At 73.7% G+C, this 50878-nt stretch carries 44 protein-coding genes; 22 read left to right on the top strand and 22 right to left on the bottom strand.

The features are described from left to right. Positions 1 to 25 precede the first annotated feature (25 nt). On the bottom strand, positions 26 to 697 hold the full coding sequence (locus tag HCN51_RS50990; protein WP_168020142.1) for a GNAT family N-acetyltransferase: 672 nt from the start codon (positions 695 to 697) through the stop codon (positions 26 to 28). A 58-nt stretch (positions 698 to 755) separates the two neighbouring features. Here HCN51_RS50990 and HCN51_RS50985 point away from each other — a divergent pair, with 58 nt between their 5' ends. The 4 genes from HCN51_RS50985 (at position 756) to HCN51_RS50970 (ending at position 3692) form a co-directional block, all read left to right on the top strand. Next, the gene (locus HCN51_RS50985; RefSeq protein ID WP_168020137.1) at positions 756 to 1274 is read left to right on the top strand and encodes a carboxymuconolactone decarboxylase family protein; all 519 of its coding nucleotides are present in this window, start codon (positions 756 to 758) and stop codon (positions 1272 to 1274) included. A gap of 124 nt (positions 1275 to 1398) precedes the next feature. Then, complete coding sequence (locus HCN51_RS50980; RefSeq protein WP_168020135.1) at positions 1399 to 1647, top strand: hypothetical protein; 249 nt, start codon at positions 1399 to 1401, stop codon at positions 1645 to 1647. Next, positions 1647 to 1793 carry an N-acetyltransferase gene (locus tag HCN51_RS50975; RefSeq protein WP_168020133.1) on the top strand — a complete coding sequence of 49 codons (147 nt, stop codon included), beginning with the start codon at positions 1647 to 1649 and terminating at the stop codon, positions 1791 to 1793. The genes HCN51_RS50980 and HCN51_RS50975 overlap by 1 nt, the downstream gene beginning before the upstream one ends. A 57-nt stretch (positions 1794 to 1850) precedes the next feature. Then, entirely contained in the window at positions 1851 to 3692 is a 1842-nt protein-coding gene (locus HCN51_RS50970; RefSeq protein WP_168020132.1) for a serine hydrolase domain-containing protein, read from the top strand. Between the two features lie 39 nt (positions 3693 to 3731). On the opposite strand, the gene rraA is transcribed toward HCN51_RS50970, so the two are convergent. Further along, positions 3732 to 4202, bottom strand: a complete 471-nt coding sequence (gene rraA, locus HCN51_RS50965) for a ribonuclease E activity regulator RraA (protein ID WP_168020130.1) — start codon at positions 4200 to 4202, stop codon at positions 3732 to 3734. Positions 4203 to 4215: 13 nt separating this feature from the next. After that, positions 4216 to 5058, bottom strand: coding sequence for a glycoside hydrolase family protein (locus HCN51_RS50960; RefSeq protein ID WP_168020129.1), 843 nt, complete (start codon positions 5056 to 5058; stop codon positions 4216 to 4218). 85 nt (positions 5059 to 5143) lie between these two features. On the opposite strand from HCN51_RS50960, the gene HCN51_RS50955 reads away from it, so the two are divergent. Further along, positions 5144 to 6100 carry a helix-turn-helix domain-containing protein gene (locus HCN51_RS50955; RefSeq protein ID WP_428981582.1) on the top strand — a complete coding sequence of 319 codons (957 nt, stop codon included), beginning with the start codon at positions 5144 to 5146 and terminating at the stop codon, positions 6098 to 6100. A 121-nt stretch (positions 6101 to 6221) separates the two neighbouring features. Here the strand turns inward: HCN51_RS50955 and HCN51_RS50950 are convergent, their stop codons facing one another. Continuing rightward, positions 6222 to 7121, bottom strand: a complete 900-nt coding sequence (locus HCN51_RS50950) for an alpha/beta fold hydrolase (protein WP_240974107.1) — start codon at positions 7119 to 7121, stop codon at positions 6222 to 6224. A gap of 203 nt (positions 7122 to 7324) precedes the next feature. Here HCN51_RS50950 and HCN51_RS50945 point away from each other — a divergent pair, with 203 nt between their 5' ends. Both HCN51_RS50945 and HCN51_RS50940 read left to right on the top strand, forming a co-directional pair. Continuing rightward, entirely contained in the window at positions 7325 to 8572 is a 1248-nt protein-coding gene (locus HCN51_RS50945) for a histidine kinase (protein ID WP_168020124.1), read from the top strand. Continuing rightward, positions 8569 to 9228, top strand: coding sequence for a response regulator (locus HCN51_RS50940; RefSeq protein WP_168020122.1), 660 nt, complete (start codon positions 8569 to 8571; stop codon positions 9226 to 9228). The genes HCN51_RS50945 and HCN51_RS50940 overlap by 4 nt, the downstream gene beginning before the upstream one ends. An 11-nt stretch (positions 9229 to 9239) precedes the next feature. On the opposite strand, the gene HCN51_RS50935 is transcribed toward HCN51_RS50940, so the two are convergent. The 4 genes from HCN51_RS50935 to HCN51_RS50920 are packed head-to-tail and all read right to left on the bottom strand — an operon-like array spanning position 9240 to position 16055. Beyond that, positions 9240 to 11573 carry a polysaccharide lyase 8 family protein gene (locus HCN51_RS50935; RefSeq protein WP_168020121.1) on the bottom strand — a complete coding sequence of 778 codons (2334 nt, stop codon included), beginning with the start codon at positions 11571 to 11573 and terminating at the stop codon, positions 9240 to 9242. A 60-nt stretch (positions 11574 to 11633) separates the two neighbouring features. Beyond that, positions 11634 to 13343 (bottom strand): ABC transporter ATP-binding protein, encoded by a 1710-nt coding sequence (locus HCN51_RS50930; protein WP_168020119.1) that lies wholly within the window; start codon positions 13341 to 13343, stop codon positions 11634 to 11636. Continuing rightward, positions 13340 to 15121 carry an ABC transporter ATP-binding protein gene (locus tag HCN51_RS50925; RefSeq protein WP_346434102.1) on the bottom strand — a complete coding sequence of 594 codons (1782 nt, stop codon included), beginning with the start codon at positions 15119 to 15121 and terminating at the stop codon, positions 13340 to 13342. The genes HCN51_RS50930 and HCN51_RS50925 overlap by 4 nt, the downstream gene beginning before the upstream one ends. Beyond that, complete coding sequence (locus HCN51_RS50920; protein WP_168020118.1) at positions 15114 to 16055, bottom strand: alpha/beta hydrolase; 942 nt, start codon at positions 16053 to 16055, stop codon at positions 15114 to 15116. Before HCN51_RS50920 ends, HCN51_RS50925 begins: the two co-directional genes overlap by 8 nt. A 72-nt stretch (positions 16056 to 16127) precedes the next feature. Here HCN51_RS50920 and HCN51_RS50915 point away from each other — a divergent pair, with 72 nt between their 5' ends. Continuing rightward, positions 16128 to 16697: a TetR/AcrR family transcriptional regulator gene (locus tag HCN51_RS50915; protein WP_168020116.1), complete on the top strand. Its 570-nt coding sequence runs from the start codon at positions 16128 to 16130 to the stop codon at positions 16695 to 16697. 50 nt (positions 16698 to 16747) lie between these two features. Here the strand turns inward: HCN51_RS50915 and HCN51_RS50910 are convergent, their stop codons facing one another. Beyond that, positions 16748 to 17170 carry a hypothetical protein gene (locus tag HCN51_RS50910; RefSeq protein WP_206068870.1) on the bottom strand — a complete coding sequence of 141 codons (423 nt, stop codon included), beginning with the start codon at positions 17168 to 17170 and terminating at the stop codon, positions 16748 to 16750. 132 nt (positions 17171 to 17302) lie between these two features. Between HCN51_RS50910 and HCN51_RS50905 the strand changes: the two genes are divergently transcribed. Continuing rightward, positions 17303 to 17890, top strand: a complete 588-nt coding sequence (locus HCN51_RS50905; protein ID WP_168020107.1) for a TetR/AcrR family transcriptional regulator — start codon at positions 17303 to 17305, stop codon at positions 17888 to 17890. A 7-nt stretch (positions 17891 to 17897) separates the two neighbouring features. On the opposite strand, the gene HCN51_RS50900 is transcribed toward HCN51_RS50905, so the two are convergent. Both HCN51_RS50900 and HCN51_RS50895 read right to left on the bottom strand, forming a co-directional pair. Beyond that, on the bottom strand, positions 17898 to 18659 hold the full coding sequence (locus HCN51_RS50900) for an NAD(P)-binding domain-containing protein (RefSeq protein ID WP_346434101.1): 762 nt from the start codon (positions 18657 to 18659) through the stop codon (positions 17898 to 17900). Positions 18660 to 18712: 53 nt separating this feature from the next. Further along, a complete protein-coding gene (locus HCN51_RS50895) occupies positions 18713 to 20152 on the bottom strand; it encodes an MFS transporter (protein WP_168020088.1) in 1440 nt (479 codons plus the stop codon). A gap of 65 nt (positions 20153 to 20217) precedes the next feature. On the opposite strand from HCN51_RS50895, the gene HCN51_RS50890 reads away from it, so the two are divergent. The 8 genes from HCN51_RS50890 (at position 20218) to HCN51_RS50855 (ending at position 32624) form a co-directional block, all read left to right on the top strand. Continuing rightward, positions 20218 to 20820 carry a TetR/AcrR family transcriptional regulator C-terminal ligand-binding domain-containing protein gene (locus tag HCN51_RS50890; RefSeq protein WP_168020086.1) on the top strand — a complete coding sequence of 201 codons (603 nt, stop codon included), beginning with the start codon at positions 20218 to 20220 and terminating at the stop codon, positions 20818 to 20820. A gap of 121 nt (positions 20821 to 20941) precedes the next feature. Beyond that, entirely contained in the window at positions 20942 to 24262 is a 3321-nt protein-coding gene (locus tag HCN51_RS50885; RefSeq protein ID WP_168020084.1) for a DUF4132 domain-containing protein, read from the top strand. Further along, entirely contained in the window at positions 24259 to 25338 is a 1080-nt protein-coding gene (locus HCN51_RS50880) for an ATP-binding protein (RefSeq protein WP_168020082.1), read from the top strand. Before HCN51_RS50885 ends, HCN51_RS50880 begins: the two co-directional genes overlap by 4 nt. A 2-nt stretch (positions 25339 to 25340) precedes the next feature. Then, complete coding sequence (locus HCN51_RS50875; protein ID WP_168020080.1) at positions 25341 to 27686, top strand: DUF5682 family protein; 2346 nt, start codon at positions 25341 to 25343, stop codon at positions 27684 to 27686. Next, positions 27683 to 28804: a VWA domain-containing protein gene (locus tag HCN51_RS50870; protein WP_168020078.1), complete on the top strand. Its 1122-nt coding sequence runs from the start codon at positions 27683 to 27685 to the stop codon at positions 28802 to 28804. The genes HCN51_RS50875 and HCN51_RS50870 overlap by 4 nt, the downstream gene beginning before the upstream one ends. Beyond that, positions 28801 to 30903, top strand: coding sequence for a hypothetical protein (locus tag HCN51_RS50865; protein WP_168020076.1), 2103 nt, complete (start codon positions 28801 to 28803; stop codon positions 30901 to 30903). Before HCN51_RS50870 ends, HCN51_RS50865 begins: the two co-directional genes overlap by 4 nt. Before the next feature lie 123 nt (positions 30904 to 31026). Further along, the gene (locus HCN51_RS50860) at positions 31027 to 31404 is read left to right on the top strand and encodes a hypothetical protein (RefSeq protein ID WP_168020074.1); all 378 of its coding nucleotides are present in this window, start codon (positions 31027 to 31029) and stop codon (positions 31402 to 31404) included. Positions 31405 to 31451: 47 nt separating this feature from the next. After that, positions 31452 to 32624 (top strand): serine hydrolase domain-containing protein, encoded by a 1173-nt coding sequence (locus HCN51_RS50855; RefSeq protein ID WP_168020072.1) that lies wholly within the window; start codon positions 31452 to 31454, stop codon positions 32622 to 32624. 31 nt (positions 32625 to 32655) lie between these two features. On the opposite strand, the gene HCN51_RS50850 is transcribed toward HCN51_RS50855, so the two are convergent. Continuing rightward, positions 32656 to 33333, bottom strand: a complete 678-nt coding sequence (locus tag HCN51_RS50850; RefSeq protein ID WP_168020070.1) for a YqjF family protein — start codon at positions 33331 to 33333, stop codon at positions 32656 to 32658. Positions 33334 to 33452: 119 nt separating this feature from the next. On the opposite strand from HCN51_RS50850, the gene HCN51_RS50845 reads away from it, so the two are divergent. Then, entirely contained in the window at positions 33453 to 34922 is a 1470-nt protein-coding gene (locus HCN51_RS50845; protein ID WP_168020068.1) for an aminotransferase class I/II-fold pyridoxal phosphate-dependent enzyme, read from the top strand. Between the two features lie 16 nt (positions 34923 to 34938). On the opposite strand, the gene HCN51_RS50840 is transcribed toward HCN51_RS50845, so the two are convergent. From HCN51_RS50840 to HCN51_RS50810, 7 genes are all read right to left on the bottom strand, one after another. Next, a complete protein-coding gene (locus HCN51_RS50840; protein WP_168020066.1) occupies positions 34939 to 35916 on the bottom strand; it encodes a Ppx/GppA phosphatase family protein in 978 nt (325 codons plus the stop codon). A 188-nt stretch (positions 35917 to 36104) separates the two neighbouring features. Continuing rightward, positions 36105 to 37394, bottom strand: coding sequence for an ATP-dependent Clp protease ATP-binding subunit ClpX (gene clpX / locus HCN51_RS50835; RefSeq protein WP_168020064.1), 1290 nt, complete (start codon positions 37392 to 37394; stop codon positions 36105 to 36107). 266 nt (positions 37395 to 37660) lie between these two features. Continuing rightward, a complete protein-coding gene (locus tag HCN51_RS50830; RefSeq protein WP_206068869.1) occupies positions 37661 to 38827 on the bottom strand; it encodes an ROK family protein in 1167 nt (388 codons plus the stop codon). A 51-nt stretch (positions 38828 to 38878) separates the two neighbouring features. Then, complete coding sequence (locus tag HCN51_RS50825; RefSeq protein WP_168020062.1) at positions 38879 to 40375, bottom strand: glycoside hydrolase family 36 protein; 1497 nt, start codon at positions 40373 to 40375, stop codon at positions 38879 to 38881. A 33-nt stretch (positions 40376 to 40408) separates the two neighbouring features. Continuing rightward, complete coding sequence (locus HCN51_RS50820; protein ID WP_168020060.1) at positions 40409 to 41773, bottom strand: ABC transporter substrate-binding protein; 1365 nt, start codon at positions 41771 to 41773, stop codon at positions 40409 to 40411. 18 nt (positions 41774 to 41791) lie between these two features. Continuing rightward, complete coding sequence (locus tag HCN51_RS50815; RefSeq protein WP_206068868.1) at positions 41792 to 42664, bottom strand: carbohydrate ABC transporter permease; 873 nt, start codon at positions 42662 to 42664, stop codon at positions 41792 to 41794. A gap of 12 nt (positions 42665 to 42676) precedes the next feature. Continuing rightward, positions 42677 to 43630, bottom strand: a complete 954-nt coding sequence (locus HCN51_RS50810; protein ID WP_206068867.1) for a carbohydrate ABC transporter permease — start codon at positions 43628 to 43630, stop codon at positions 42677 to 42679. 196 nt (positions 43631 to 43826) lie between these two features. Here HCN51_RS50810 and HCN51_RS61920 point away from each other — a divergent pair, with 196 nt between their 5' ends. Next, complete coding sequence (locus HCN51_RS61920) at positions 43827 to 46160, top strand: fibronectin type III domain-containing protein (RefSeq protein WP_168020056.1); 2334 nt, start codon at positions 43827 to 43829, stop codon at positions 46158 to 46160. 84 nt (positions 46161 to 46244) lie between these two features. Continuing rightward, entirely contained in the window at positions 46245 to 46601 is a 357-nt protein-coding gene (locus HCN51_RS50800) for a hypothetical protein (protein ID WP_168020054.1), read from the top strand. Positions 46602 to 46690: 89 nt separating this feature from the next. Here HCN51_RS50800 and add read toward each other — a convergent pair whose 3' ends face one another. Continuing rightward, positions 46691 to 47626, bottom strand: a complete 936-nt coding sequence (add, locus tag HCN51_RS50795) for an adenosine deaminase (protein ID WP_168020053.1) — start codon at positions 47624 to 47626, stop codon at positions 46691 to 46693. Further along, entirely contained in the window at positions 47623 to 48570 is a 948-nt protein-coding gene (locus HCN51_RS50790) for a nucleoside hydrolase (RefSeq protein WP_168020051.1), read from the bottom strand. The genes add and HCN51_RS50790 overlap by 4 nt, the downstream gene beginning before the upstream one ends. Before the next feature lie 74 nt (positions 48571 to 48644). Here HCN51_RS50790 and HCN51_RS50785 point away from each other — a divergent pair, with 74 nt between their 5' ends. After that, positions 48645 to 49625, top strand: coding sequence for a LacI family DNA-binding transcriptional regulator (locus tag HCN51_RS50785; RefSeq protein WP_168020050.1), 981 nt, complete (start codon positions 48645 to 48647; stop codon positions 49623 to 49625). Here the strand turns inward: HCN51_RS50785 and HCN51_RS50780 are convergent. Then, complete coding sequence (locus HCN51_RS50780; protein ID WP_206068866.1) at positions 49591 to 49941, bottom strand: hypothetical protein; 351 nt, start codon at positions 49939 to 49941, stop codon at positions 49591 to 49593. The two genes, HCN51_RS50785 and HCN51_RS50780, sit on opposite strands and share 35 nt — an antisense overlap. Positions 49942 to 50143: 202 nt before the next feature. Between HCN51_RS50780 and HCN51_RS50775 the strand changes: the two genes are divergently transcribed. Next, on the top strand, positions 50144 to 50878 hold a 735-nt coding region (locus tag HCN51_RS50775), incomplete at its 3' end, for an ABC transporter substrate-binding protein (RefSeq protein WP_168020047.1).

The raw sequence follows: 50878 nt of genomic DNA, 5'->3' as shown, positions 1-50878 counted from the left end.
CCTGCGCCGCTTCAAGTAGCGCGGCTCAGCGGGCCTCGGTCGTACCGTAGGCGCGCCACCCCAGGTCGCGGAAACCGGCGGCCTCGGCCACCGCGGCCGAGGCCCGGTTGTCGGGCGCGTGCATGTAGGTGGGCAGGGCGCCTTCGTCGAGCACCCGCCTGGCCGCCTGCGCGACGAGCCGTCGTGCGAGCCCCTGGCCGCGGGCCTCGGGGGCGGTCACGACGGCCAGCTCGTGCCCGTAGGCGTCGTGCCGCTTCACCCCCACCCCTGCCAGGTGCGCGCCGGTCGCGGGGTCCGTGGCGACCAGGACCTCGCCGCCGAAGGGCCACAACCACTCCGGTACGCCGGGCGCGTCGGCCGGCACCCAGGCTCCGGCGTCCGGCAGGGGCGCCGGGTCGGTGGTCCAGCGGTAGACGGCGGTGAACCAGCCACGCTCGGGAAAGCCGACCAGGGCGGGGATCTGCGGCCCCAGTACGGCGAGGTCCTTGTCCTCGGCGTACCGCTCCGCCACGGCCACGGCGGCGTGCGGCGGCACGGACAACACGCCGGCCTCGGGGCTCGACACGCCCAGGGCGGGGTGGATCCGGCCGTCCCAGCCGGGCTTCTCGCGCTGGGGGGCGCCGATGACGTCCAGCCCGGAGGCCGGGAGCCGGCCGCCGAGCCAGCGGGACAGGTGCTCGGTGAGCAGTCGTTCCATGACCTTCCTCCACAGTACGGTAGGGGGGTATGGTACATCTCATCCTGGAGGAGGACATATGAGACGTCTCGCCCCGCTTGAGCCCGATGAGGCGCCGGGCAAGTCCCAAGAACTGCTGAACGACATCGTCAGCAGGAGAGGCGGCGTGGGGGAGATGGTCGCCACCATGGCGCACTCGCCGGCGCTGCTGGAGGGCTACCTGAGCCTCTCCAGGGCGATGAAACGGGTCAAACTGCCGCGCGCTCTCAGCGAGAAGATCTCCCTCGCCGTCCAGGAATGGATCGGCTGCGGCACCTGCCTCCAGGCCCACATCGAGGCCGCGCGCGCGGCCGGGCTCAGCGAGGCCGACATCGCGCTCGCCCGGCAGGGCACCTCCACCGACGCCAGGGAGGCGGCCCTGATCGCCGTGGCCGTACGGGTGCTGGTGGAGCCGTCCACCATCACGGACGCGGACGTCGCCGACCTCCGGGCGCACGGCTGGAGCGACCGGATCATCGCCGAGCTGGTGGGCGTGGTCACGCTCAACCTGCTGACCGGAGCGTTCAACCTGCTGGCCGGCCTGCAACCGACCGAATGAAACGGCAGCGCCATGCTCTGCCTCCACGCGGATCGCCCTGACGCCGGCTCACCACCCGAACACGACCGCACGGCGACACCTCGCGTCACCAGGCGGCCGTCCGATGCTCGATGGTAGGAGGGTCATGGCTGCGACCGCATCGGTGAAGTCGCCGGTCCCGGCGAGCAACGGTGCTCCTCCGCCGGTCGCGGCCGGCAGGTTTGAGCCGGGGCCCGGCGGGGCCGCCCGTTCTGAGCCCCTGCTGGGCATGACCGACGAGCTGCGGCGCTCGTTCCTGGCCAGGGTCCGGGCACGGCACGCCGCAGCTTACCTCGCCTTGGACGATCTCATCGTGGCCGCCGGGGAGCGGGGCCGGGGGTCGGGGAGCGGCTGATGCGGGCGGTCGCCGAGGCCGCGGAAGGCAGGGTGATCCGCTGGGAGGTGGCCGCGGCGAACGAGGCGGCGCAGCGGTTCTACCGGCGGATCGGGGCCGGGCTGATCCCCAAGGTGATCTGCCGGTGGCAGGTGGGGGCCACCTGACGCGTACGGAATGGGTCTAGGATCTTCGGCGGCCCGTTCTGAGGAGGATTGACCCGTATGGAGCGCAGACGTTTCCTGGCCCTGGCAGGCGCCGCCGGTCTCGGTGCCGCGACCGGACACGTCACCCCGGCCCTGGCCGCGAGCTACCCCTACTACGACGGCGGCGTGCCGGACGAGGCGCACACCAAGCTGGGGGAGCTGGCGCCGTACGGGGTGTCGGCGCTCGCGTTCACCCCTTCGGGCGGCTGGGTCGTCGTCACCCAGGACGGCCGGTACTTCGCCCGGGGCATCCCCGACGCCTGCTTCGCCGAGATCGGGCAGCTCAGCGCGGCCGGGCGGAAGATCAACTGTGTGGCGTTCCCGCCCGAGGGCGGCGACCGCTGGGTGATCACCACGGATCGGGGCGTGACGGCGCGCGGCATCCCCGAGGCGTGCGAGCAGCGCATCGACGCCTTCTACGAGGCCGGGCAGCAGGTCGTGGACGTGGCGTTCCCGCCCGCCGGCGGCGACCGGTGGGTGGTGACGGCCTCCGCCGGCTACTACGCCAAGGGCGTGGACGACGAGTGCTACCAGATGATGCGCAACCTCACGCAGGGCGGGCGCCGCATCACCCGGGTCGCCTTCCCCCGCGCCGGCGGCTGGACGGTGGTGGCGCAGGACGAGTTCCACGCCCGCGGCGTCCCCGACGCCTGCTTCGAGCGCATGAACACCCTGGCCGGCGGCGGCTGGCAGCTGCACAACGTGGCCTTCTCGCCGTCCGGCGGCTGGGCTCTGGCCTCGCGCGGCAAGGTGCCCGCGCTGCCCGCCGACAAGGTCCGCCAGGTCGAGAACGCCGTCGGCGGCGCCACGATCTGGCAGCGGATGAACGCGTACCGGACGCCCGGGGTCGCGGTCGCGGTGGTCGTCGGCAACAAGATCGCCTGGTCGACCGGCTACGGCTGGCTGGAGGCCGGCAGCGGCGCGGCGGCCCACCCCGAGACGGCGTTCCAGGCGGCGTCCATCAGCAAGGCCGTCACCGCGGTCGGCGTCCTGCGCCTGCTCCAGACCCGCAAGATCGCGCTCGGCGCGGACATCCGGCCCTACCTCGGCTGGTCCCTGCCCCGCCGCTCCTGCGTGACGTCCACGGCGGTGCCCACGATCGACCGCGTGCTGACCCACCGGGCCGGCGTGATCGGCCGCGGCTCCACCACCCCGGCGGACGCCTGCACCGGGTTCGCGGCGGGCGGCGGCGGCTTCCCCGGGTACGGCCCCGACGCGACCGTCCCCACGCTGCTCCAGGTCATGAACGGCGCGGGCAACACCCCGAAGATCGAGCTGACCACCGCGCCCGGCGCCGAGTACCACTACTCGGGCGCCGGGTTCGTGCTCCTGCAGCGGATGGTGGAGCAGCAGACCGGCATGACGCTGGCCCAGTACATGCAGAAGGAGGTGTTCGCGCCGCTCGGCATGACCACCAGCTCGTACGCCCTCACGCCCGCCTTCGAGCTGGCCGCCGGCCACACCACCACCGGCGCCGTCATCCCCGGCAAGCGCAACCGCTATCCGGAGTCGGCCGCCGCCGGCCTCTACACCAATGTGCTGGACCTGTGCCGGCTCGTGTCGTACCTCAACCGGGCCTACACCGCCTCCGCCGACATCGCCGGGCCGCTCACCCGGGCCTCGGTCCGTACGCTGCTCACGCAGGGTCCCCAGCCCGGCATGGGGCGGGGCCTGTTCATCGCCGGGGCGGGCACCGACGGCTTCTCCTACAGCCACGACGGCTCCAACTACGGCTTCAAGTCGCTGTTCACCGGCTACCCGAAGCTGGGCGCCGGCTTCGCCGTGCTGGCCAACGGCAGCAACACGAGCCTGGTCACCGAGATCGCCGCCGCCGTCAAGAAGGTGTACGGCTGGCCCTGACCGGCGCGGGCGGCCCGCCCTTCAAGGGTGGGTCACCAGTCAGGGGCGGGTCACGAGGATGCCGTCGTCGTCGCTGAACAGCTCCGCCCCCGGGTGGAACGTGACGCCGCCGAACGACACCGGCACGTCCCGCTCGCCGGTGCCCGACTTGCCGCTCTTGCGGGGGTTCGAGCCGAGGGCCTTGACGCCCAGGTCCAGCTCCCGCAGGGCGGTGACGTCCCGTACGGCGCCGTTGATCACCACGCCCGCCCAGCCGTTGCCGGCCGCCATGCCGGCGATCACGTCGCCCATCAGCGCCGTGTGCAGCGAGCCGCCGCCGTCCACGACGAGCACACGGCCCTCGCCCGGCTCGCCCAGGATGGACTTGAGCAGGGCGTTGTCCTGGTGGCAGCGGACGGTGGCGATCGTGCCGGAGAAGGCGCGGCGGCCGCCGTACTGGCGCAGCTGCAGGTCGCACGAGTCGAGGCGGTCGCCGTGCTCGTCGTACAGGTCGGCGGTGACGATGGTCATGATCGGAAGCCTCTCACGTCACCAGCTCGGTACGCAGCTCGTGGCTGTCGTCCGGCAGCCGGGCCTCGTAGAAGAGCCGGTGGGTGCCGTCGGGGAGGGGCAGCACGTCGAGGTAACGCACGTCCGCGACCGGCGCTCCCGGCACCAGCGCCCCGCTTCGGGGGGTGGCCAGGCCGGTGCGTTCGCGCCAGTTCTCCGAGGCGGAGGCGCGGCCGTCGTAGGAGGCGCGGCCGTCGGGCAGGACGCTCGTCACGCGGGCGCCGCGGGCGTCCCACGCGCCGGGCCGGCCGGTCAGGACCGTGCCGCGCGGGCGCCAGCTCAGGCCGTCGTCGCTGGTCGCGTACGCGGTGCTCATGCGGTCCTCCGCGCCCGGCACGTCCAGCGGGTGGCAGCAGAGCCACGCCCGCCACTCGCGCCCGTCGTGACGGATCACCGGGTCCTTGACGCCGGTACGCGCGTCGCCGGGGAAGACCGGCCGCACCTCGGACACCGCCAGCCCCTCCGGCGTCGCCGCCTCGGTGACCCCGATCCACCAGTGCTTGGTGCCCGGCGTCGCGCAGCTCACGTACAGCCGCCATCGCCCCGACGGCGTGCGGACCAGCGCGGGGCGCTCCACCATCGCCGCGCCGAAGCGGTCGCGCGGCAGCACGGCGACCGTCGTGAACCGCTCGCCGTCCGGGGAGCGGGCCACGACGTTGTGGTCCTCGCCGCCCGCGCGGACGCGGTAGGCCAGGACGAACGTGCCGTCGGCGGCGAGCGCGGCGCTCGGCGCCCCGGCCCACTGCTGCGGCCCGGCGCCGGGCGCGGGCACGGCGACCGCGACGCGGCCCTGCCCGGGGAGGGGGAAAGACGTCATGGCCCGAGTCTGGGAGGAGGGCGCCTCGGGCGGGAGTGGCAGCACTGCCCTGGTACGGGAATTTCCTGCCATACTCGTGGCCGTGATCCGCAACGTCGCCGCCGTGGTCGGCGATCAGGTCGCCGCGTTCGAGCTCGGGATCGTCTGCCAGGTGTTCGGCCTCGACCGCTCCGACGACGGGCTGCCCGTGCACGACTTCGCGGTCTGCGCGCCACGGCCCGGCCCGATCCCGACCACCTCCGGGTTCCCCGTGCAGGTCGAGCACGGGCTGGAGCGCGTCGCCGAGGCCGACCTCGTGGCCGTGCCCGCCTGGCCGCCGCTCGACGCGCCGGCTCCCGAGCCGCTGCTGGCGGCGCTGCGGGAGGCCGCCGGGCGCGGCGCGCGGGTGCTCACCATCTGCACGGGCGCCTTCCTGGCGGCCGCCGCCGGGCTGCTCGACGGCAGGCGGGCCACCACCCACTGGCAGTTCGCCGGGCTGCTCGCCCGCCGCCACCCCCGCGTCCGCGTCGATCCCGGCATCCTGTACGTCGAGGACGGCCCCGTCCTCAGCAGCGCCGGAGCCGCGGCCGGGATCGACGCCTGCCTGCACCTCGTCCGCCTCGAACACGGTGCCGCCACGGCCAACGCCCTGGCCCGGCGCCTGGTCGTGCCCGCCCATCGGTCGGGCGGGCAGGCCCAGTACGTCGAGGCGCCCATGCCGCCGCCGCGCACGCCGTACGAGCTGGCGGAGCTGCTCGACTGGATGCAGCAGCACCTCGACCGGCCCCTCACGGTGGAGACGCTGGCGGCGCGGGCGGCCATGTCACCGCGCACGTTCGCCCGGCGGTTCAAGGCGCTGACCGGCACGACGCCGCACCGCTGGCTGCTCGAACGGCGGCTCCAGCTCGCCGAGGAGCTGCTGGAGGGCACCGAGCTGAGCGTGGAGGCGGTGGCCGTGCGGGCGGGGTTCGGCGGCGCCGACGGTCTGCGGCACCACTTCGCCGCCAGGCGCGGGGTCGCCCCCGCGGCCTACCGCCGCGCCTTCCGCCGTCATCCGCCGTGATCCCCGCCCGCACGGTGCTTGTGTCCCGTGGCCTCTCATGGGCCACTCACGGGAATGTCCTGAAGCCTCTCGGCGGGTCGGGCAGAGCCCGCCGAGAGGCCGCTTGGACGCCGACGGGCGGTCAGCCGCCGTTCGACGGGCCGCCGGCCTGCGTGGCGACCCGCTCGATGGCCTCGACGGCGACCTCGGGCTGGTCGACGTAGATGTAGTGCTCGCTCTTCTCCGCCGTGCTCAGCTTGCTGTTGCTGGACAGCGCCAGCCACGCGCGCTGGCCGGCCGCCCACGCCTTCTCCAGGCGCGGCCCGTACTCGGGCAGGGCCGCGAGGTACGGCTTGCCGTGCTGGACGACCTCGACCGGGATGTCACCGGCGGAGCGGACCTTGCCGTCGGTGATGGTGAGCTTCTCGGGGTTCTGGCCCTGGAAGACGGCGAGGTTCTGGGCGCGCAGCTGGGCCGCCGGGCCCTTGGCGGACTCGGGGATCGCCTTGGAGATGTCGGCGAGCATCGTGGAAGGAGTGGCGTCGAGCAGGACCAGGCCCTTGACGCGGTCCTGGTGCTCGGGGGCGTAGCGGGCGGCGATCAGGCCGCCGAGCGAGTGGCCGGCCAGGACGACCGGGTTGTCGGCGGCGACCCGGTCGAGCACGCCGGTGAGGATCTTGCCGGTGGCCGCCATGTCCTGCGGGCCGTCGGGCTGGTCGCTGGCGCCGGAGCCGAGGCGGTCGTAGGAGCAGACGCGGTTCTTCGCGCTGAGCGTCTTCTGGATGCCGGCCAGCTTGTCGAGCCCGTCGCCGGCGCCGTGCAGGAGCACGATGACCGGCCGGCCGTCCGCCGCCTCGCCCGAGCAGGACACGTTCACCGAGTGCCCGTCGACCTTGATCTTCGTGGTGCCGGAGATCACGGCGTCGTCGGGCTTCGGCTCGCTCTTGGTCTTGGTCGTGCTCTTGGGGGAGCTGCTGGAGGCGAGGGGATCCCAGTTCTCCAGGGAGTCGCCGTCACAGCCGGTGACTGCAGCGCCGATCATGGTGCAGCACAGTGCGGCCACTGCGGTTGCCTTGATCCTGCGGAGCATGGTGTTCCTCCATCGAGAGTACGAGAGCGGGCCGGAGGGCGATGGCCGCGCGATAACGCTACGGAGCCGGCAGTGCCGGGATCGTCACCACACGGTGGACATTCGCCGGTAGCTCGCATGGGGGACAAACGCCGCGCAACCGTTAAGCTCACCCGGTGCTCGATCTACGACGCGCCAAGGATCTGTGGCAGCGGTGTGACGTCACGGTGCGGGACCTTCCGCTCGCGCTGCTGCTGACCGTCCTGTCCCTCCTGCCGGGCTTCCAGGGCCACGGCACGCAGATCGGCCAGTTCCCGTCCCGGCCGTACGATCTGGTGGCCGTCGCGGTGATCGCCCTGGAGGCGATGCCGCTCGCCGTGCGGCGGCGGTGGCCGGGCTGGTCGGTCGCGCTGGTGGCGCTCGGCTTCGCCCTCGACCAGTTCCTCGCCTGCCACGCGCTGGCGGGCATCGCCCTGCCCATCGCGCTGGTCAGCGCCGGCGCCCACGTGCGGCGCCGCCGGCCCCTCACGATCGTCCTGCTGTCGGTCGCGTACGTGGTGTTCATCGCCGCGCTCCAAGGGCTCGGCGCGAACGAGACCCCGCTGGACATCGCGCTGCTCTACCTGGCGCTGGCCCTCTCGTGGGCCATCGGCGCCTGGCTGCGTTCCACCCGGGCCGCCGAGGCCGAGCGCCGCCGCCACGTCGCCGAGGCCACCCGCGTCGCCGAGCGCACCCGCATCGCCCGCGAGCTGCACGACGTCGTGACGCACCACGTGACGGCGATGGTCGTGCAGGCCGAGGCGGCCCGCTACCTGACCGCCGTGCCCGACCGCCTCGACACGACCCTGACCGCCGTCACCGACACCGGCCGCCGGGCCATCGCCGACCTGCGGAACCTGCTCGACCTGCTCAACCCCGACCACGACGCCGAGGTCAGCACGCCGTCCGCCGCCGACCTGCCCGCCCTCGCCGAGCAGACCCGCCAGGCCGGGCAGCCGGTGGAGCTCGTTCAGGAGGGCGAACCTTCGCGATCGTCCGGCGCCGCCGAGTTCGTGGCCTATAGGGTCGTCCAGGAAGCCCTGACGAACGCGCTCAAATACGCCCACGGCAGCCGCACCGTGGTGCACGTGCGCTACGGCGAGAAGGAGATCAGCGTGGCGGTGAGCACCGACGGCCCCAGCACGGCGGCCGGCTCTCCCGGCGAAGGCGGGCCCGGCCCGTCCGGCTCGCCCGGCGGGAGCGAGCACGGCCCGGCCGGTCCTCCCGGCCGGCGCGGCTCGTCCCGCTCGCTCGGCGGGAGCGGGCGCGGCCTGGCCGGGCTGCGGGAGCGGGTCGGCGCTCTGGGCGGTGCGTTCAGTGCGGGGCCGCAGGAGGACGGCGGCTTCCTCGTACGGGCGCGCATCCCCCTGGAGAGCGCGTCGTGACCGCGCCCGTCCGGGTCCTGGTCGCCGACGACCAGGCGCTGATCCGCACCGGCTTCGCCACGATCATCGACGCGCAGCCCGACCTGGAGGTGGTGGGCGAGTGCGGTGACGGCCGCACCGCCGTCGACCTCGCCCGCCGGCTGCGCCCCGACATCGTCGTCATGGACGTGCGCATGCCGGTGCTCGACGGCATCGGGGCCACCCGCGAGCTGGCGGGCGCCGGGGTGACGGACCCGGTCAAGGTGCTCGTGGTGACCACGTTCAACCTCGACGAGTACGTGTACGAGGCGCTGCGGGCGGGCGCGAGCGGGTTCCTGCTCAAGGACGCCCCGCCGGCGCAGCTCCTCCAGGGCATCCGCACCGTGGCGTCGGGCGCCGCGCTGCTGGCGCCGGAGGTGACCCGGCAGCTCGTCGGCCGGTACGCGGCCCGCATCCGCCCCCAGGAAGGCGGGGCCGAGGACGTCCCGCTGACCCGGCGGGAGCTGGAGGTGCTGCGCCTCATCGCCGACGGCCTGTCCAACAGCGAGATCGCCGGCACGCTGGTGATCAGCCAGGAGACCGTCAAGACGTACGTGTCCCGCATCCTGACCAAGCTCGACCTGCGTGACCGCGTCCAGGCGGTCGTGTACGCGTACCGCAGGGGCCTGGTGGCTTAAGGAGCGGCGGGTCAGACGCGTACGACGGCGGTGTGGCCGTGGCCACGGCTGCCGCCGACCTCCACCTTGAGCGCCCGCTTGGCCCGGCGCACGCCGCGATCGCCCTTCTTGACCGACCGCACCGGCCACGGCAGCGTGATCTTCACCTCGTCGGCGGTCCTGGACGGGTCGGACACCGCGAGCCGCACCTCCTTCCGGCCGGGGTCGCGGCGCACCAGCAGCGTGCACGGCCCGTCGGCGGTCAGCGGCCCGTCGGGGGTCTGCACCGTGCCGGCCCGCCAGAAGACGGCGGCGAGCAGGTCGCCGCGCGAGATGGCCTGCGCCGTGCCCGAGTTGGCGAGGATGCGGACGCGCAGCCCGTAGGACGCGGTCTGCGCGGCGGACGCCCCGGGCAGCACCGCGTAGGCGTAGCGGGCCTTGCGCGGGTCGGTGCCGTGGTCGATCACGATCGTCGTGTAATGCCTGGTGACGGGGGTGTCGTCGCCGCCGGTGGTGGCGCCCGTGTCGATGTCGCGCCAGCGGCCGGTGCGCTCCTCGCGGATCACCTTGGCGCCGTCGCCGTCCAGCAGCGCGTAGCCGGCCACGCCCGGCAGGTGGATCCAGCGGTCGCCCTGTTCGAGCGGCGGGTGGCGGTCGTGGGTGTTGCGGTTCTCGACGATGGTCTCGACGCGGCGGCCGTCGGAGGCCGTGATGCCGGCGCCGAGGGCGATCACGGCGTCGTCGAGCAGGAACCACGCCTTCTTGGCCCGCAGCGAGGAGCCCTCGGCGATCAGCTTCATGGCGGCGACGCCGTACTCGCCGTCGAGCGCCACGCCGCCCGCCCACGGCGTGGGCGGCAGCCGGCGGTGCCCGTGGGGGAGGTCGGCCCGCCTGCGGGTGTCGACCGTCGTGCCGGGCAGCCGGTACGGGTCGATCGTCGGCCACAGCTCGTCGTTCCAGTGGGTGAGGTCGTCCGTGTAGAGGTAGGTCATGCCGTCGCCGGTGTACCAGCCGTGCAGGTTCTCCCGGTTCATGGCCTCGGCGGCGCCGATCCGCCGCGAGCTCATCGCGATCGCGAACGCCCACGTGGGGCGGCGGTGCACGACCCGGTCCATGTCGGCGAACACCCACGTCCCGGTCGTACGCGGGCCGACCGGGACCTCCGGGTCGTCCAGCAGGGCCCTGGCCTTGGCGACGCTCGGCAGCGGCGCGACCGTCTCGTACGGCACCGCCGTGTTGCGCGTGAGCCATCCCTTCACCAGCGGGCGCCAGCGCCGCGCGTGCCGCTCGGGCGCCGCGTCCAGCAGGGCCAGCATGGTCTCGACCGTCTTCTGCCCGGAGTGATAGTCGCGGTGGCCCTGCCGGGAGACGGACCGGCCGCGCACGCAGTCCATCATCAGCCCGTCGAAGACGAACGGGACGAAGGAGCGGTCCACGATGTCGCAGACCTTCCCGATGCCGGGGATCTCCCACGGCGAGCGCGCGAGCATGACGATCAGCTTGGCCACGCTCTCCAGGTAGTCCACGCCGTAGGCGCCCGTGTAGGGGTACACGTCGTGCTGGATGAACGACCCGTCGCGGTAGAAGCCGTCGCCCGGCCCGCGCGTCGGCCGCAGCAGGTCGGCCACCGCCTCCCTGGCCCGCTTGACCAGCCGCGCGTCGTGGGTGAGCAGCCCGCGCACGGCCACCGCCATCGCCTTGCCGGCCCGGTTCGCGCCGGTCTCGACGACGCCGGGGTGGCTGACGCGCCGCTCCGGGTCGGGGCACCACCGGCGCAGCGGGCGCAGCCAGCGCTTGAGCCCGTCCTTCGGCAGGCCGTCGTACAGCAGGGCGCACGTGTCGGTCAGCGAGCGGGGGACGCCGATCTCCCACCAGTACCAGTTGCTGCCGCGCGGGTCGAGGCCCTCGTGGTAGGCGTGCTCGTACAGGAAGTCCAGCGCCCTGGCCGCCGTCCGCGCGACCCCGTCGTCCCGGTACATCGAGGTGCCCGGCGTGGCCCAGCCCAGCGCCAGCGTGCGCATCCGGTTGTAGGCGCGGTTGAAGTTGCCCGTACGGGGGTCGCCGAGCGGCAGGTCGGGCCAGAGGCTCGGGCCCCTGGGGGAGAACTCCAGCTTGCGCAGCACCGCGTTGGCCGAGCCCTCGACCGCCTCGGTCCTGTCGGCGTGGGCGGTGCCGTGGTCACCGCCGGCCAATAAGCTCACCCACCGCTCCCGGGCGGCGTCGAACGCGGCGGCGCCGACCGCCTCGGCCGGTCGTTCCCACAGGGCAAGACCGGCCGCCTCGGCCGGTCGCTCCCACAAGGCGAGACCGGCCGCGGCGGCGGCGCCCAGCAGGGCGGAACGCCGGGTAAGGGGGTGGATCACCATGCGTAATAGGATATGGACCGCCGATATTCGCGCATCCCCGCATTTCCCCCGCCATCGGCGTCAGTCGGCCGGGGCCATGGAGATCTCCCAGTAGGCGGCGTACCGCCCGCCGAGCCGCAGCAGCTCGTCATGCGTCCCCGCCTCCACGATCCGCCCGCCGTCCAGGAAGGCGATGCGGTCGGCGTGGCGGATCGTGCTCAGGCGGTGGGCCACCATCACGACGGTCCGGCCCGCCATCAGCCGCTCGATCCCGGCGTGCACGGCCGCCTCGTTGACCGGGTCGAGGGCGGAGGTGACCTCGTCCAGCAGGACGACGGGGGCGTCCTTGAGGAGGGCGCGGGCGATGGAGACGCGCTGGCGCTCGCCGCCCGACAGCAGGGCGCCGCCCTCGCCGACGGGAGTGGCCCAGCCGTCGGGGAGCCGGGCGATCACCTCGTCGAGGCGGGCGGCGCTCGCCGCCGCGCGGACCTCGGCCTCGGTGGCGCCGGGGCGACCGAGGCGGATGTTGTCCTCGATGGTGCCGTCGAAGAGGTAGACGTCCTGGAAGACGATGGCGAACCGGGACATCAGCTCCTGGGTGTCCACGTCCCGCACGTCCACGCCGCCGATGCGGACCGCGCCGGCGTCCACGTCGTGGAAGCGGGCCAGGAGCTGCAGCAGCGTGCTCTTGCCCGCCCCCGACGGGCCGACGACGGCGAGCCTGCGCCCCTCCGGCACCGCCAGCGACAGGCCGTCGAGGACGAGGCGGTCGCCGTGGCGGAAGGACACCGCGTCGAGCTCCAGGTCGTGCCGTTCCGGACGGACCGGGCCGCGGGGCTCGGGCAGCGGCGGGGTGCGCAGCACCGTGTCCAGCTTGGCCAGCTCGGCCCGGGCGCCGCGCGCCTGGCCGCCGATCTCGCCCAGCGACAGCAGCGGGTCGGCGCAGCGGGCGGCCAGGACGAGGATCGCGAGCAGCTCGGCCGCCCCGATGGCGCCGCCCAGCGCCAGGTACGTGCCCAGCACCAGCAGCGCGGTGAGGACCGCCTGCACCGTGAGCGACAGGCCCAGGACGCCCGGCAGCGCCGACACCATCGTGCGGCGGGAGGAGCGCCGCAGCTCGTCCAGCGCGTCGTCGAGCAGGCCGAAGCGCTCCGCGGTCCGGCCGCCGGTCCGCAGCACCGGCTGGGCCTGGAGGTATTCGATGACGCGGGCCGTGGCGTCCTGGTCGCGGCGGTGGCGTTCGGCGTCGGCGGCGGCCGTGGCGCGTCCCGTCCAGAGCTGGATCGCGGCCACGAGGGGCGCGGCGAGCAGCGCGGCCAGCCCCATCCGCCAGTCGAAGGCGAGCATCACCGCGACGATGGCCAGAGGGGTGACGGCGGCGGAGACGTACGGGGACAGCAAGTGCGCGATCACGCTCATCGCCTGCTGCACGCCCCGGCCGGCCAGCAGCGACACCTCGCCGACGCGGGCGGGGGCGTACCAGCCGATGGGCAGCCGGGCGAGATGGTCGCCGAGCCGGCGGTACGTGCCGCGCAGCAGCGTGGTGCCGGCGCGGAAGCCGGACAGGTCGCTGACGTAGCGCAGCGCCGCGTAGATCGCGACCCCCGCCGCGAACGCGGCCAGCCACGGGCGGGCGCCGGCGACGTCGCCGCCGAACAGGGCCCGCAGCACGGGCACGAGCAGGGCGTAGGACAGGCCCTCGACGATGGCGGTCGCCGTCATCAGGGCCACGGTGCGGCGGACGGGGCCGGCGTACTGGTGCCCCAGGACGCGCAGCAGCATACGGATCATCGGGCCTCGTCTCCTCGCTGGGATCGCCAGAACGCGGCGAACCTGCCGTTGCGGCGCAGCAGCTCGGCGGGCGTGCCGCGCTCGATGACGGATCCGTCGTCCAGCATGACGACGGTGTCGGCGTCGGCGATCGTCTCCATCCGGTGCGCGATGACGACGATCGTCCGGCCGGCGCGCAGCGTGGCCAGCGCGTGCCGGACCGCCTGCTCGGTCTGCGGGTCGGCGAACGCGGTGGCCTCGTCCAGCACCAGCACGGGGGTGTCGGCGAGCAGCGCGCGGGCGATGGCGATGCGTTGCGCCTCGCCGCGCGACAGCCGGGCCTCCTCGTCGAGCACCGTGTCGTAGCCGCGCGGCAGCCGCAGGACGCGGTCATGGATGTTCGCCAGGCGGGCGGCGCGTTCCACCTGGTCGGGGTGGGCGCCGGGGACGGCCAGCGCGATGTTGTCGGTGACCGAGGCGCGCAGCAGGCGGATGTCCTGGAAGACGAAGGAGACCGTCCGGTAGAGCCGGTCGCCGCCGAGCTCGCGCAGGTCGACGCCGCCGAGGGTGATCGAGCCGTGCGCCGGGTCGAAGAACCGCGGCAGGAGCTGGACCAGCGTGGACTTGCCGCTGCCCGACGGGCCGACGATCGCGGTGACCGTGCCGGGCTCCAACGTCAGGTCGATGCCGCGCAGCACCTCGCGCTCCGCGTCGTACCCGAAGCGCACGCCCCGCAGCTCGACGCGGTGCCCGCGCGGCTCGGCGGGACGGGCGGGCTCGGGCAGCGGCTCCACCGCGAGCACGTCCCTGATGCGGCCGACGGCGCGCCAGGCCGCCCGCATCGCGTCGAAGCCGTGCCCCAGCGCCGCCACCGGCGCGGTCAGCCCCAGCCCCAGCAGCAGGAACGGCAGCAGGTCGGCCGGCGCCAGGCCGCCGCCCGCGATCAGGGCGGTGCCGCCGGCCAGCACGACCAGCAGCACGAACGGCGGCGACAGCGCCGTCTGCATCGCGGCGGCGATCGGCGCCAGCCCGCGCGCCCAGCGCAGGAACGTGCCGGCGAACTCGTCGGTGGCCGTCACGAACCTGCGGTGCGTGCGATCGGCGCCGCCGAACGCCTTCACCACCGCGATGCCCTGCACGAACTCCACCACGGAGCCGGCGATCCGCCCCATCGCGGCGTCGAACTCGCGCTGCTCGCGCTGCCGCGCCGCCGTCATCATCAGCGGCACCGTCGCCACCGCGACCAGCACCGGGATCAGCGTGATGAGCGTCAGCCGCCAGTCCACGGTGAACAGGTAGACGAGCGACACCAGCGGCACCACGAACGCCGAGACCAGCTCGCCGGGAGTGTGCGCGATGAACGGGTGCACGGCGCTCACGTCCTCGCCCACGACCTTGGCCAGCTCGCCGGTGCGGCGCCGGGATAACCAGCCGATCGGCACGCGCCCCAGGTGGGCGGCCAGCCGCCGGCGGAACGCGAGCTGCACCCGCCCGTCGAGCAGGTGCCCGATCGCGGACGACGCCGCGGTGAACAGCAGCTGGACCAGCAGCCCGGCCACCCCGGCGAGCACCACGAGCCAGACCCGGCCGGGGTCGGCGGGGCCCGGCGCCAACAACACGCGGCCCAGCTCCACCACGGCCAGCAGCGGCGCCAGGCCCGCCACGGCCCCGATCACCTGCAGCACCACCAGGGCGGCGAAGCTCCCGGCGTGCGGGCGCAGCAGCCCGGCCAGGTCTGCGGGCCGCTCGAACGGCGGGGCCACCTCCGCGAGCGCGGCTCCGGACCGGGTGTCAGCCACCGAGGGCCTGCCGGAGGAAGCCGAGGATCTCCGCCCGCGCGGGCTCCGCCTGCGGCACCATGCCCGGCATGCTGAGGAACGCGTGCCCGGCCCCGGCGTACTCGCTGAGCCGGGCGGGCGTCCCGGACGCCTGGAGCCGCTCGGCGTAGCGGCGGCCGTGGTCGGCGACCGGGTCGGCGGTCGGCACCACCACGAGGGCCGGGGCGAGCCCGCTCAGGTCGCCGGCGTGCAGGGGCGACAGCGCGCGGGCGTCGGCGCCCTCCGGCACGGCGAGCTTCCGGAAGAAGTGCAGCTGGGGCAGGGTGAGGGTGGGCGTGCAGGGGTACTGGCCGGTCGAGGGGAGCTCGAAGGCGCCCGGAGTCACGTCCGTCCCAGGGTTGACCAGCACCTGCGCCCGCAGGCGCAGGCCGGCCTGCCTGGCCCGGATCGCCGACAGGGCGGTGATCAGCCCGCCGAAGCTCTCGCCGAAGACCGCCACCCGGTCCGGATCGACGCCCCACTCCCCGGCGTGCTCCACCACGTGCCGGAGCATGTCCCAGCCGTCGTCGGCGGCGGCCGCCAGCGGGGTCTCCCAGTCGAGCAGGCGGTGCTCGACGGCGACGACGACCGCGGGCAGGCGGGCGGCCAGGTGGCTGTTGGCCCAGTCGCACTGCGCGGCCGTGCCCACGAACCCGCCTCCGTGCACCTGCACCACGAGCGGCAGGCGGGCGCCCCCGGCCGAGGGCCGGTGGACCCGGACCGGGAGGTCGCGGCCGGGCAGCGCCACCTGCCGCCACTCGATGGTGGCGTCCGGGTCCGGCTCCCCGGTGATCGCGCGCGCCGCGACGGACGCCCGGACCCGGTTCTCGGCCTCCTGGAAGGCGGCCAGCCCCTCGGGGGTCAACGTGGACCAGTCCGGCTCCGCCGGCCTGCCCATGGTGGTGGTCTCGCTCATGCGCTCTCCTCCACGAGTTTCGCTACCTGAGGTTTCGAAACTTAAGGTAGCGCAAATGGATATCCTGTGCGCATGACCTCCGCCACACCCGCCCGCCCGCCCGGCCGCTCACCCGGCCGCCCGCGCTCCGGCGTCAACGACGTGGTGTTCGCCGCGACGCTGAGCACGGTCCACGAGCTGGGCTACGCGCGCGCCACCGTCGAGCGCATCGCCGCCGCGGCCGGCGTCGCCAAGACGACGATCTACCGCCGCTGGCCGACGAAGGGGGCGCTGATCGTCGACTGCCTCCTCGACGCGTTCGGCCCGGTGCCGGTGGACGGCGGGAGCAGGGCCGCGATCCTGTCCGGAGCCATCCGGTGGATCGCGGGGAAGATCGGCGAGCCGGGCGTGGGCGACGCGTTCGCGGGCGTGTTCAGCGACGCCGTCAGCGATCCCGGGCTGCGGGTGATCCTGGCCACGCGGCTGCAGGACCCCTACCGGATCGCGCTCCAGGACGCGCTCGGGGAGCCGGAGCAGCGGGTCCTGTTCTTCATCGACGTCGTCGTCGGGACGCTGCTCCACCGCCTCGGCATGACCGGCGTGCCGATGGTCGAGGCCGACGTGGACGCCCTGGTCGACATGGTCCTACCGGTCTTCGGCTGAGCGCGGGCGCTCTTTGGCGCGTGACCGCGTCCGGCCGCTCGCGCCGGCCGTCATGCCGCCCTCCTCCACAGCACGACGGCGACGGCGCCGGGCACGCACGGCAGGACCAGCAGCCAGCCCAGCAGCGGCGCGAGCCCGACATCTCCGGACACGTCCCGGATGGTCAGCCCGGCCACCGCGACGCAGAGCGCGATCACGAGCAGCCCGGCCGCCAGCCACGGCGCCCAGCGCTTCCCCGCGCGCGCCGCCATGATCGTCGCGAGCCAGCCGGCCAGCCCGAGCACCCCGACCGTGGCCAGGATGGCCAGGTACGCGGACACGGCGTCGCCGATCGCGGCAGGCGTGTAGGCGGGGTAGCTCGCTTCGAGGTGGTCGGTCAGCACGGCCCGGTCGAGGAATGGGAAGAGGGCGGCGAGCACGGTGAGCGCCGCCCCGATGTACATGGGCACCAGCACGTGGCGCTGTGACGTCATGGCACGAGTCCTTCCAGCGAATTGAGACAGTCACTTTCTCCAGCGAGTGACTCTATGCACGGCCATTCAGACAGTCAATGTCTGATGACAGTGCCACGCGTGAGAAAGTGACTTTCTGGTACGGTGTCCGCCATGACCGGGCTACGCGAGCGCTGGCGGCTCAAGGCCATGCGCGCCATCCAGGAACGCGCCCTCGACCTGTTCGACGAGAAGGGGTTCGGCGCCGTCACGATCGAGGAGATCGCGGCCGCGGCCGAGGTCTCGCCGTCGTCGGTGTACCGGATCTTCGGCACGAAGGAGGGCATCGTGGTCACCGACATCGAGTTCGACACCATGAGCCCCGAAGCGCTCGAAGGCATCCTGGCCCCGGAGGATCCCGTCGGCAGCCTGGTGCGAGCCGTGCGCGCCTACGAGTCCGCGCCGGGCGCCGCCGGCGGCCCGGAGGCCGGGAGGGGCCCGTGGCGCAGGATCAGGTACTTCTTCGCCGAGCCGTCGGTGCGGATGGCCGTGTGCGCCATGCTCGACCGCGCCAGCCAGCGGGTCGCGCCGCTCGTCGCGTCGGCCGGGCGGCTGAGCGAGACGCAGGCCAGGGTGGCCACGAACGCGCTCACGTTCGGCTACTTCGCCGCCCTGGAGCAGTGGTATCTCGACGGCGGCAGCCGCCCCATCGCCGACTACGTCGAGGAGGGCCTGCGCCCCCTGCGCGGCATCTGGAGCTGACCGGCGGCTACTTCAGGCCGGCGAGCAGGGCGTCGAGCACCGAGCGCAGCGCGGCGGCGTTGGGCTCGTCGAACCAGGTGGTGCGGACGCGCTCGTTCAGCCCCCCGGGCGTCTCGTGGTCGCCGGCCAGCCGGTGCAGCGGCCGGGACCCGTCGCTCAGGGACCGGCCGACGCCCTGGAAGAGCCCGCGCACGTAGCGGTCGGCGTCGGCGGGGGCCAGCCCGTGCCCCGCCGCCCAGGACGTGAGCGTGGCGAGATAGGAGTAGTGCGTGCTGAGCGTCGCGGTCAGCGCGGAGAAGACGTTGAACGTGGCCTCGTCGGCGACCGGCAGGGCCCCGCCCAGCGAGGCGAAGAACGCGTCCACCACGGGATTCGGCGGGCAGGTCACCGTGACGGAGCGGCGCTCGCGCACGGCGGGCAGGGGGATGGCCCGCACCACCGGCGCGTCGGTGCCCAGCAGGCTCCGGACCTCGTCGCCCGCCACGCCGCCCATCACGTTGACCACCGTCGTGCCGGCGGCCACGCGCAGCCCGGCCAGCGCCTCGTGCCGGTCCTGCGGGCGTACGGAGATGATCAGCAGCTCGGCGCGGCCGGCCACGTCCTGGTTGTCGGCGCACACCTGGACGCTCGCGTAGCGCTCGGACAGCTCCGCCGCCGCGCGCGCCCCGCGCGGCGAGAGGAGCACCTCGGGCGGCGCGTCGGTGCCGTCGCACAGGCCGGTCACGATGGCGCGGGCGATCTCGCCGACCCCGATGATGCCGATGCGCACCGCTGCTACCTCCACGTTGAACGGGCGGGACGTGCCCCCGGCGAGGATACCGGTCAGGTACGGGAGGCGATCTGGCCCTTCCTGCGCGGCCGGTGCCCGGTCACCTCGTGCCCCGCCTCGGGCCGCAGCCGCACCATCAGCAGGGCCCCGGCCAGCGCGACCGCCGCGCACAATCCGAACGCGAGCGAGAAGTCCCCCTGGGTGAGCGGGGTCGCGGCGGAGCCGTGCGCCACCTGGAGGACGATCGCGGCGGCGGCCACGCCCAGCGCCACGGAGATCTGCTGCGTCATGCTGAAGAGCGTCGAGGCCGAGGCCCGGTCGGCGGGCCCGATGTCGGCGAACGACAGCGTGTTGATCCCGGTGAACTCGATCGAGCGGGTGACCCCGGCGACGAAGCACACCACGGCGACCAGGACGAACCCGGTCCGCGCGTCCAGCAGCCCAAACGCCCCGATCGACAGCGCCACCCCCACGCCGTTCGCGATCAGCACCGTACGGAACCCGAACCGGCGCAGCAGCGGCGTGGTGATCGCCTTGATGACCAGGTTGCCCAGGAAGTACACCAGCACGATCTGCCCCGCCTCCAGCGGCGACAGCCGCCACGCCTCCTGGAGCATGAGCGGGAGCAGGAACGGCGTGGCGCTGATGGCCAGCCGGATGAGGTTGCCCGCGTGCACGGCCGCGGCCGCGAACGTCGGCACCCGCAGCGGGCCCAGCTCGATCAGCGGATGGGCGGCCCGGCGGAACCGGCGCACGGCGGCCACGCCCACCAGCGTGCCGACGGCGAGCAGGGCGAGGTCCAGGCCCACCGCCGACGGGTGCGCCAGCTCCGATAGGCCGTAGATGGCCAGGCTCAGCGCCGTGACGATCAGGATCGTTCCGACGCGGTCGAGCGGCCTGGGGTCGGGCTCGCGCCGGCCGGGGACGAAGGCCAGCACGAGGGCGGTGCCGGCGAGGGCGAGCGGCACGTTGAGCAGGAAGATCCACTGCCAGCCGTACCAGGTGGTCAGCGCGCCGCCGACGACCGGGGCGACGACCGGCGCGATCAGGGCCGGCCACGTGATCAGCGCCGTGGCCCGCAGCAGGTCCTCCTTGCCGGCGTTCCTGAGCACGATGATGCGGCCGACCGGCATCATCAGGGCGCCGCCGACGCCCTGCACGACGCGGGCCAGGACGAACTGCCACAGCTCCGTGCACGCCGCGCAGCCCACCGAGGCCAGGCCGAACACCACGATCGCGGTCGCGAACACCCGCTTGGCGCCGTAGCGGTCCGACAGCCAGCCGCCGAGCGGGATGAGGGCCGCGCCCGCGACGACGTACGCGGTGATGCCGATGTTCACGCTGACGGTGTCCACGCCGAACGTGTGCGCGAGCTGGGGGAGCGAGGTGTTGATGATCGTGGAGTCGAGGTTCTGCATGAACCACGAGACGGCCACGATCAGCGCGACCCGCCGGGAAGCCTTGGGGGAGGGGTCGTGCGGGGCTTGCGTCATGTTCTCTCCGGGGGGCGGGCGCGCTCGACGACCATGGTCACACACCGACCGGATAAGGTACGCGCGTGAGTCTCGAGCGGGAGCAGGGCCCGTCCCGGCGGCGCGGCGCCGAGCTGGAGGCCGCGCTCCTCGACGCCGCCTGGGACGTCCTGCTGGAGCACGGCTACCACGGCTTCACCTACGAGGCGATCGCCGCCCGTGCCGGCACGAGCCGCCCCGTCCTGTACCGCCGCTGGCCGCAACGCGACGACCTGCTGCTGGCCACCCTCACCCGGCACTGGCGGCCGATCGCGGTGCCCGACACCGGCAGCCTGCGCGAGGACGCGATCGGGTTCCTGCGCAACGCCGACGCCGACCGCGCGGGCATGATCACGCTGATGAGCGTGCAGCTCGTGGAGTACTTCCAGGACGCCGGCACCAGCCTCGAAGAGCTGCGCGACACCCTCGTGCCGCCGGGCCTGCCGAGCCCGTTCGAGACGATCGTCGCCCGCGCGGTCGAGCGCGGCGAGCTGCCCGACGTGCCGCGCTCGTCCCGGGTCCTGAACCTGCCACTCGACCTGCTGCGCCACGACATGCTCATGACGATGCGCGCGGTGCCCGACGAGTCGATCACGCAGATCGTGGACGAGGTGTGGCTGCCGCTCCTGGGAGCGCCCGCGCACTCGTGATTCCCGGCGGCCCCGGTTTGTCGGTCGGGCCCGCCATACTCACCGCTGAAGATCGCGTGAAGACCGGCGGGCCGTCGCCCGGCCGGTCCATCCCCCTTTCACTCATCAAGGTAGGTGCCGCATGAGTCATGGCCGGACCGCGCAGGTCACGATGCCCCGCTCCGAGGACGAGCCGGCGGGCTCCCCGGAGAAGACCGGCGAGCACGAGCAGCACGCCGAGGACCGGCTGACGATGCCGGCCGCCTGGCTGCGCGCGCTGCACCCGCGCCGCGGCGGGGCCAAGGTCGCGGTGCCGCCGCTCGACCCCGGCGCCCCCGAGCGGCTGGCCGCGAAGCTGGACGGGCTGCGGCAGCAGGTTCTCGACGCGCTGGAGGCGTGCCGCGACCCGGAGCTCGCCGCCGCCGGCGCGGCGTACCTGGCCGGCGAGCCCGCGGCCGCGCCGCTGGGCGCCGCGGTGGTGGTGGCGTCGCTGTCGTGGAGCGACCACGAGCTGGCGGCCCTGTTCGCCGAGACGTGGCTGGTCGAGCGGGGCCTGGCGTTCGCCGCGACGGCCGTGACGGAGCTCGCCTCGCTGACGTACGAAGTCGCCCAGGACAGCTGGCGGGTGCGGCGGATGGCCTCCCACGAGTACCACCACTACTGGTACGGCTGGAACCGGATGGAGCTCGCCGCCCGGATCCGCGCCGTCCTGTCGGCCGCCTCCGACGCCGAGTACGCCGAGGTGGTCGCGGCGCTGGCGGCGAGCCGCGAGGGCGGGCTGCACCATCGGGTCATGGCGTCGTTCCTGGCGCCGTCCGAGACCGGCTGGGTCATGGCCGACTGCGCCGAGGTGAGCGCTGTCAACGAGCACCTCGCCCATCACCTGGTCCCCGCGCTCAGCACGCCGGAGCAGGCGGCGCTCATCGTGGACCACGTGCGCGACCACCTGGTGAGCTCCGCCTCGCTCGCCACACTGGTCGACGGCATGGGCGTCGAGGCCGTGCCGCTGCTGATCGGCTGGCTCGGCCAGACGTACGACGCGGACGGCGAGCGGCGGCTGCTCGGCACGCTCGCCGAGCTGCCGTCCGACGCGGCGATGCGGGCGCTGCTCGACCGGCTCGACCAGAAGCACGTCCAGCCGGCCTTCCTGCGCGCGGCGGCGCGCTTCCCGCGCCGGGCGATGCGGCTGCTGGCCGCCACCGGCGGCAAGACCGCCGACCAGCTGCTGCGCGCCCACGTGCTGACCCACCTCGACCTGGTGGAGGAGGTGGTGTCCGGCATGGACGCCGGCGCCGCCGAGCGGATCACCGGCATCGCGAACGCCGTGCCCGTCGCCACCGCCCCGCCGGAGGCGCTGCCGGAGGTGCTGGTCAGCCCACCCTGGGCCAAGAAGCGCAAGACCCGCAAGCCGACCGTGGTGACCGGCCTGACCTGCGCGGACGCGCCGGTGCTGGCATGGGCGCCGGGCGAGCGGGACAACTGGCGCTCGTCGCTGGAGGGGGGCGCGTGGGACCGGATCTACAACGAGACGTGGGAGGAGGTCGCCCGCGGCATCACCGACGAGAGCGGCAGGCGGCACCACCGGTACAACGAGATCACCCTGTTCGTCTCCGGGCCCGAGCGGCTGGCCGCGCCGCTCATCGAGAAGTGGCGGCCCATCGACCAGTGGGGCGCCGGCGACTGGCTGCCGCCGGTGATCGCCAGGTTCGAGCTGGCGGCGCTGCCCCTGGCCCTCGACCTCGCCAGGAGCAACCCGGCCACGGCCGGGCACGTGCTGCTCCCGTTCGCCGCCCCGGAGATCGCCGTGCTGATGGCCGACTGGCTGTCCCGGCTGAAGTCCGCCCGCGCCATCGCGCTGGCGTGGCTGAACCGCCACCCCGCCAGGGCCGCCAGGGCGCTGGTCCCCGTGGCCCTGGGCAAGCCCGGCGTGCCCAGGCGGCAGGCCGAGCAGGCGCTGACCGCGCTGGCCGGCGCCGGCCACCACGACGTCGTGACGCGGGCCGCCGCCGGCTACGGCCCCGCCGCCGAGGCCGCCGTCACCGACCTGCTCGCGGCCGATCCGCTCGACGCGCTGCCCGCCAGGCTGCCCGCCCTGCCCGATTGGACGCAGGTCGCCCTCCTGACGCCGATCCACCTGCGCGGCGACAAGGGCGCGCTGCCGGCCGAGGCGGTCAGGAACGTGATGACCATGCTGGCGATCTCCAAGCCGGGTCTCCCGTACGCCGGCCTCGCCCTGGTCAAGGAGGCGTGCGACGGCCGCAGCCTGGCGGAGTTCGCCTGGGCGCTGTTCCAGCGCTGGCAGGCGGCCGGCTATCCGGCCAAGGAGAGCTGGGTCATGGACGCGCTCGGCCTGCTCGGCGACGACGAGACCGTGCGCCGGCTCACCCCGCTGATCAAGACGTGGCCGCGCGACGGCGGGCACGCGCGCGCCGTCGCCGCCCTCGACCTGCTGGCGAGCATCGGCTCCGACGTCGCGCTCATGCACCTGCACGGCATCGCCGAGAAGGTCAAGTTCAGCGGGCTCAGGAGCCGGGCCAGGCAGAAGATGGACGAGGTCGCCGCCGAGCTCGGGCTGACGCCGCAGGAGCTGGCCGACCGGCTCGTGCCCGACTTCGGGCTGTCCCCCGACGGCAGCATGACCCTCGACTACGGGCGCAGGAGCTTCGTCGTCGGCTTCGACGAGCAGCTCAAGCCGTACGTGACCGACGCCGCCGGCAAGCGGCTGAAGAACCTGCCCAAGCCGGGCGCCAACGACGACCCCGAGCTCGCGCCCGCCGCCCACCAGCGCTTCACCGGGCTGAAGAAGGACGTGCGGGCCGTCGCCTCCGACAACATCCGCCGCCTGGAGCAGGCGATGGTGACCCGCCGCCGCTGGAGCGGCGCCGAGTTCGGGCGGCTGCTCGTCGGCCACCCGCTGCTGTGGCACATCGTCCGGCGGCTCGTGTGGGGCATCTACGACCCGTCGGGCGAGCTGACGGGCACCCTGCGCGTGGCCGAGGACCGCAGCTTCGCCGACGTCGAGGACGACCCCCTGCCGCTGCCCGCCGACGCCCTCGTCGGCGTCGCCCACCCCCTGGAGCTGGGGGAATCGCTGGCCGCCTGGTCCGAGGTGTTCGCCGACTACGAGATCCTCCAGCCGTTCCCGCAGCTCGGCAGGGAGACGTACGAGAACGACCCCGCGCTGATCGCCGAGATCGAGGCCGCCAAGATCCCGGCCGGCGCCGTCATCGGCCTGGAGCGGCGCGGCTGGCGGCGCGGCGCGCCCCAGGACGCCGGCATCCAGTACTGGATCGAACGGGACGTGCCCGGCGGCCGGACCGTCACCATCGGCTTCGAGCCCGGCTTCGCCATCGGCTACGCCGGCTACGAAGAGGAGCAGAGCCTCGTCGGCGTCTCCGTCGACGGCCTCGACCCCGTCACCGCCTCCGAGATCCTGCGCGACCTGCGGGAGATCACCCGATGAACGAGCACGTGCAGCGCCCCCCTGCCGAGATCCGCTACGCCGCCGAGCTGGCCCGGCTGTGCGAGAGCGACACCGACGCCCGCCCGCCCGGCTGGGCGCTGAGCCTGCGCGCCGCCCGCCGCTTCGTGCTCGGGGACGAGAAGCTGGGCATCAGCCGCAAGTTCGTGGGCGACCCCTCGCTGATCGACCGGTCGCTGGTGTCGCTGGCCACCAACCGCGGGCTGATGCTCGTCGGCGAGCCCGGCACGGCGAAGTCGCTGCTGTCGGAGCTGCTCGCCGCCGCGGTCAGCGGCACCTCGACGCTCACCATCCAGGGCGGCGCGGCCACCACCGAAGACCAGATCAAGTACTCGTGGAACTACGCGCTGCTGGTCGCGGAAGGCCCCTCCACCCGGTCGCTGGTGGCCGCGCCGCTGCTGCGCGGCATGGCCGAAGGCAAGGTGGTGCGCTTCGAGGAGATCACCCGGTGCCCGCTCGAAGTCCAGGACTGCCTGCTGTCGCCGCTGTCCGACCGCGTGCTCGCCGTGCCCGAGCTGAGCGGGCCCGAGTCGATGGTGTTCGCCAAGGAGGGCTTCACCGTCATCGCCACCGCCAACACCCGCGACCGCGGCGTCAACGAGATGAGCGCCGCACTCAAACGCCGCTTCAACTTCGAGACCGTCTTCCCGATCGCCGACTTCGAGACCGAGCTGCTGCTGGTCGAGGCGGAGGCCGGCGCGCTGCTGAAACGCTCGGGCGTCGAGGCGCCGCCCCGGCGCGACGTCCTGGAGGTCCTCGTCACCGCCTTCCGCGAGCTGCGCGAAGGACAGACCGCGCGCGGCGACGCCACCGACCGGCTGTCCGGGGTGATGAGCACCGCCGAGGCCGTCTCCGTCGCGCACGCCGTCGGGCTGCGCGGCTGGTTCCTGCGCGGCGAGCCGGGAACGGCCGCCGACCTGGTCTCCTGCCTGGCCGGCACCGCCGCCAAGGACAACCCAGAAGACCTGGCGAAGCTACGCCGGTACCTGGAGCAGCGGCGGCGGCACGGCGACCAGTGGCAGGCCCTGTACGAAGCCCGCCACCTCCTGCCGGGCTGACCATGGCCGTCACGTTCATCGGCGTCCGCCACCACAGCCCCGCCTGCGCCCGGCTCGTCGCCGACACCATCACCTCCCTGCGGCCCGCGTACGTGCTGGTCGAAGGCCCGGCCGACATGAACGCCCGCATGGACGAGCTCCTGCTCGGCCACGACCTGCCGATCGCCGTCTACACCGGCTACCGCGACCCCGAGCGCCGGCACGGCTCGTGGACGCCGCTGTGCGACTACTCGCCCGAGTGGACGGCGCTCACCGCCGGCCGCGCCGCCGGCGCCGAGCTGCGCTTCATCGACCTGCCCGCCTGGCACCCGGCCCTGGCCGGTGTCCGCAACCGGTACGCCGACGCCGAGGCCCGCTACGACGAGGTCACCCGGCGGCTGTGCCACGCCTTCTCCGTGGACAACGTGGACGCGCTGTGGGACCACCTGTTCGAGATCGAGCCGGCCGACGGGCTGGCCGAGCGGCTGGCCACGTACTTCGACCTGGTGCGCGGCGACACGGAGCCGGGGGCGGACGACGCTGCGCGCGAGGCGTACATGGCGCGGTGGATCAGGGCCGCGGCGGCCGACGCGGGCGAACGCCCGGTGGTCGTGGTCACCGGCGGCTTCCACCGACCGGCGCTGATCCGGCTCGCCGGGCAGGGCGCCGCGAGCCGGTCGGGATCGGCGGGGGAGGGTGACGCCAGCCGGCCGGAGCCGCCGTGGCATGGTGACGCGGGATGGCCGGAGGTGCCGCGGCCGCCGGAGGACGCCGTGGTGGGCAGTTACCTGGTGCCGTACTCGTTCCGGCGGCTGGACGCCTTCGACGGTTACCAGTCGGGCATGCCGTCGCCGGGCTACTACCAGCGCCTCTGGGAGTCGGGGCCGGACGAGGCCGCGCGCGGGCTCACCGAGGCGGTCACGGCCCGGCTGCGTGCCCGCCGCCAGCCCGTGTCCACCGCCGACCTGATCGCCGCCCGCGCCACCGCCGACGGGATCGCGCTGATGCGCGGCCACCCGCATCCGGCCCGCGTGGACGTGCTCGACGGCCTGGCCGCCGCGCTGGTCAGCGAGGCGCTGGAGACACCGCTGCCCTGGGCGGCGCGCGGGCCGCTGCCCGAGGGCAGCCATCCGGTGATCGTGGAGATGATCGCCGCGCTCAGCGGCGACCGGACCGGCCGCCTCCATCCCGCGACCCCGCTGCCGCCGCTCGTCCACGCGGTGCTCGCGGTGCTCGGCGGCCCCGGCGAGGAACGGCTCGACCTCGGCGAGGACGCCGGCCGCGAGCGCAGCCGGCTGCTGCACCGGCTGCGCGTGCTGGGCATCCCCGGCGTCGAGCGCCTCTCGGGGCCGCGCCCGGCGGGCGACGCCGAGCTGACCGAGCGGTGGGTGCTGACCGAATCGGAGGACCGGCTGCCCGCCCTGATCGAGGCCGGCGGCTACGGCGTGGACCCGCAGGAGGCCGCCGCCGCCGCGCTCGCCGAGCGGATCGCCGGCGCGGACCTGGACCAGCTCGCCGACGTGCTGTTCGACGCGGCACTGTGCGGCATCGGCGAGCTGGCCGGCCGCGTGCTGGACGACGTCGCCCGGGCCGTCGGCGCGGCGGCCGACCTCGGGGCGCTGGGTCGCACCCTCATCGTGGCGCTGGCGATGTGGCGCCACGACGACCTGTTCCGCACCAGCGGCAGCACCACCCTCGGCACGGTCGTCGAGGCCGCGACCCGCCGGGCGTTGTGGGTCGCGGAAGGCGTCCGCGGCGGCCCGGCCCCGGCCGACCTGCCGCGCATCCACGCGATGGCCGCCGTCCGCGACGCCGTCCGGCACGCGGGCCCGGCCCTCGGCCTCGACCCGCAGCTCGCAGTGGGCGTCGCCGACCGCCTCGCGACCTGCCCGGAGGCCCCACCTGACCTGCGGGGCGCGTCACTGGGCCTGAGCTGGTCACTACGCGGCACGACCGCCGCCGATCCCGCCAAGGCGGCGCACGGCACGGGTGCCGGCGATGCCGCCAAAGCCGTGCGCGGTGCGTTCGTGCCCGCGACGGCCGGGGACTGGCTGGCCGGGTTGTTCGCGCTGGCGCGTGAGGAGGTGCTGCACGCCGACGGCATGCTGGAGCTGCTCGACGAGCTGGTCGGCGGGATGAGCGACGACGACTTCCTGGTGGCGCTGCCCGCGCTGCGCCAGGCGTTCGGCTTCTTCCCGCCCCGCGAGCGGCACCTCATCGCCACCCGCCTGGTCGCGCGGCGCGCCGGAGGGGCGTCCGCGTGGGAGTTGATGCGGCTGGAGGCGGCGCCCGAGCTGGTGGCCGCCGGCATGGCACTGGACGAGCGGGTCGAGACGGCCCTGCGCAGGGAGGGACTGATCACGTCATGACCGACCCCACCCTCGAACGGTGGCGGCTCCTGCTGGGCGAGCCCGGCAGCGCGTGCCTCGGCGGCGCGCCGCTCGGCGGGCCGGCCGCCGCCCGCGACGCGGCCCTCGACTGGCTCTACGGCCGCGACGAGGACCTGCGCCGGCGCGGCGTACGACGGCAGGGCGGCACCGGCCCGTCCACGCTGACCACCTTCGACTGGCTGGACGACATCACCCGGCTCTTCCCCAAGGAGACGGTGGAGCGCCTGCAACGCGACGCCGTCGAGCGTTACGAGATCCACGACGTGGTGACCGACCCGGCCGTGCTGGCCCGAGTCGAGCCCAACCCCGCCCTGCTCAAGGCGGTCCTGCGCACCAAGCACCTGATGAACCCGCAGGTGCTGCGGCTGGCCAGGCGGATCGTCGAGCAGGTCGTCCGCCAGCTCATGGACAGGCTCGCCACCGACGTGCGCAGCGCGTTCACCGGCACCAAGGCGCGGCGGGCCGGCAGGTTCCGGCTGGCCCGCAACTTCGACATGGTCCGCACCCTGCGCGCGAACCTCGGCCGCTACCAGCCCGACACCGGCAAGGTCGTCATCGAGACCCCGTACTTCTTCTCCCGCACCCGCCGCCACCTGGAGCAGTGGCAGGTGATCCTGCTCGTCGACCAGTCCGGGTCGATGGCCGACTCGGTGATCCACTCGGCGGTCACCGCGGCCTGCCTGTGGGGGCTGCCCGGGGTGCGCACCCACCTGGTGGCGTTCGACACGGAGGTGGTGGACCTGACGTCCGACGTGGACGATCCCGTGGAGCTGCTGATGAAGGTGCAGCTCGGCGGCGGCACCGACATCGCCCGCGCGGCGGCGTACGGCGCCGGGCTGGTGGAGCAGCCGCGCCGGTCGATCGTCGTGCTGATCTCCGACTTCTACGAGGGCGGCGACCCGGGCCGGCTGGTGCGGATCGTGCGCGGCCTCGTGGAGCAGGGCAGCAAGGTGTTGGGGCTGGCCGCCCTCGACGAGCAGGCCAACCCCGACTACGACCGCGGGCTGGCGCAGCGGCTGGCCGACGCCGGGGCGCACGTGGGCGCGATGACGCCCGGCGAGCTGGCGTCCTTCGTGGCGGAGCACGTGGGCCGATGAGGACGGACCTGCTCGGGCTCACCCCCGACTCCCTCGCCGCGCTCACCAACCGCGGGCTGGTCAAACGGGCCGGCAAGGAGGCCGTGCCGGAGCTGCGTACCGACGAGGACGGCACCGTGCACGGCGACTTCCCCGGCGGGCCCGCCACGAGCGTCCCGATCGGCGGCCTGGGCGCGGCCCGCTGCACCTGCGGCGCCACCAGCGTTTGCCGGCACGTCATCGCGGTGATCCTCGCCTACCAACGCCTCCACACCGAGCCCGCATCCGCACCCGCGCCCGCACCCGAGCCTGTCCACGAGTCCGCGTCCGCGCTTGTGCCAGGGGACGCCGCGCCGGGGGAGGCCGCGCCCCAGCTCGCGCCGGGTGAAGCCAGGCCACAGCCCGCGCCGGGAGAGGCGGCGCCCCAGCTTGCGCCTGGCGAGGCTGCGTCCCGGCACGGGGCCGAGGTGCGGGTGTGGTCGCCGGGGGAGATCGGCGACGACCAGCTCACCGCCAGGATCGGTGCCCGGCTCATGGCGGCCGCCCGGCGGGCGGAGCGGGCCGGGTTCGCCGCGCGGGTCCGGCGGGCGAGCGCCGCCGACCCGGTGCCGCAGGTCGAGTTGCCGTCGGCGACCGTGCGGTTCCTGGTGCCGGGTGATCTCGGGTTCGTGCACACCGACAGCGTCGCCGGGGTGAGGGACGATGTGATCGCGCTGGCCGTGTGGGCGTTCCGGGTGGCGGACGAGCGGCATCCCGGCGTGCCCGACGTGCGGGTGGACGTGGGCGGGGAGGCGGGCGCCGGGGACGGGCCGGGGCTGGGCCGGGCGTTGGGGCTGGCGGGCACGGTGCTGCGCGAGGGGGCGGCGCATCTCGGGCAGGGCCTGGAGGCGACGGTCGCGGACGTGCGGCGGCACCTGGACGCCGCCGGGCTGCGCTGGCCGCTGCTGGCCGTGGAGGATCTGGCGGAGCAGCTGGCCGCCTACCGCGACCGCGGCGCGCACTACCGTCCCGAGCTGGTCGCGAGCCACGTCGCCGAGCTGCACGCCCGCCACCGCGCGGTGACCCGGCCGGGCGCGACCTCGCGCAGCAGCGTGCTCGGCACGGCCGAGGCGGCGGAGACGCCGCTGCGCCGGGCCCGGCTGGAGAGCCTGGGCTGCCGGGTGCGCGGCGTGGGGGATCGGCGGATCGCGGAGGTGTACCTGGCGCACGGCGACAACGCCATGGTGCTGGTGCTGCGCCGCGAATGGGACGGCGACGAGGACGGCCCGGCCCTGGCGCGCCGCCGCGTCGCCTCGTCCACGCTGGGCGCCCTGGCCGCGGGGAACCTGGTCACGGAGTCCGCGGTGCGCAGCGCGAGCCGCACGGTGCGGCTGGCCACGGGCCGGATCTCCAGGACGACGGTCAGCCCGTCGCGGGGCGACTGGGGCGCGCTGCCGGCGTCCCTGGTGGTCACCGACTACGCGGCGCTCGGGCGCGAGCTCGACGCGCTGCCGCTGCGGCCGGTCCGGCCGCGGATCGAGGCGGAGCTGGTGCGGGTCGTGGCCGTCGCGGGCGTGGAGACCATCCGGTACGCCCCCGGCGACCAGCGGCTCGACGCGGTGATAGCCGACGGTTCTGGCAACACCGTCATCGTCTCGGCCACTCACACCGCCGCCGCGCCCGGCCGGCTCGACGCGCTGGCGGCCGTGCTGGCCGGGGCGGAGGGCGAGCCGCGGTTCGTCAGCGGCGTGGTGGGGCGCCGCGCGGGGGCTCTCGTGATCGAAGCGCTGGGCGTGGCGGCCGGTGACCGGGTGATCGTTCCTGACCTGCGGGCCGAGGGCGGGGGCGGCGGGCCCGTGGCCGTCGCGGACGATCGGCCGGAGCCGCTGGCCGAGGCCCTGATCGAGGCGCGGGGGCTGCTCGCCGAGGTGGCCCATCACGGCCTGGTGCACCTGCCGCCCGCCTACGGGGAACGGCTCGCCGGGGCGGCGCACCGGCTGACCGTGCTCGGGCTGCGGCGCGTCGCGGGGGCCGTCACCGCTTTCGAGCGGGCGCGGGCGAGCGGGTCCGAGGAGGAGGCGGTCGAGCGGGCGTGGGTGGATGCGTACCTGCGGGTGGAGGTCGCCCTGGACCTGAACTGACGAGGGGTTGAAAACATCGTCTCTCATGGAGACAATGTTCTCTGGCGCCTCGAGGAGCGAGGCGCCGGACGTGGTACTACTGGAGATCCGCGAAGGAGGACGGAAGGACGAGTTGGGGCACCCATGACCGAGCGTTACCTCGGTGTCCTCGGCGTGGCCGAGGCCCTGGGAGTGAGCCGGCACGCGGTGCACAAGTGGCGCACGCGCCATCCCGGCGGCTCCGAGCACCCGTTCCCGGAGCCCGACGTCGAGGTGGACGGCGCTCCTGGCTGGCGGGCCGACCGGGTGCAGGAGATCGTCCGGTGGCGGGAGAGCCTGCCGGGGCGCGGCGCCGGCGGCGGGCGGCCCACGGCGGCGCGTCAGGAGTACCTGAAGGTGGCGCTGGCGCGCGGCCTCGACCGTGACGAGGCGCTGCGCGCGCTGGCCACATTCCAGGCGGAGTTCCCCCAGATGACCGAGCCCGAGCTGTGCGCCTGGCTCATCGAGAAGTTCCGCCGCTGACCCTCTTCCTCCCCGGACGCTCGCGCGGGCAAGAAAGGCGATGACGCATGCTCGGAAACGGCCCAGAGGTGGGCGGGGAGACGGTACCGGGGTTCGAGGCGGTGCGCGCGGCGTTCGAGGAGAATCTGGCCTCCGGCGCGGAGATCGGCGCGGCGGTCACCGTCTACGTGCACGGGCAGAAGGTCGTCGACCTGTGGGGCGGCCTCGCCGACCCTGACACCGGCCGCCCGTGGGAGCGCGACACGTTGCAGGTGGTCTACTCCACCACCAAGGCGGTGACGGCCGCCTGCGCGCTGCTGCTCGCCCAGCGGGGCGAGCTGGACCTCGACGAGCCCGTGGCCCGCTACTGGCCCGAGTTCGCGGCCGGCGGCAAGGAGCGGATCCCGGTGCGGTGGCTGCTCACCCACCAGGCGGGCCTGCCCGTGCTCGACCGCCCGATCACCCCGGCCGAGGCGATCGCCTGGGATCCGGTGGTGGACGCGCTCGCGGCCCAGCGACCGGCGTGGGAGCCGGGCACGGAGCACGGCTACCACGCCTTCACCTACGGGTGGCTCGTCGGCGAGGTGGTCCGCCGGGTCTCCGGGCGGAGCATCGGCACGTTCCTCGCCGAGGAGATCGCCGGGCCGCTCGGCCTGGACCTGTGGATCGGGCTGCCCGAGCGGGAGCACCATCGGGTGAGCCGCATCGTCACCGACCCGGCGGCGTTCGACACCTCCGCGATCGACCTCGACGCCGTCCCCGAGCCCATGCGGACCGTGCTGGCCGCCTACGCCGACCCCACCTCGCTCAGCTCGCGGGCCATGAGCCTCGTCCGGCCCCCGCTCGACCACAACGACCCCGCCGAGCAGGCCGCCGAACTGCCCGCCACCAACGGCATCTGCACGGCGCGCGCCCTGGCCGGCTTCTACGCCGCCCTCATCGACGGACGGCTCCTCACCCCCGGCACGCTGGCCGCGGCGACCGCCGAGCAGGCCGCCGGGACCGACCGCGTCCTGCTCGTGCCGGTACGGATCGGCACCGGGTTCGGCCTGCCCACCCCGGACGCCCACTGGTACTCGCCCACCGCCTTCGGGTTCGGCGGGCTGGGCGGCTCGCTCGGGTTCGCCGATCCGGGGAACGGGGTCGCGTTCGGCTACGTGATGAACCGGATCCGGCACGAGGTCCCGGACACCCGCTCGGCCCGGCTCTACGCCGCCGTCAAGGAAGCACTGAAAGCGTGAGCCGTCAAGAAAGCTCTGAAAGCGTGAGCCGTCACCAGCTCCACATCCCCACCCGCACCTGCACGCCGGGCGAGGCGTGCAGGACGGGCTGCCCCTCGGGCTCGGGCAGCCCGGCGGCCGGCACCAGGCTCTGGTCCAGCCCGTTGAGCCGGGCGTGGTGCAGCGGCCACGGCGGATGCTCGACCTGGGCGGCGGCCAGCCGCCCGGCCACGACGCTGAACAGCCGGAACCGGGCGGTCAGGAAGTGCGCCAGCTCGTCCCGCTCGCGCTCCACCAGCGGCACGCCGACCTCCACGTCCGCGTCGCACCGGGCGCCCACCGGCCCGGGCAGGCGGCGGCGGCACCGGTAGCGGAGGTGGCCGTGGTCCGCCTCCACGGACATGCCGGACCAGTAGTAGGGCAGCCAGAACCCGCCCCGCCCGCCGAGCGCGGCCGGCAGCAGCCCCGCGTCCAGGGAGAAGAACCAGATCCCGGTACGCCCGCGGGCGTCGCGCACGTACGTCCGCAGGTTCGTCTCGGGGAAGGTGGACAGCCACGGCAGCGCGGGCAGGCCGGGCACCCGGACGCCCCGCATGAGGAAGCAGGTGAGCCCGACCCACGCCGACCCGTCGAACGTCTCCACCGTGAGCTGAGGGGGCAGGAGCGCCTGGACGTGCTCGGGCCGGTAGCGCCAGTGGATGAAGGTCATGCGCGACCACTCGTGGTACATGACGGGCAGGCTGACGTGGGGTGATGGTGGAGGTCGCACACCGTGTCCCTGCCCGGCGGCGGCGCGGGCAATCCAGCGGTATGTCCGTTTCCATGTGCTGTGACAGGGCAAAGGAGCTCATGGATCATTCACAGGCACCGATCTTGCAGGCTTTGCAGGCGTACCACGAGAGCGGGCAGCTGCCCTTCACGCCGCCGGGGCACAAGCAGGCCCGGGGCGTCGATCCGCGCGTGGCCGCCGTGATGGGGGAGGCGGTGTTCCGCTCCGACGTGCTGTCGGTGGGCGGGCTCGACGACCGGTCCAGCTCGGGCGGGTTCCTGGAGCGGGCCGAGGAGCTGATGGCCGACGCGGTGGGCGCGAAGCAGGCGTTCTTCTCCACGTGCGGCAGCTCCCTGTCGGTCAAGGCGTCCATGTTGTCGGTGGCGGGGCCGCACGAGAAGCTGCTGATCGGCCGTGACGCGCACAAGTCGGTGGTGGCGGGCCTCGTGCTGGCGGGGATCAGCCCCGTGTGGGTGGATCCGCAGTGGGACGCGGAGCTGCACCTGGCGCATCCGCCGTCCCCGGAGGCGTTCGCGGCGGCCTTCGCCGAGCATCCCGACGCCAAGGGCGCCCTCGTCGTGACGCCCACCCCGTACGGCACCTGCACCGACCTGGCCGCGCTCGCGCGGGTCTGCCACGAGCACGGCAAGCCGCTGATCGTGGACGAGGCGTGGGGCGCGCACCTGCCCTTCCACCCCGACCTGCCGACGTGGGCGATGGACGCGGGCGCGGACGTCTGCGTCACCAGCGTCCACAAGATGGGCTCCGGGCTGGAGCAGAGCTCCGTCTTCCACCTCCAGGGCGACCTGATCGCGCCCGAGCTGCTCAAGCAGCGCGCCGACCTGTTCAGCACCACGAGCCCGTCGGTGCTGGTGTACGCCGCGCTGGACGGCTGGCGCCGGCAGATGGTGGAGCACGGCCACGCCATCTACGACCGGACGCTGCAGCTCGCCAAGTCCGTACGGGCGGCGGTCGAGGCCGTCGAGGGCCTGCACGTGCACGGCCGCGACGACTTCTGCGGCGACGGGCGGGCGTTCGACGTGGACCCGCTGGAGCTGGTCGTGGACGTCATCGGCCTGGGGACGGGCGGGTTCCAGGCGGCCGACTGGCTGCGCGAGCACCACCGGATCAACGTGGGCCTGGCCGACCACCGCCGGATCGGCGTCCAGCTCACCCACGCCGACGACGAGGAGAGCACCGGCCGGCTGCTGGACGCGCTGCGCGACCTCGCCGAGCACGCCGACGGAGGTGGCGGGTTGCCGCCCGCGCCTCGCCTGCGCATCCCGTCGCCGGCCGAGCTGCGCCTGGAGCAGGCCATGCTGCCCAGGGACGCGTTCTTCGGCCCGGTGGAGCACGTGCCGTGGCAGCAGGCCGCGGGCCGGATCGTCGCCGAGCTGATCACCCCGTACCCGCCCGGCATCCCCGCCGCGCTGCCGGGGGAGCGGCTGAACCGGGAGGTGCTGGACTACCTGCACGACGGCCTGGAAGGCGGCATGGTCATCCCCGACTCGGCCGACCCGTCGCTGAAGACCGTCCGCGTGGTGGCCTGATCCTCCGGGATCCGGGTCAGGCGCTTTCGCTGCGGACCACGGACAGGTGCCGGGCGTGGCCCGCCGAGTGGTGCAGCCGGTCCAGCAGGATGCCCTCGCGCAGCGCCCACGGGCAGATGCGGACGACCGGCAGGTCGAGGGCGGCCATGGTGGCCTCGGCGACGACGGCTCCGGCGAGGATCTGCCGGGCGCGGGCGGCCGAGACGCCCGGCAGCCGCGCCCGTTCCATGGGGGTCCGGCACGCCAGCAGCTCGATGGCGGCGCGCAGGTCGGCGCGGCGCAGCTCGCGCGTCACGTGCGGCCCGGCCTTCGCCCGCGGCGCGCCGCACAGGCGGGCGAGCTGGGCGAACGTCCTGGACGTGGCGACCGCGGTGGCCTGGCCGGCGCGGTGCCGGGCGCGCAGGTCGCCGACGGACCCGGCGAGCACGGACTCGACGTGCTCGCGCAGCCGCTTGACGTGCTTGTTCTTGACCCGCTCCGGGTCCGGCAGGCGGTGCCGGGTCAGCCGCCCGGCGCCCAGGGGGAGGCCGAGCGCCAAGTCGGGGGTCTCGCCGCTGCCGTAGGCGAGCTCCATGGAGCCGCCGCCGATGTCGGCCAGCAGGATCGGCCCCGCCGACCAGCCGAACCAGTGCCGCACGGCGAGGAAGGTCAGCCGCGCTTCCTGCTCGGCGTCCATGTAGCCGACGCGCACGCCCGTGGTGGCGAGGACTTCGGCGAGGATCGCGTCGCGGTTGGCGGCGTCGCGGATGGCCGCGGTGGCGTACGGCACCAGCTCGTTCACCCGGTGCCGGGCCGCGACGGCGGCGGTCTCCCTGACGGCTTCGATCAGCCGGTCGATCGCCGGCCGCCCGACGACTCCCTCCCGGTTGATCGCCTCGGCGAGGCGGATCTGGCGTTTCAGCGTGGCGACCGGTTGCGGCGGATAACCCGGCGTGAGGTCGGCGATACGGAGATGGGCGGCGTTGGAGCCGATGTCGAGTACGCCAAGTCGCATGGTCAGGCGGATACCCGCGAATGGCGCGCACAATCTTCGGAGTGCCGGTGCATTCAACGGCCGCGGCACTTAGTGGCAGCCATTCGGACGCGATTTCCCGGGAATGCGCCTGACCTGCGCGAACATTCGCGATCAGTGGCGCCCGCGTATTCGGCGGCGCATATTCCGAAGACGTATTCTCGGAAAACTCAGGCCGACTGCTCGCGGGGCCCGCGCCGGCGCACCATGGCGGCGCGGCCGGGCGGGATCAGGCTCGGGTTGACGCTGCGCAGCACGGCGTCCTCGTCGATGACGACCCGGGCGACGTCGGTGCGGCTGGGCACGTCGTACATGACCGGCAGCAGCACCTCCTCCATGATCGCGCGCAGGCCGCGCGCCCCGGTGCCGCGCAGCAGCGCCAGCTCGGCGATCGCGTCGAGGGCGCCGGGGGTGAACTCCAGGGCGACGCCGTCGAGCTCGAACAGCCGCGCGTACTGCTTGACCAGCGCGTTGCGCGGCTCGGTGAGGATCTGGATGAGGGCTTCGCGGTCGAGGTCGTGCACGGTCGTGATGACCGGCAGCCGGCCGACGAACTCGGGGATCATGCCGTACTTGACGAGGTCTTCCGGCATGAGCGCCGCCAGGGCGCCGCCGTCGCCGTACTCCTCGCCGGCCGCGCGCAGCACGGAGCCGAAGCCCATCCGGCGGCGGCCGACGCGCTGCTCGATGATCTGGTCGAGGCCCGCGAAGGCGCCGCCGCAGATGAACAGCACGTTGGTGGTGTCGATCTGGATGAACTCCTGCTGCGGGTGCTTGCGCCCGCCCTGCGGCGGCACCGACGCCGTGGTGCCCTCGAGGATGCGCAGCAGCGCCTGCTGGACGCCCTCACCGGAGACGTCGCGCGTGATCGACGGGTTTTCGCTCTTGCGGGCGATCTTGTCGATCTCGTCGATGTAGACGATGCCCTTCTCGGCCTTCTTGACGTCGTGGTCGGCGGCCTGGATGAGCTTGAGCAGGATGTTCTCGACGTCCTCGCCGACGTAGCCGGCCTCGGTCAGCGCCGTGGCGTCGGCGATCGCGAACGGCAGGTCGAGCAGCCGGGCGAGGGTCTGGGCCAGGAGCGTCTTGCCCGACCCCGACGGCCCGAGCAGCAGGATGTTGGACTTGGCGAGCTCGACGTCGTCGCCCCGCGAGCCGGTGCGGCCGGAGAGGACGCGCTTGTAGTGGTTGTAGACCGTGACCGAGAGCGTCTTCTTGGCCTTGTCCTGCCCGACCACGTGCGCGTCGAGGAACTGGTAGATCTCGTGCGGCTTCGGCAGGTGGGCGCGCCGGACCTCGGTGGTCTCCGCGGCCTCTTCCTCGATGATCTCGTTGCAGATCTCGATGCACTCTTGGCAGATGTAGACGCCGGGGCCCGCGATGAGCCGCCTGACCTGCCGCTGACTCTTGCCGCAGAACGAGCATTTGAGCTGATCCGAGCGATCACCGAGGCGTGCCATTTCCGGCGCTCCTTCGCTTCTGGCCGCCTCTGGCGACTTCCGCGTTTTTCGCTCCACAGCGTACAGGCTGTGCCGAGTACTGAGAATGAGCCGCGGCCGCGGGCTCCCTTAATTGCGGCGTGATATTCGCGCGGTGCGAAAAGCGAAAATCGGACCGGCCCCGTCGCCGGGGTGGAGCGGGCGACCGAGCGCATCCGCGACGGGCAGCGCATCCGGGTGCACGGCGGCGCGGGCTGCGTGGAGCTTCTTCCGGACGCGTGAGCGGGTCAGGCGCGCGGTGCGACCGGGGCCGGCAGGCTCACCTCGAACAGGCGGGCGTCCACGTCGTTGAGCGCCAGCCGCAGCGCCCCCAGCGCGACGCTCTCCGCGCCGAGCGTGGAGGCGCGCAGCTCGGGGACGCGCAGGCAGGTGCGGCCGAGCTCGCGGGCGAGCTGGTCGAGGATGAGGTCGGCGGAGCGGGAGAAGCCGCCGCCGAGGACGATGACCTGCGGGTCGAGGGTGAGCACGAGGGCGGCGGCGCCCACGGCGAGGTCGCGGGTGAAGCGGCGCACCGCCGTGCGGGCCGTCTTGTCGCCGGCGCGGGCGGCGTTGAACACCCAGGCGGCGGCGTCGTCGGGGCCGATGCCGGCCGGCAGGCTGGGGCAGCTCTGCAGGTGGGAGGGGGCGGCGAGCCAGCGGACCGCCGGCAGGGCGCCGATCTCGCCGGCCGCGCCGCCGTAGCCGCGCCGCAGCGTGCCGTCGATGATCAGGCCGGCGCCGAGGCGCATGCCGGCCAGCAGGTAGACGATGTCGTCGGCGTCGCGGGCGGCGCCCTGCCAGCGCTCGGCCAGCGCGGCGAGCTTGCAGTCGTTCTCCACCTGGACGGGGCAGGAGAAGCGGGCGGCCAGGTGCTCGGCGGGGCTCACGGTGGCCCAGCCGGGCAGCGGGGTGAACAGCGCGGTGCGCCCGCTGGCGTCGACCGGCCCCGTCACCCCGACGGTGATGGCCCAGATCTGGTCGGGGCGCAGGCCGGCCGCGGCCAGGCACTCGTCCACGGCGGCGTCGACGACGGCGAGCCGCGCCGCCGGGTCGGCATCGGGATCGACGGGCAGCCGGCTGGTGGCCGCCACCGTGCCGTCGAGGTCGGACAGCATGGCCAGCACCTTGTGCGCGCCGACGTCGACGCCGACCACGTGGCCGGCGTCGGCGTTGAAGCGGTAGCGGCGGGCGGGCCGGCCGACGCTGCTGCTGCCGTCGGGCTCGACGACGGTGAGCCAGCCGTCGGCGACCAGGCCCTGCACGATGACGTCGGTGCCGGGCCGGGACAGCCCGGTGCGGGTGGCCAGCTCCGTGACGGTGGACGGCGGGTTGCCCCGCAGCGCCCTGACGATGCTGAGCGCGTTGAGCTCCCGCATCCGGTTCACGTCAGTCCCGGTCGTGACCTGCTCGGTCACCCTGGCCCCCCCTGATTAACGATGCGCTCTTGACAAAAGAGTAGTGCGACCTCAGGAGATCGGATACCACTGCCCGTCAGGAGCGACGGCCGGGCCGAAGTCCACCTCGCGCCCGTCGATGGCGAAGACGTAGCGGCCCTTGCGGACGACGGCGGGCGTGGCCGACAGGTACGCCGTCATCTCGGCCAGCTCCTCGGGCCGCAGCCACCCGGGCGGGTCGGACACCGCGCGGAAGCCGCACACCACCGCGAGGTCGCGCAGCCAGCCGAGCTGCTGCTCGCTGAGCAGGTTGAGGCGGCTGCGGAAGTACACGACGTCCGGGTCCACCTCGGCCAGCGGCGCCTGCCACAGCCGGTGCAGCGTGTTGACGACGGCGTTGCGCGCCATCGCGTCGGACGGGTCGTCGCTGGCGTAGTTCTGCCACATCGGCGCCACGTCGGGGCCGCTGCGCAGCCCGTCGAGCAGGCCGAGCGAGGGGAGCGGGATCGCGCCGCTGCCCAGCAGGTACACCTCGTCGCCCGCCGTCCGCCTGATCAGCTCCAGCGCGTTCCGGTACGCCCGCTCGCGCCCCAGGCCGCCCTCCCGCACGCCGGGGGCGGCGCCCGCGTTGATGAAGTCGAGCTTGAGATAGCGGAAGCCCCACTCGTGCACGACCCGCCTGACCAGCCGCTCCACGTGCTCCAGCGCCTCCGCCCTGGACAGGTCCAGCGCCCAGTAGCCGGTGCCCCAGTTGTAGCCGGCGACCACGGGCTCGCCCCGCTCGTCGCGCAGCAGCAGATCGGGCCGCTCGCGGGCGGTGCGCGAGCCCGGCAGCACGATGAACGGGGCCAGCCACAGCCCCGGCGTCATCCCGGCGGCGGCGATCCGGTCGGCCAGCGCCCGCATCCCCGACGGGAACTTGGCGTTCGGCTCCCAGTCGCCGACCATCTCCTCCCAGCCGTCGTCCACCTGCAGCACGTCGAACGGCAGACCGTTCAGCTCGTCGATGTCCTTGGCCAGACCCTGCTCGGTGATGCCCTCGTAGTAGGCGTACCAGCTGCACCAGACGTTGCCCGCGCGCCGCCCGCCGGTGCCGAGACGGGCGGCCAGCAGGCGCGTGTAGGCGCCGAAGACCTCCTCCTCTTCGCCGTAGGCGAGGAACCAGGGCGCGCCGTCGTCCTCGTACCAGCCGGCGAGGGTGTCGCGGTCGGCGGCCAGGCGCGGCGTGCCGAGGCCGAGCGCGCCGAGCAACAGGACCCGCCCGTCGCCGCCCTGGAGGGCGGCGACGGCGGAGGAGTGGTGGCGGGCCGGGTCGTCCCAGACCGGGTCGTCGGCGGTGGTCCTGCGCCGCGGGTCGGCGATGCGCAGCGGCGGCTCCGACAGCCGCCGCCACCCGCACGGGCTCCACGAGTTGTGTCCGTGCCGGTAGAACAGCGCGTCGCCGAGGCCGTGCAGCACGGCCACCCGGCCGGGCGGCAGCAGCACCCCGCCCTCGATCCTCTGCGGTGGCTCGGAGCCGGAAGGCTCAACGGCTACGGTACGGCCTGCCAGCTCGACGAGCAGCGGCATGATGCTCCTTTTCCTCGGTGTACGTCGCTTCGATCAGGTGAACAGCGCGTTGACCTGGTCGTTGGCCTGCTTCAGCCCCTCGGCGGTGCCCACCTGGCCGAGGACGATCGACTGGATGGCGTCCTGCACGATCTGGCTGATCTCGTTGCCGTGGTCGGTGATCGGCAGCAGGAACGTCTCGCCCCGCGCCTTCGTCGGGCCGAGGTACGCCTGCACGTCACGCCCCGCGGCCTGGTGGGCGGCGGCGGCCTTGTCGCTGGCCGTCTTGATGGCGGGGAAGACGACGGCGCTGTCCGCGACGATGTCCTGGCAGCCGGCGGAGCCGAGGAACTTCACCCACTTCCACGCCTCCTCCTTGTGCTCGGTGCCCGCGAAGATCGCGTCGGACAGGCCGTTGATGGCCGTCTTCCGCGTGCCGGCCGGGCCGACGGGCATCGGGGCGAGGGCGAACTTCTGCTCGGCGTCCGGGCCCAGGAACGTGCTGATCGTCCACGAGCCGGCGAAGGACATGGCGCCCTTGCCCGCGTTCAGCACCGCGTCCCGGCCCAGCGTGGACTGCTTGTCGAACTTCGGCGCGTACCCCTTGTCGATGAGCTGCTTGTACCAGTCGATGACCTGGGCGAGCTTGGGGTCGTCGTACTTGTAGCGCGTGCCCCACGGGTTCTTGTCCAGGTAGGTCCAGCCGTTGGCCACGGCCAGGTCGCCCCAGCCGTTCTGGCCCTGGGAGCCGTCGCCCCATTCGGGCAGGAAGCCGTACACCTTGACCTTGGTCTTGTCGAAGGCGGGGTCGAGGCCGTCGCGGCCGTTCTCGTCCACGGTGAGCTTGGCGATGACCTGCTGGAGGGTGCCGCCGTCGGTGGGGTTCCAGGTGAGGTCCGCCATCTCCGCCGGCTTGATCTTCTGCTCGGCGAGCATCGTGGTGTTGTAGACGAGCGCGACGGTGTCCCAGTCCTTCGGCAGGCCGTACCGCTTGCCGTCCTTCACCCACAGGTCGGCCAGGCCCTCCTGGTACTGGGTCAGGTCCACCTTGTCGCGGTCGACGAACGGCTGGATGTCCATGATCTGGCCGCTGCTGACGAACTGCGGGTAGTAGGAGCCGTGGTCGGTCCACACGTCGGGGGCCTGGCCGGCGGCGAGCTGGGTGGTGAGGTTCTGCCAGTACTGCGCCCACGCCGTCTGCGTGATCTTGACGGTGACGTTCGGGTTCGCCTTGTGGAAGGCGTCCGCGCACGCCTGGTACGCCGGGAGCTGCTTGTCGTCCCAGAGCCAGTAGTCGATCGTGACGTCGCCGCCGGCCGCGCCGCCCTGCTCCTGGCCGCCGCCGGAGCCGCAGGCCGCGAGCGTGCCGGCGAGCGAGAGCGCCAGCAGCGCCAGGCCTGCCCGCTTGGTGGTGTTCATGATGCCTCTTTCGGGGGGTTACTTGATTCCGGAGAAGTTGAGCGACTGGACCAGCCGGCGGCCGAGGAAGATCAGCAGGATCAGCACGGGCAGGACCGAGAGGGTCGAGCCGGCCATGAGCCCGGTCCAGTCGGGGCGGGTGTTGGGCGACTGCTGCAGGAAGACGCCGAGCGCGACGGTCAGGACGCGGGTCTGCTCCTCGCGCCCGACCAGCAGCGGCCACAGGTAGTCCTTCCACGCCCACACGGTCGTGGTGAGCCCGATGGTGATCAGCGGCCCGCGGCTCATCGGCAGCACGATGCGCCAGAACACGCCCCACGCGCCGTTGCCGTCGAGCCGGGCCGCCTCCTCCACGTCGCGGGGGATGGACAGGAAGAACTGCCGCAGGAAGAAGACCGCGAACGGGGTCATCAGGATCGACGGGGCCACCATGCCGGCGAACGTGTTGACCCAGTCGAGGTTCTTGACCAGCACGAAGTTGGGCAACAGCGTGAAGATCGGCGGCACCATGAGCGCGGCGATCACGATGCCGAAGACCACCTCGCGGCCGGGGAAGCGCAGGCGGGCGAACGCGTACCCGGCCATCGCGCAGAAGAACGTCTGGAGCGTGGCGATCAGCCCGCTGTAGACGACGGAGTTGAGCAGGTAGCGGGCGAAGTCGATCCGCGCGCCCGACCCGCCCGCCGCGCGGGCCTCCTCCTGGGTGGTGAGCCCGAGGATGCGCTGGAAGTTCACCAGCGTCGGGTTGCTGGGAAACAGGGCGCCGCTGTCGGCGTAGAGGTCGGCGGCCGGGGTGAGGGCCGTACGGACCATCCAGTAGAAGGGGAACAGGGTGAGCACGAGGGCCAGGGCCAGCATGGCCCAGGCCGCGAGGGTGCCGATGCGCCGCAAGGTGTCGCCTCCTCAGGCCAGGTCCGAGCGGGAGGCCCGCAGCAGCCGCAACTGCACGACCGTGAGCACGCCCAGGATGAGCGCGAGCAGGAGTGCCGCCGCCGAGGCGTAGCCCATGTGGAAGTACTGGAACGCCTGCTGGTAGATGAAGTAGTAGATGACCCTGATCGCGCTGCTCGCCCCGCGCCCGCCGGCGGCCACGGCGACCGTGTCGAAGATCTGGAACGATCCGATCAGCGACACGACGAGCACCAGGGCGAGGACGGGCCGCAGCATCGGCAGCGTGACCGAGCGGAACATGCGCAGCTCGCCGGCGCCGTCGAGGGCGGCGCTCTCGTACAGGTGCGGCGGGATCTGCAGCATGCCGGCGTAGAGGAGCAGCGCGGTGTAGCCGGTGTACGCCCAGGTGTTGACCAGGCCGATCGTCGGCATCGCCCAGTCGGGGGAGACGAAGAAGCCGACGGTGCCGAGGCCGAGCGCCTTCAGCAGGTGGTTGACGAAGCCGAGGTCGGCGTCGAGCAGCCAGATCCACAGCAGGCCGACGGTGACGTTCGGCACCAGCCAGGGCAGCAGCAGCATCGCGCGCAGCGCCACCGAGCGGGTGAGGCGGTGCATGAGCGCGGCCAGGAGCAGGCCGAGCAGCAGCTGCGAGCCGATGTTGATGACGACGTAGTAGCCGGTGACGCCGAGCGAGTGCCAGAACTGCGGGTCCCGCACGATCTGGGCGTAGTTGTCGCCGCCGACGAACGTGGGGTCGCTGAGCAGGTTGTAGTCCGTCAGCGAGTACCAGATGCCGCGTACGGTCGGGTAGCCGTAGAAGATCACGAAGCCGGCGAGCGCGGGGATCAGGAACAGCCAGGCCGCCCGGCGGTCGTCACGCGGCCGGGGCCGTCTTCGCCGGGCCGCGCCGGCGTCGTTCGGCGGCTCGGCGAGCTGCGACCGTTCCTCGGTCCGCATCGTTCTCATCTTCGTCCTCGGCGCTTGGTGAAATTGCCCTCTTGCCACGGTGTGACTCCCGAATAATGATGTGGGGCATCGTAAGTTTGTCAATAGCTCCTCATATTGGAGGAGCGCGCCCGGACCCTTCCATCCCACGTCGACCCCCATCCGGCGGGCCCTCCGCGCCCGCCGGCAGCCACGTATCCCGGAGGTTTCCGCACTCATGCCTGCTTCTGTCCCGCCGTCGCGGCGGCTGCACCGGGCCGTGCTCGCGGCATTAGCCGCCCTCGCGCTGGCCCTGCTCCCGGCCACCCAGGCGTGGGCGCTCGCCCCCGCCGCCGGCGGGGTACCGCCCCGGCCGCAGGCCCCCGCCGCGCCCGACCCCTCGCTCCAGGCGCACCCGCTGACCGCCGCGCCGGGGCCGCTGGACAACCCGCTCAAGGGCTTCGCCCGCTTCTACTGGCCGGGCAGCGACCAGAACACCGGCTACCCGCACTCCCTCACCTGGAGCTACTTCGGCCTGTCCGAAGTGATGACCGACCCGGCCGACTGCTCGAAGATCAACTGGTCGATCCTCGACAACGCGCTGAACGAGATCGCCTCCTACGGCAACCAGGCCGCCGTGCGCTTCTACATGGAGTATCCCGACGGCAGCGGGACGCACCCGGCCAACGCCATCCCGCACTGCTTCGACGGGCACGTCACCTACCGGACCAACACCCGATGGGGCACCACCAGCCCCGACTACGACAACGCGTACCTGCTCGACGCGCTCAGCGGCTTCATCGCCGCCTTCGGCGCCCGCTACGACGGCGACCCGCGCATCGGCTTCATCCACCTGGGCCTCATCGGGCTCTGGGGCGAGTGGCACACCTGGCCGTACGACACCGACACCAGCGGCGACTCCTACCCGAACTACATGCCGACCGACGAGCACGCCGCGCGGATCCTGCGCGCCTACGACGACGCCTTCGACGAGACCAAGCTCGAGGTGCGCTACCCCGACTCGGCAGGAGGCGCGGCGACCGGCCTCGACGTCGGCTACCACGACGACTCCTTCTGCTTCCGCGAGGGCTCGCCCCTGGCCGGCGTCACGCTGCCGCAGTCGCTCGGCGGCGCCTCCTGGGCGCAGCTCCAGCGGGCGCTCGCGGTGGGCGGCGAGAACAAGTGGATCACCTCGTCGATGGGCGGCGAGGTCCGGCCCGAGATCCAGGCCACGGCGTTCGCGTCCTGGCCGGGCGGCTCAGGGCAGGTCGACAACATGAAGGCGTGCATCGAGCTGGAGCACACCACCTGGAAGATCAACGAGCAGAGCCAGGGCTACGCGGCCGGCGACCCCGGCGTGGCCGCCGCCGTCCGGCTCATGGGCTACAACCTCACCGTCGACAACGCCTACTTCAAGAACACCGCCTCCGGCACCACGAACGTCGGCGTGAAGATCAGCAACACCGGCGTGGCCCCGTTCTCCTACCCGTGGACGGTCACCCTCGGCCTGCGCAACAGCGCCGGGACCGTGGTCAAGACCTTCGACACGCCCTGGGACCTGCGCAAGGTCATGCCGCTCAAGATCCGCGCGTTCCCCGACTGGGGCGTCGGCCCCGACCCGACCTACCTCGACTACGGCTACCCGCAGTACTTCCAGACCGGCGTCGACCTCTCCGGCGTGGCCGGCGGCTCCTACCAGTGGGTCCTGCGCGTGCGGAACCCGCTGGAAGCCGTCTCCGCGAACGCCAAGAAGCTGCGCTTCGCCAACGCCACGCAGGGCGCAGACGGCTGGCTCACCCTCGGCACCGTCACCGTCGGCTCCGGCGGCACCGACACCTCCGCACCCACCACGCCGGGCGGGCTGACCTCGCCGTCCCGCACCTCCACCTCGGCCACCCTGTCGTGGACCGCGTCCACCGACAACGTCGGCGTCGCCGGCTACCGCGTCTACCGCGGCTCGACCGAGGCCGGCAGCACGACGACGACCTCCTTCACCGACACCGGCCTGACCCCCGCGACCTCCTACACCTACACCGTCAAGGCGTACGACGCGGCCGGCAACACTTCCGCGGCCGCCGCGCCCGTCACCGTGACCACCCTCCCGGCCACCACCACGGGGCTGGTGCTCGACGACTTCGACGGCGACCCCGCCTACCCGTCCGCCGCGCTCAACGACCTGGGCAGGTGGACCGGCGGCAACTGCTTCCTCAACGGCGGCGGCTCGGGCACCGTGTCCGGCGGGGCGCTCGCCCTCCGCTACGACAACTGCGGCTGGTTCGGCAGCGACGTCGGCACCGGCCTGTCCGCGTACACGTACCTCGTCGTCCGGATCAAGGGCGCGGCCGGCGGCGAGCAGGCCCACTTCAACCTCGGCCTCGGCGGCGCCACCAAGCTGTTCGCCGACTACACGCTCGACGGCGGCGGCCACCCCGCCATCACCACCTCCTACCAGGACATCAAGATCCCGATGGCGGCCAACGGCATCAACCGCTCCTCACCCGGGCAGCTCGCCATGGGCTTCTGGTACGGCGGCAACAGCACCGTCACCATCGACTCCCTCTCCTTCCAGTGACCCAGGGGGAGGCCGGGTCCGCCCGGCCTCCCCCGCGCGGCGGCCGGTTGCTCGAACCCCCTTACCGCTCTTGAATGGGGACTTATGTTCCTCCGCCGCCCCAAGCCCGTCCGCCGCCCCACCGAGCTCCTGATCGGGATCGGGTTCTTCGTGGCGGTCGCCGCCTGCGCGGCCACCGCCCTGCTCGCTCCCGACACGCTGGTCGAGGTGCGGTTCGCCGTCATGGGGCTGGCCGCCTGCCTGTACGCCGTCGTCGCGGCGGACCTGTGGGCGGCGGCGGTGACGGGGATCCTGGCCTGGACGCTGGCCACCGGCTTCCTCACCCATCCGGTGGGGGAGCTGAGCGTCACGGGCGGCTCCGACGCGATCCGGCTCTTCGCGATCATGGGGCTGTCGGTGGCGGGCGGCCTCTACGGCGTCCTCCGCCGCCGCACGGCATGACGCCCGCAGGGCTCGCGCGCCTTTTGAGCAACGGCATGACGCCCGCAGGGCTCGCGCGCCTTGAAGCTACGGCATGACGCCCGGCGGGCTCATGAGCTTGTGAAGGCGCCGGCGGCGGCGTGCTCGCTCACCTGCCGCTCCTGCTCCTCCGTCCACCCGGCCGTCTCGCGCAGCGCGGCGAACTCCCGCTCCAGCGTCGTCGCGGACGTGGTGCGCGCGTCCGTGCCGATGGTGACGGCGAGCCCGTCCTTCAGCAGCCGGGTGGCGGGATGGGCGGCCAGGCCGGCGACGGCGCCGGTCTGCGCGTTGCTGACCGGGCACATCTCCAGCGTGATCGCGTCGCGGCGCAGGCGTTCGAGCAGCGCGCCGTCCTCGGCGCTGCGCACGCCGTGGCCGATCCGGCGCGCGCCGAGCACGTCGATCGCCTCCCACACGCTCTCGGCCCCCGCCGCCTCGCCCGCGTGCACGGTACACGGCAGCCCGGCCTGGTGGGCGAGGTCGAAGGCGGGGCGGTGCGGCGCGCCCGGATACAGCCGCTCGTCGCCGGCCAGGTCGAGCCCGGCGACCACGTCCCGGTGCCGCAGCGCGGTCTCGGCGACGGCCAGACTCTCGTCGGGGGTCTGGTGGCGCAGGCAGCACAGCAGCAGCGCCGTTCGGACGCCCGTCGCGGCCCGCCCCTCCGCCAGCCCGGCGGCGACCGCGGCCACCGCCTCGTCCGGGGTCATGCCCTGCCGCCCGTGCAGTTGCGGCGCGAAGCGCGCCTCGCCGTGGACGACGCCGTCGGCGCTCCAGTCCTCGACCAGCTCGCGCGCCGCCCGGCGCAGCGCGCCGGGGGTCTGCAGGACCTGCAGCGGCAGGTCGATGTAGGTGAGGTAGCGGGTCAGGCTGCCGCAGTCGGCGGGCGCGGTGACCAGCTCCGTCACCGGACGGTCGAGGGTGATGCCCTGCTCGCGGGCCAGGGCGGCGATGGTGTCCGGGCGGACGGAGCCGTCGAGGTGGCAGTGCAGGTCGTAGCGGCCGGTCATGAGGATCCTTCCGGAAGGGGGACGTGGGCGCAGGCGTCGAGGAGCAGCCGCTTGAAGCCCTGCTCGTCGACCCGGCGGACCAGGGTCAGGTTGGGCGGGGGTGCCGCGCGCCGGCGGTCGATGACGAGCTGGCCGCGGGTCTCGTCGCCGACCGCCACGTCCACGTGCGCGCGCTCGCGGTCGAGGACCAGCTCGGGGTGCAGGGCCACGGCCATCGCGACGGGGTCGGGCAGGTCGTAGCCGGGCAGGCCGGTGACGTCGCGGGCCCAGTCGGCGACCGTCCGGTTGACGCGGTGGGCGAAGGCGGCCAAAGGCGTGCCGAGGGCTTCGAGCCGGCGCTGGTCGTCGGGGGTCATGACGGCGTACCGGCGCGAGACGTCCCAGCCGATCCACGTGACCTGGCCGGGCGTGGCGGCGCGCAGCACCACGCGGGCGGCCTCGGGGTCGGCCCACACGTTGAACTCGGCGGTGGGGGTGACGTTGCCGTGCAGGTCGGCGGCGCCCGCCATGCAGTAGACGTGGCGGAAGCGGGTCAGCAGCTCGCGGTCGCGCAGCAGGGCGGCGGCGAGGTTGGTGAGCGGGCCGAGGGTGACGAGCGTCAGCTCGCCGGGGTGGCGGCGGGGCAGCGACAGCAGGACGTCGACCGCGTGGCCGTCCGCCGGGCCGCGCGCGGGGTCGGGCAGGCCGGTGTCGCCCATGCCGTCGAGCCCGTGGACGTGCTGGGCGGTGGACGGCGGCCTGGTCAGCGGCCGGTCGCAGCCGGGGTGGACGGGGACGGCGGCGTGCCCGGCCAGGTCGAGTGTGATCAGCGCGTTGCGGGTGGCCGTCTCCAGGGGGACGTTGCCCGCCACGGTGGTCACGGCGCGTACGTCGCCGTCCTTGACCGCCAGCAGGAGCGCCACGGCGTCGTCCGAGCCGGTGTCGGTGTCGATGAGGAGTGGCACTTCACACCTTGTCTAATCGTTTAGATTCCTGAGCGGCACCATCTAACCGAGGAGATGGGAGAATGTAAAGCCTCATGAGCAGGCAGATCACCGTGGCCGACGTGGCCCGCCGGGCCGGCACCTCGACGGCGGTCGTCAGCTACGTCATGAACAACGGCCCCCGCCCCGTCGCAGCCGCCACCCGCGCGCGCGTGCTCGCCGCCGCCGAAGAGCTCGGCTACCGCCCCAACCGCATCGCCCGCGCCCTGCGCTCACGCACCACCGGCGTGGTCGGTCTCGTGCTCGCCGACGCGCTCAACCCGTACTTCGGCGCGCTGGCCAGGCACGTCGAGCAGGCGCTCGCCGGCCACGGCCGGCTCATGCTGATCGGCAACGCCGGCTACTCGGCCGAGCGGCAGCGGCACCTCGTCGAGCGCTTCCTCGAAGCCAGGGTCGACGGGCTGCTGATCACCTCGGCCGACGCGGGCGACGACGTGGCCGCGCACGCCAGGGCGGCCGGCGTGCCCGCCGTGTACCTGCACAACGGGCCCGGCGACGGCGAGACGCCCCTGGTCACCGCCGACAACGCGGGAGCCGTCCGGGAAGCGGTCGCCCACCTGCGCGAGCACGGCCACCGCGACATCGCCTTCCTGGCCGGGCCCCAGGACATCGGCCCGGTGGGCCGGCGCCGCGAGATCTTCCAGGAGGCCGCCGGGGGCCGGGGCACGCTGCTGCGCTCCGCCTACTCCCGCGCCGAGGCCGACGCGCTCATCCGCCGCCTGGCCACGGAGGGCGCCGTGCCGAGCGCGGTGATCGCGGCCACCGACGAGCAGGCCATCGGCGTCCTGTCCGGGGCCTGCGCCGCCGGCCTGCCCGTGCCCGGCCGCATCGCCGTCGTCGGCCTCGACGGCACCCCCGACAGCGCGCACACCGCCCCGACGCTGACGGTCGCCGGGCAGCCCCTGGAGACGATGGCGCGGCAGGCCGTGGACCTGCTCCTCGACCCTGCCACCCCGCACCCGCCCACGGTCGCGACCCTGGTCAGGAGGCGTAGCTGCGGCTGCGCGGATCGCTGAGCCCGCGCCCCAGCGTGCGGTCGGCGGCGATGCGGGTCAGCCAGCCGAGGCCGGCGGTGAAGAGCGGCGGCCACACGATCGGGCCGAAGGTGTAGAAGACCAGCACCGCCAGGGGGATCCACACGCGGTGCACCGCCTGGTGCAGCGGGCCCGGCGGGCGGACCCCGGCCAGGCGTGCCACGTCGGGCAGCACGACGAAGGCCAGCGCGGCGGCCGTGGTCGGCAGCCCGTACTTGACGCTCTCGAAGACCGCGAAGGCGGCCAGGAACAACGCGAGCGCTCCCCAGGCGAGCCTGCGGAGCCAGGTGATCTTCACGCCGCCAGCGTACCGAGTCGCCGCGCCCCGCCTTCCGCCCGGTGAATGCAAGGTGAAACACCCCCGGCGTACGCTGTCAAGGCAGTCAAGATCCCGCGCAAACGCCTGCCGAGCCCGGAGCGCGGCGGGCGCGTTCACTCGCACCACCGGACACCGGACACCGGACACCGGACTCGGACTCGGACTCGGAAAGGCAGTGGCGATGCGACTGACCAGGATCGTGGTCGTGGGCATGGCAGTGGCGCTGGCGCTCAGCGCGTGCGGCGGCGCAGGGAGCGGGCAGCCGGCCGCCTCCGGCGGCGGGCTGGAGAAGACCCACCTGCTGATCGGCGTGGTGCCGGTCGCGTCGTCGGCGTCGCTGTTCATCGCCGAGAAGCGCGGCTTCTTCAAGCAGGAGGGCCTCACCGTCAAGACCGAGATCATCCAGGCGCCCACCGCCGTCATGCCGAAGATCGTCAACGGCAGCATGGACGCCTTCCTGACCAGCTACGTCTCGCTCATGACCATCAACGACTCCGGCGCGGCCAAGCTCAAGCTGTTCCAGCACACCATGGGCGGCGCGCCCGGCTTCTGCGCGGTCGTCGTGGCCAAGGACTCGCCGATCAGGACCGTCGCCGACCTCAAGGGCAAGACCATCGCCGTCAACGTGCTCAAGACCCTCGGCCACACCGTCGTCAACGCCCACCTCCAGCAGGCCGGGCTGCGGCCGGACGACGTCAAGTTCGTCGCCGTGCCCTTCGCCGACCAGCTCGGCGCCCTGTCCACCGGCAAGGTGGACGCGGCCTGGCTGGCCGAGCCGTTCCTCAGCGCGGCCAAGAAGAACGGCGCCGTCCAGATCGTCGACACCATCGGCGGGCCCACCGCCGGCGTGCCCGTCGACGGATGGGGCGTGACCGAGCAGTGGCTGGCCAAGTACCCGAAGACGGCCGCCGCGCTG

It is taken from the genome of Nonomuraea composti (genome assembly GCF_012034275.1).
GTDB classification, from domain to species: Bacteria; Actinomycetota; Actinomycetes; order Streptosporangiales; family Streptosporangiaceae; genus Nonomuraea; species Nonomuraea composti.
The sequence above is the reverse complement of the archived record's forward strand: the minus strand, read 5'-3'. Positions and strand labels throughout refer to the sequence as shown.

What these genes read in the sequence shown, in the direction of transcription:
- HCN51_RS50920 (WP_168020118.1), bottom strand. Translation starts at nt 16,055, where the DNA reads ATGAGCGAGACCACCACCATGGGCAGGCCGGCGGAGCCGGACTGGTCC.
- HCN51_RS50885 (WP_168020084.1), top strand. Translation starts at nt 20,942, where the DNA reads ATGAGTCATGGCCGGACCGCGCAGGTCACGATGCCCCGCTCCGAGGAC.
- HCN51_RS50915 (WP_168020116.1), top strand. Translation starts at nt 16,128, where the DNA reads ATGACCTCCGCCACACCCGCCCGCCCGCCCGGCCGCTCACCCGGCCGC.
- HCN51_RS50785 (WP_168020050.1), top strand. Translation starts at nt 48,645, where the DNA reads ATGAGCAGGCAGATCACCGTGGCCGACGTGGCCCGCCGGGCCGGCACC.
- HCN51_RS50980 (WP_168020135.1), top strand. Translation starts at nt 1,399, where the DNA reads ATGGCTGCGACCGCATCGGTGAAGTCGCCGGTCCCGGCGAGCAACGGT.
- add (WP_168020053.1), bottom strand. Translation starts at nt 47,626, where the DNA reads ATGACCGGCCGCTACGACCTGCACTGCCACCTCGACGGCTCCGTCCGC.
- HCN51_RS50975 (WP_168020133.1), top strand. Translation starts at nt 1,647, where the DNA reads ATGCGGGCGGTCGCCGAGGCCGCGGAAGGCAGGGTGATCCGCTGGGAG.
- HCN51_RS50825 (WP_168020062.1), bottom strand. Translation starts at nt 40,375, where the DNA reads ATGCCGCTGCTCGTCGAGCTGGCAGGCCGTACCGTAGCCGTTGAGCCT.
- rraA (WP_168020130.1), bottom strand. Translation starts at nt 4,202, where the DNA reads ATGACCATCGTCACCGCCGACCTGTACGACGAGCACGGCGACCGCCTC.
- HCN51_RS50985 (WP_168020137.1), top strand. Translation starts at nt 756, where the DNA reads ATGAGACGTCTCGCCCCGCTTGAGCCCGATGAGGCGCCGGGCAAGTCC.
- HCN51_RS50910 (WP_206068870.1), bottom strand. Translation starts at nt 17,170, where the DNA reads ATGACGTCACAGCGCCACGTGCTGGTGCCCATGTACATCGGGGCGGCG.
- HCN51_RS50935 (WP_168020121.1), bottom strand. Translation starts at nt 11,573, where the DNA reads ATGGTGATCCACCCCCTTACCCGGCGTTCCGCCCTGCTGGGCGCCGCC.
- HCN51_RS50845 (WP_168020068.1), top strand. Translation starts at nt 33,453, where the DNA reads ATGGATCATTCACAGGCACCGATCTTGCAGGCTTTGCAGGCGTACCAC.
- HCN51_RS50880 (WP_168020082.1), top strand. Translation starts at nt 24,259, where the DNA reads ATGAACGAGCACGTGCAGCGCCCCCCTGCCGAGATCCGCTACGCCGCC.
- HCN51_RS61920 (WP_168020056.1), top strand. Translation starts at nt 43,827, where the DNA reads ATGCCTGCTTCTGTCCCGCCGTCGCGGCGGCTGCACCGGGCCGTGCTC.
- HCN51_RS50855 (WP_168020072.1), top strand. Translation starts at nt 31,452, where the DNA reads ATGCTCGGAAACGGCCCAGAGGTGGGCGGGGAGACGGTACCGGGGTTC.
- HCN51_RS50860 (WP_168020074.1), top strand. Translation starts at nt 31,027, where the DNA reads ATGACCGAGCGTTACCTCGGTGTCCTCGGCGTGGCCGAGGCCCTGGGA.
- HCN51_RS50865 (WP_168020076.1), top strand. Translation starts at nt 28,801, where the DNA reads ATGAGGACGGACCTGCTCGGGCTCACCCCCGACTCCCTCGCCGCGCTC.
- HCN51_RS50905 (WP_168020107.1), top strand. Translation starts at nt 17,303, where the DNA reads ATGACCGGGCTACGCGAGCGCTGGCGGCTCAAGGCCATGCGCGCCATC.
- HCN51_RS50895 (WP_168020088.1), bottom strand. Translation starts at nt 20,152, where the DNA reads ATGACGCAAGCCCCGCACGACCCCTCCCCCAAGGCTTCCCGGCGGGTC.
- HCN51_RS50870 (WP_168020078.1), top strand. Translation starts at nt 27,683, where the DNA reads ATGACCGACCCCACCCTCGAACGGTGGCGGCTCCTGCTGGGCGAGCCC.
- HCN51_RS50960 (WP_168020129.1), bottom strand. Translation starts at nt 5,058, where the DNA reads ATGACGTCTTTCCCCCTCCCCGGGCAGGGCCGCGTCGCGGTCGCCGTG.
- HCN51_RS50820 (WP_168020060.1), bottom strand. Translation starts at nt 41,773, where the DNA reads ATGAACACCACCAAGCGGGCAGGCCTGGCGCTGCTGGCGCTCTCGCTC.
- HCN51_RS50950 (WP_240974107.1), bottom strand. Translation starts at nt 7,121, where the DNA reads ATGATCGGCGCTGCAGTCACCGGCTGTGACGGCGACTCCCTGGAGAAC.
- HCN51_RS50970 (WP_168020132.1), top strand. Translation starts at nt 1,851, where the DNA reads ATGGAGCGCAGACGTTTCCTGGCCCTGGCAGGCGCCGCCGGTCTCGGT.
- HCN51_RS50840 (WP_168020066.1), bottom strand. Translation starts at nt 35,916, where the DNA reads ATGCGACTTGGCGTACTCGACATCGGCTCCAACGCCGCCCATCTCCGT.
- HCN51_RS50930 (WP_168020119.1), bottom strand. Translation starts at nt 13,343, where the DNA reads ATGATCCGTATGCTGCTGCGCGTCCTGGGGCACCAGTACGCCGGCCCC.
- HCN51_RS50875 (WP_168020080.1), top strand. Translation starts at nt 25,341, where the DNA reads ATGGCCGTCACGTTCATCGGCGTCCGCCACCACAGCCCCGCCTGCGCC.
- clpX (WP_168020064.1), bottom strand. Translation starts at nt 37,394, where the DNA reads ATGGCACGCCTCGGTGATCGCTCGGATCAGCTCAAATGCTCGTTCTGC.
- HCN51_RS50800 (WP_168020054.1), top strand. Translation starts at nt 46,245, where the DNA reads ATGTTCCTCCGCCGCCCCAAGCCCGTCCGCCGCCCCACCGAGCTCCTG.
- HCN51_RS50810 (WP_206068867.1), bottom strand. Translation starts at nt 43,630, where the DNA reads ATGAGAACGATGCGGACCGAGGAACGGTCGCAGCTCGCCGAGCCGCCG.
- HCN51_RS50990 (WP_168020142.1), bottom strand. Translation starts at nt 697, where the DNA reads ATGGAACGACTGCTCACCGAGCACCTGTCCCGCTGGCTCGGCGGCCGG.
- HCN51_RS50850 (WP_168020070.1), bottom strand. Translation starts at nt 33,333, where the DNA reads ATGTACCACGAGTGGTCGCGCATGACCTTCATCCACTGGCGCTACCGG.